The organism is Limnohabitans sp. TS-CS-82, from assembly GCF_002943475.1.
Window position 1 is genome coordinate 113886 of sequence record NZ_PTQX01000011.1, and the last position, 57132, is coordinate 171017.

General features: G+C 55.1%; 54 protein-coding genes and 1 pseudogene (2 of these 55 running past the window's edge). 38 read left to right on the forward strand and 17 right to left on the reverse strand.

The window, feature by feature from the left end; genetic code table 11:
• The 5 genes from C5F52_RS19920 to C5F52_RS19940 form a co-directional block, all read right to left on the reverse strand.
• Positions 1-495 carry the 5' end (the start) of an acyl-CoA dehydrogenase family protein gene (locus C5F52_RS19920; protein ID WP_104800103.1) on the reverse strand. It extends 768 nt beyond the left edge of the window, so only the first 495 of its 1263 coding nucleotides appear in the window; its start codon is at positions 493-495; its stop codon lies off the left edge, out of view.
• Between the two features lie 43 nt (positions 496-538).
• Positions 539-1624, reverse strand: a complete 1086-nt coding sequence (locus tag C5F52_RS19925; protein WP_104800104.1) for a phosphotransferase — start codon at positions 1622-1624, stop codon at positions 539-541.
• Positions 1625-1637: 13 nt separating this feature from the next.
• Entirely contained in the window at positions 1638-2357 is a 720-nt protein-coding gene (locus C5F52_RS19930; RefSeq protein WP_104800105.1) for a Crp/Fnr family transcriptional regulator, read from the reverse strand.
• An 83-nt stretch (positions 2358-2440) separates the two neighbouring features.
• A complete protein-coding gene (locus C5F52_RS19935) occupies positions 2441-3220 on the reverse strand; it encodes an oxepin-CoA hydrolase, alternative type (RefSeq protein ID WP_104800106.1) in 780 nt (259 codons plus the stop codon).
• On the reverse strand, positions 3221-4741 hold the full coding sequence (locus C5F52_RS19940) for a 3-hydroxyacyl-CoA dehydrogenase (protein ID WP_104800107.1): 1521 nt from the start codon (positions 4739-4741) through the stop codon (positions 3221-3223).
• A 131-nt stretch (positions 4742-4872) separates the two neighbouring features.
• Here C5F52_RS19940 and C5F52_RS19945 point away from each other — a divergent pair, with 131 nt between their 5' ends.
• Entirely contained in the window at positions 4873-5544 is a 672-nt protein-coding gene (locus C5F52_RS19945) for a glutathione S-transferase (RefSeq protein WP_104800108.1), read from the forward strand.
• Positions 5545-5623: 79 nt separating this feature from the next.
• On the opposite strand, the gene C5F52_RS19950 is transcribed toward C5F52_RS19945, so the two are convergent.
• Both C5F52_RS19950 and C5F52_RS19955 read right to left on the reverse strand, forming a co-directional pair.
• A complete protein-coding gene (locus tag C5F52_RS19950; RefSeq protein WP_201747055.1) occupies positions 5624-6796 on the reverse strand; it encodes an MFS transporter in 1173 nt (390 codons plus the stop codon).
• Between the two features lie 21 nt (positions 6797-6817).
• Complete coding sequence (locus C5F52_RS19955) at positions 6818-7825, reverse strand: D-2-hydroxyacid dehydrogenase family protein (RefSeq protein ID WP_104800110.1); 1008 nt, start codon at positions 7823-7825, stop codon at positions 6818-6820.
• A 52-nt stretch (positions 7826-7877) separates the two neighbouring features.
• Between C5F52_RS19955 and C5F52_RS19960 the strand changes: the two genes are divergently transcribed.
• A complete protein-coding gene (locus C5F52_RS19960) occupies positions 7878-8393 on the forward strand; it encodes a DUF1993 family protein (protein ID WP_104800111.1) in 516 nt (171 codons plus the stop codon).
• A 21-nt stretch (positions 8394-8414) separates the two neighbouring features.
• Here C5F52_RS19960 and C5F52_RS19965 read toward each other — a convergent pair whose 3' ends face one another.
• The gene (locus tag C5F52_RS19965) at positions 8415-8657 is read right to left on the reverse strand and encodes a hypothetical protein (protein ID WP_104800112.1); all 243 of its coding nucleotides are present in this window, start codon (positions 8655-8657) and stop codon (positions 8415-8417) included.
• Between the two features lie 13 nt (positions 8658-8670).
• Positions 8671-9336: a transcriptional repressor LexA gene (gene lexA / locus C5F52_RS19970; protein WP_104800113.1), complete on the reverse strand. Its 666-nt coding sequence runs from the start codon at positions 9334-9336 to the stop codon at positions 8671-8673.
• 92 nt (positions 9337-9428) lie between these two features.
• Here lexA and C5F52_RS19975 point away from each other — a divergent pair, with 92 nt between their 5' ends.
• On the forward strand, positions 9429-10385 hold the full coding sequence (locus C5F52_RS19975) for an asparaginase (RefSeq protein ID WP_104800114.1): 957 nt from the start codon (positions 9429-9431) through the stop codon (positions 10383-10385).
• A 97-nt stretch (positions 10386-10482) separates the two neighbouring features.
• Here C5F52_RS19975 and adk read toward each other — a convergent pair whose 3' ends face one another.
• The 6 genes from adk to C5F52_RS20005 form a co-directional block, all read right to left on the reverse strand.
• Positions 10483-11139 carry an adenylate kinase gene (gene adk / locus C5F52_RS19980; RefSeq protein WP_104800115.1) on the reverse strand — a complete coding sequence of 219 codons (657 nt, stop codon included), beginning with the start codon at positions 11137-11139 and terminating at the stop codon, positions 10483-10485.
• Positions 11140-11210: 71 nt separating this feature from the next.
• On the reverse strand, positions 11211-11987 hold the full coding sequence (gene kdsB / locus C5F52_RS19985) for a 3-deoxy-manno-octulosonate cytidylyltransferase (RefSeq protein WP_104800116.1): 777 nt from the start codon (positions 11985-11987) through the stop codon (positions 11211-11213).
• On the reverse strand, positions 11987-12169 hold the full coding sequence (locus C5F52_RS19990) for a Trm112 family protein (protein ID WP_104800117.1): 183 nt from the start codon (positions 12167-12169) through the stop codon (positions 11987-11989). The genes kdsB and C5F52_RS19990 overlap by 1 nt, the downstream gene beginning before the upstream one ends.
• The gene (gene lpxK, locus C5F52_RS19995; protein WP_104800118.1) at positions 12159-13229 is read right to left on the reverse strand and encodes a tetraacyldisaccharide 4'-kinase; all 1071 of its coding nucleotides are present in this window, start codon (positions 13227-13229) and stop codon (positions 12159-12161) included. The genes C5F52_RS19990 and lpxK overlap by 11 nt, the downstream gene beginning before the upstream one ends.
• Positions 13230-13287: 58 nt before the next feature.
• Entirely contained in the window at positions 13288-13713 is a 426-nt protein-coding gene (locus tag C5F52_RS20000; protein ID WP_104800119.1) for a biopolymer transporter ExbD, read from the reverse strand.
• A 10-nt stretch (positions 13714-13723) separates the two neighbouring features.
• The gene (locus C5F52_RS20005) at positions 13724-14356 is read right to left on the reverse strand and encodes a MotA/TolQ/ExbB proton channel family protein (RefSeq protein ID WP_104800120.1); all 633 of its coding nucleotides are present in this window, start codon (positions 14354-14356) and stop codon (positions 13724-13726) included.
• 250 nt (positions 14357-14606) lie between these two features.
• On the opposite strand from C5F52_RS20005, the gene xseA reads away from it, so the two are divergent.
• From xseA to C5F52_RS20020, 3 genes are all read left to right on the forward strand, one after another.
• A complete protein-coding gene (gene xseA / locus C5F52_RS20010; RefSeq protein WP_104800121.1) occupies positions 14607-15890 on the forward strand; it encodes an exodeoxyribonuclease VII large subunit in 1284 nt (427 codons plus the stop codon).
• A gap of 48 nt (positions 15891-15938) precedes the next feature.
• Entirely contained in the window at positions 15939-16520 is a 582-nt protein-coding gene (locus tag C5F52_RS20015; RefSeq protein WP_104800122.1) for a superoxide dismutase, read from the forward strand.
• 121 nt (positions 16521-16641) lie between these two features.
• Positions 16642-18171, forward strand: a complete 1530-nt coding sequence (locus C5F52_RS20020; protein WP_104800123.1) for a S8 family peptidase — start codon at positions 16642-16644, stop codon at positions 18169-18171.
• Here the strand turns inward: C5F52_RS20020 and C5F52_RS20025 are convergent.
• The gene (locus tag C5F52_RS20025) at positions 18168-18611 is read right to left on the reverse strand and encodes a DUF192 domain-containing protein (protein ID WP_104800124.1); all 444 of its coding nucleotides are present in this window, start codon (positions 18609-18611) and stop codon (positions 18168-18170) included. The two genes, C5F52_RS20020 and C5F52_RS20025, sit on opposite strands and share 4 nt — an antisense overlap.
• A 71-nt stretch (positions 18612-18682) precedes the next feature.
• Between C5F52_RS20025 and icd the strand changes: the two genes are divergently transcribed.
• The 24 genes and pseudogenes from icd to C5F52_RS20140 all read left to right on the forward strand — a co-directional run bounded on the left by icd (position 18683) and on the right by C5F52_RS20140 (position 49794).
• Complete coding sequence (gene icd / locus C5F52_RS20030) at positions 18683-19939, forward strand: NADP-dependent isocitrate dehydrogenase (protein WP_104800125.1); 1257 nt, start codon at positions 18683-18685, stop codon at positions 19937-19939.
• A 227-nt stretch (positions 19940-20166) separates the two neighbouring features.
• A complete protein-coding gene (locus tag C5F52_RS20035) occupies positions 20167-23904 on the forward strand; it encodes an Ig-like domain-containing protein (RefSeq protein WP_104800126.1) in 3738 nt (1245 codons plus the stop codon).
• A gap of 21 nt (positions 23905-23925) precedes the next feature.
• The gene (locus C5F52_RS20040) at positions 23926-25755 is read left to right on the forward strand and encodes a type I secretion system permease/ATPase (protein WP_104800127.1); all 1830 of its coding nucleotides are present in this window, start codon (positions 23926-23928) and stop codon (positions 25753-25755) included.
• Positions 25752-27155: an HlyD family type I secretion periplasmic adaptor subunit gene (locus C5F52_RS20045; RefSeq protein ID WP_104800128.1), complete on the forward strand. Its 1404-nt coding sequence runs from the start codon at positions 25752-25754 to the stop codon at positions 27153-27155. Before C5F52_RS20040 ends, C5F52_RS20045 begins: the two co-directional genes overlap by 4 nt.
• Positions 27156-27316: 161 nt before the next feature.
• Complete coding sequence (locus tag C5F52_RS20050) at positions 27317-28579, forward strand: TolC family protein (RefSeq protein ID WP_104800129.1); 1263 nt, start codon at positions 27317-27319, stop codon at positions 28577-28579.
• 5 nt (positions 28580-28584) lie between these two features.
• Entirely contained in the window at positions 28585-31335 is a 2751-nt protein-coding gene (locus tag C5F52_RS20055) for a hypothetical protein (protein WP_104800130.1), read from the forward strand.
• Positions 31332-32303, forward strand: a complete 972-nt coding sequence (locus tag C5F52_RS20060) for a class I SAM-dependent methyltransferase (protein ID WP_146100128.1) — start codon at positions 31332-31334, stop codon at positions 32301-32303. Before C5F52_RS20055 ends, C5F52_RS20060 begins: the two co-directional genes overlap by 4 nt.
• A gap of 6 nt (positions 32304-32309) precedes the next feature.
• Complete coding sequence (locus C5F52_RS20065; RefSeq protein ID WP_104800132.1) at positions 32310-34142, forward strand: glycosyltransferase; 1833 nt, start codon at positions 32310-32312, stop codon at positions 34140-34142.
• Positions 34143-34144: 2 nt separating this feature from the next.
• A complete protein-coding gene (locus C5F52_RS20070) occupies positions 34145-37765 on the forward strand; it encodes a glycosyltransferase (protein WP_104800133.1) in 3621 nt (1206 codons plus the stop codon).
• A gap of 6 nt (positions 37766-37771) precedes the next feature.
• Positions 37772-38461, forward strand: a complete 690-nt coding sequence (locus C5F52_RS29745) for an SGNH/GDSL hydrolase family protein (protein WP_146100129.1) — start codon at positions 37772-37774, stop codon at positions 38459-38461.
• A 121-nt stretch (positions 38462-38582) separates the two neighbouring features.
• A complete protein-coding gene (locus tag C5F52_RS20075; protein ID WP_104800134.1) occupies positions 38583-39809 on the forward strand; it encodes a hypothetical protein in 1227 nt (408 codons plus the stop codon).
• A 12-nt stretch (positions 39810-39821) separates the two neighbouring features.
• Positions 39822-40880, forward strand: coding sequence for a dTDP-glucose 4,6-dehydratase (rfbB, locus tag C5F52_RS20080; RefSeq protein WP_104800135.1), 1059 nt, complete (start codon positions 39822-39824; stop codon positions 40878-40880).
• Positions 40881-40964: 84 nt separating this feature from the next.
• Positions 40965-41540: a DUF6088 family protein gene (locus tag C5F52_RS20085; protein ID WP_201747057.1), complete on the forward strand. Its 576-nt coding sequence runs from the start codon at positions 40965-40967 to the stop codon at positions 41538-41540.
• A gap of 65 nt (positions 41541-41605) precedes the next feature.
• Positions 41606-42561: pseudogene (locus C5F52_RS20090) on the forward strand (nucleotidyl transferase AbiEii/AbiGii toxin family protein).
• A gap of 1 nt (position 42562) precedes the next feature.
• Positions 42563-43363, forward strand: a complete 801-nt coding sequence (locus C5F52_RS20095) for a bifunctional 2-polyprenyl-6-hydroxyphenol methylase/3-demethylubiquinol 3-O-methyltransferase UbiG (RefSeq protein ID WP_104800136.1) — start codon at positions 42563-42565, stop codon at positions 43361-43363.
• Position 43364: 1 nt separating this feature from the next.
• Positions 43365-44243, forward strand: coding sequence for a glucose-1-phosphate thymidylyltransferase RfbA (rfbA, locus tag C5F52_RS20100; RefSeq protein WP_104800137.1), 879 nt, complete (start codon positions 43365-43367; stop codon positions 44241-44243).
• Positions 44244-44251: 8 nt separating this feature from the next.
• Positions 44252-44800 carry a dTDP-4-dehydrorhamnose 3,5-epimerase gene (gene rfbC, locus C5F52_RS20105; RefSeq protein WP_104800138.1) on the forward strand — a complete coding sequence of 183 codons (549 nt, stop codon included), beginning with the start codon at positions 44252-44254 and terminating at the stop codon, positions 44798-44800.
• 6 nt (positions 44801-44806) lie between these two features.
• Positions 44807-46111 (forward strand): glycosyltransferase family 2 protein, encoded by a 1305-nt coding sequence (locus C5F52_RS20110; protein ID WP_104800139.1) that lies wholly within the window; start codon positions 44807-44809, stop codon positions 46109-46111.
• Positions 46112-46230: 119 nt separating this feature from the next.
• On the forward strand, positions 46231-46482 hold the full coding sequence (locus C5F52_RS20115) for a type II toxin-antitoxin system ParD family antitoxin (protein WP_104800140.1): 252 nt from the start codon (positions 46231-46233) through the stop codon (positions 46480-46482).
• 12 nt (positions 46483-46494) lie between these two features.
• Positions 46495-46770 (forward strand): type II toxin-antitoxin system RelE/ParE family toxin, encoded by a 276-nt coding sequence (locus C5F52_RS20120; protein ID WP_104800141.1) that lies wholly within the window; start codon positions 46495-46497, stop codon positions 46768-46770.
• 142 nt (positions 46771-46912) lie between these two features.
• Positions 46913-47494, forward strand: a complete 582-nt coding sequence (locus C5F52_RS20125; protein WP_146100130.1) for a transcriptional regulator — start codon at positions 46913-46915, stop codon at positions 47492-47494.
• A 13-nt stretch (positions 47495-47507) separates the two neighbouring features.
• Positions 47508-47696: a hypothetical protein gene (locus C5F52_RS20130; RefSeq protein WP_236657941.1), complete on the forward strand. Its 189-nt coding sequence runs from the start codon at positions 47508-47510 to the stop codon at positions 47694-47696.
• Between the two features lie 159 nt (positions 47697-47855).
• Positions 47856-49277 (forward strand): mannose-1-phosphate guanylyltransferase/mannose-6-phosphate isomerase, encoded by a 1422-nt coding sequence (locus C5F52_RS20135; RefSeq protein ID WP_104800144.1) that lies wholly within the window; start codon positions 47856-47858, stop codon positions 49275-49277.
• Between the two features lie 16 nt (positions 49278-49293).
• The gene (locus C5F52_RS20140; protein WP_104800145.1) at positions 49294-49794 is read left to right on the forward strand and encodes a hypothetical protein; all 501 of its coding nucleotides are present in this window, start codon (positions 49294-49296) and stop codon (positions 49792-49794) included.
• Here C5F52_RS20140 and C5F52_RS20145 read toward each other — a convergent pair.
• Positions 49791-50882 (reverse strand): glycosyltransferase, encoded by a 1092-nt coding sequence (locus C5F52_RS20145; protein ID WP_104800146.1) that lies wholly within the window; start codon positions 50880-50882, stop codon positions 49791-49793. The two genes, C5F52_RS20140 and C5F52_RS20145, sit on opposite strands and share 4 nt — an antisense overlap.
• A gap of 89 nt (positions 50883-50971) precedes the next feature.
• Between C5F52_RS20145 and C5F52_RS20150 the strand changes: the two genes are divergently transcribed.
• The 8 genes from C5F52_RS20150 to clpA form a co-directional block, all read left to right on the forward strand.
• The gene (locus C5F52_RS20150; protein WP_104800147.1) at positions 50972-52138 is read left to right on the forward strand and encodes a nucleotide sugar dehydrogenase; all 1167 of its coding nucleotides are present in this window, start codon (positions 50972-50974) and stop codon (positions 52136-52138) included.
• Between the two features lie 98 nt (positions 52139-52236).
• On the forward strand, positions 52237-53253 hold the full coding sequence (locus tag C5F52_RS20155; RefSeq protein ID WP_104800148.1) for a hypothetical protein: 1017 nt from the start codon (positions 52237-52239) through the stop codon (positions 53251-53253).
• A gap of 10 nt (positions 53254-53263) precedes the next feature.
• Positions 53264-53899, forward strand: a complete 636-nt coding sequence (locus C5F52_RS20160; protein ID WP_104800149.1) for a glycosyltransferase family 2 protein — start codon at positions 53264-53266, stop codon at positions 53897-53899.
• On the forward strand, positions 53896-55308 hold the full coding sequence (locus C5F52_RS20165; protein WP_104800150.1) for a glycosyltransferase family 41 protein: 1413 nt from the start codon (positions 53896-53898) through the stop codon (positions 55306-55308). The genes C5F52_RS20160 and C5F52_RS20165 overlap by 4 nt, the downstream gene beginning before the upstream one ends.
• A gap of 57 nt (positions 55309-55365) precedes the next feature.
• Entirely contained in the window at positions 55366-55671 is a 306-nt protein-coding gene (locus C5F52_RS20170; protein WP_104800191.1) for a DNA polymerase III subunit beta, read from the forward strand.
• Positions 55668-56135: a hypothetical protein gene (locus C5F52_RS20175; protein ID WP_201747060.1), complete on the forward strand. Its 468-nt coding sequence runs from the start codon at positions 55668-55670 to the stop codon at positions 56133-56135. Before C5F52_RS20170 ends, C5F52_RS20175 begins: the two co-directional genes overlap by 4 nt.
• Entirely contained in the window at positions 56125-56472 is a 348-nt protein-coding gene (clpS, locus tag C5F52_RS20180) for an ATP-dependent Clp protease adapter ClpS (RefSeq protein ID WP_104800151.1), read from the forward strand. The genes C5F52_RS20175 and clpS overlap by 11 nt, the downstream gene beginning before the upstream one ends.
• Before the next feature lie 104 nt (positions 56473-56576).
• A protein-coding gene (gene clpA / locus C5F52_RS20185; protein ID WP_104800152.1) for an ATP-dependent Clp protease ATP-binding subunit ClpA crosses the window boundary here: on the forward strand, positions 56577-57132 show its 5' end (the start). Its footprint extends 1775 nt past the window's final position; 556 of the gene's 2331 nt are visible here — the first part of the coding sequence; its start codon is at positions 56577-56579; the stop codon falls past the right edge of the window.

Sequence of the window (57132 nt, forward strand, 5' to 3'; positions counted from 1 at the left end):
CACGTACTCGTCGCCATCACGTTCAATGCGGCATTGGATGTTGGTGGCGTCGGATGAGGCCACCGCGGGTTCGGTCATCAAGAAGGCCGAGCGAATTTCGCCGCGCAACAAGGGCTCCAACCATTCGTCTTTGAGCGCTTCGCTGGCATAGCGCTCGAAGGTTTCCATGTTGCCGGTGTCGGGCGCTGAACAGTTGAAAATTTCTGCGGCAAAAGGCACGCGACCCATGATTTCGCACAAGGGTGCGTATTCCAAATTGGTCAAGCCTTGCGGTGCGCGTGGGCTGTGTGGCAAAAACAAATTCCACAAACCAGCGGCACGGGCTTTGGGCTTGAGTTCTTCCACGATCTTGGTCGGAATCCAAGCGTTGCCTTTGGCGCGGTTCTCTGCGATTTCGGCAAAGAAACGTTTTTCGTTCGGGTAAATGTGCTCGTCCATAAAGGCGAGCAAGCGTGCTTGCATGTCCTTGACTTTGTCGGTGTAGTCGAAATTCATGAAGGGCTCCTTGGGGTGTTATTGAAGTTGTTGTGAGAGAAAGTTAGGCGAGTTGTGCAAATTTCCAGGCCAATTCGGCCATGGGGCGCGCACCTGCGCCAGATGCTTTGGCCTGCGCGCTTGAAGCCGTTCCGGCCTCCACGCGCTTGGCAATGCCTTGCAAGATGGCCGCGATGCGGAACATGTTGTAGGCCAAGTAAAAATTCCAGTCCGCTTTGAGATCGCTGGGCGTGGCCAAGCCCGTGCGGTCGCAATAGCGGTGGATGTATTCGGACTCTGTGGGAATGCCCAATGACGCCACATCCACGCCGCCCAAACCACGGAACGTGCCCGGTGGAATGTGCCAAGCCATGCAGTGGTAGCTGAAGTCAGCCAACGGGTGGCCAATGGTGGACAGCTCCCAGTCCAGCACCGCCAGGACACGCGGCTCGGTGGGGTGGAACATCAAGTTGTCAAGGCGGTAGTCGCCGTGCACGATGCTGACCTTGCTGGCATCCAAGGCACTAGCGGGCATGTTGGCGGGCAGCCACGCCATCAAGTGGTCCATTTCAGGAATGGGTTGCGTGACGGAGGCCACGTACTGCTTGCTCCAGCGGCCAATTTGGCGCTCGAAGTAGTTGCCCGCTTTGCCGTAATTGGCGAGGCCACGTTCGGCAAAAGGCACGGTGTGCAAGGCGGCGATGACACGGTTCATTTCGTCGTAAATGGCACCGCGCTCGGCGTTGTTCATGCCCGGCAGCGACTGCTCCCACAGCACACGGCCTTCGACGAACTCCATCACGTAGAAGGCGCGACCAATCACCGATTCGTCTTCGCACAACACATGCATTTGTGCCACGGGAACGTCGGTGCCGTACAAGCCCTTCATCACCGCAAATTCGCGTTCAACGGCGTGGGCCGAGGGCAGCAATTTGGCGACGGGGCCAGGCTTGGCACGCATCACGTAGCTCTTGGTGGGCGTCACCAATTTGTAGGTGGGGTTGGATTGCCCACCTTTGAACATTTCAAGCGTCAAGGGTCCCTTGAAGCCAGGCATGTGCGCGCACAGCCAGTCATCGAGCACCGCAGTGTCGACGCTGTGCGCCTCACTCACGGGCCGGGTTCCAACAAAGTTATCGTCCCGGCTCATGCGTGGGCTCCTGTTAGTGATCGGCTTCGCTGATGTGCAGCAAGGCCTCTCGGTTGCGAATCACCAAGCCGCCTGGCTCGATGCGAATAGCTTCCTCGCGCTCCATGGCCTTGAGCTCTTGGTTCACGCGTTGGCGTGAGGCCCCCAAAAGCTGCGCCAACTCTTCTTGCGCCAAGTGCAAACCAATGCGAATTTCTTCGCCATGCGTCAAACTCTGTACCCCGTAGCTGCGTGCCAAATGCAACAGCTGTTTGGCCAAGCGTGAACGCAAGGGCAGGGTATTGAGGTCTTCCACCAAGCCGAAGAGTTGGCGAATGCGACGTGCTTGCAAACGCAGCATGGCTTCGTAGAACTCCACATGCTGGCTGAGAATTTTTTGGAAGTCCGCTTTGGCCACGCACAAGATGCTGGTGTCGCCGTGCGCGTACACATCGTGTGTGCGACGGTCGCCGTCCAAGATCGCCACGTCGCCAAACCAAATGCCGGGCTCCACATACGTGAAGGTGATTTGCTTGCCCGACAGCGAAGTCGAGCTCACACGCACCGCGCCCTTGGCGCACGCCATCCACTCCTCGGGCGCGTCGCCGCGCGCCGCGATCAAGTCGCCGTCTTTGCATCGTTTGACATAAGCGCATCGAAGAATGTCGTGTCGTAGTGAAGGTGAGAGAGATGAAAACCATCGACCTGAGTTGATGGCTTCGCGTTCTTCGATATTAAGAATTGGATCGTCCATAGCCTGTCTTTTGTGTGACCTGAAAGTGAAAATTAGTCGCACTTGCGACCCGCGTGAATTCAAACTTAAACGTAGCTTACGTTTTATTTGTAAACGGGCTTTTCTTTGTTAAGAAATGCAGCGATGCCAATGCCTGCGTTGGCGTGGTGCAAGTTGTTCACGAAGTGATCGCGCTCTTGCGCCAAGTGCGTGGTGAGGTTGTGTGTGCCTGCATCGTTGATCAATTCTTTGATGCTGCTCATCGCGTTGGGTGCGCGTGCGTTGATGCGATCTGCCAATTGCAGCGCGTCACTCAAGGCATGGCCGGGTTCGCTGATGCGGTTGACCACACCCAAGGCATGCAAGCGTTCAGCGCCTATGCGTTCGCCGAGCAACAACAACTCCGACGCCAATTGGCGCGGCAGGCTGTGACTCAAGCTCCAGCTGCCACCACCATCGGGAGACAGCGCGATGCTGCTGTAGGCCATCACGAAAATGCTGTCGCGTGCCGCCACCATCATGTCGCACATCATGGCGAGCGAAAAACCAGCGCCTGCGGCGGCACCTTCTACCGCGGCAATGACAGGTTTGGGGCAGGTGCGAATGGCTTCCATCCAGCTGTGCAAACCTTCGATGCTTTGGGCCTGCGCCTCACGCGGCTTGTCGCGGTTGCTTTGCAGGCGTTGCAAATTGCCACCCGCACAAAAGTTGCTGCCTTCGCCGGTGATGATGACGCTGCGGATTTCAGGGTTGGTCTCCGCCACGTTCAGCGCCTCAATGCCTGCGGCATACATGTCGGGGCCCAAGGCGTTGCGCATGGCGGGGTCTGACAGCGTCAAGATCATGGTTTGACCTTGGCTGGTACTCTTGAGTTGGGCGGTCATTTAGCTCTCGACGTGGGTCAGGCTCAGGCCAATCGCGCCACGGCGGCGCAGCCATGGGCTGGGGCGATAACGCGGATCGCCGTAGACGGTTTGCACGTTGAACAGCACTTCCAAAATTTCGGTAGGGCCGAACTTGTCGCCCATCATCAACGGGCCCATGGGGTAACCCAAGCCGAGGGTGACGGCCGTTTCTAAGTCTTGTGGGCTGCAAATGCCTTGCTGGCAAATGTCGCAGGCAATGTTGACGATGGTGGCCACCACGCGTTGCGTGACAAAACCACCGCTGTCGCGAATCACGCTCACGGCTTTGCCATCGCGGGCGAAGAGGGCGTGCGCCGCATCGCGCATGTCGGCTCGTGTGGCTGGGTTGGTGGCGAGCACGCGGCGCTTGGTGAGCTTGTCGTCGATCAACATGTCGATGCCGATGGTGCGTGCGGGGTCCAAGCGTTCAATGATGGCGACCGTGGTCACATCAAAACCTAAGGGCGCGACGATGGACAGTGCTTGAGCCGATGGCGAGGCACCGGTTTCAATCTTGGCGCCTAAGTCTTTCAGCAATTGCAGCAACTCGGAGCGACGCACCGCGCGGCTAGACACCCAAACCGGCGGCATGTCAGCCACCACAGGCACGGCAGGCTCAGGCGCGATTTGCGCCACGCCGTCCACGTATTTGTAAAAGCCTTCGCCCACCTTTTTGCCGACCACGCCACCCGCCAAACGTTGGGCAGTGATGACGCTGGGGCGGTAACGCGGTTCGTCGTAATACTGTTGGTAGATGGACTCCATCACGGGGTGCGACACATCGAGTGCGGTCAGATCCATCAGCTCAAAGGGGCCTAATTTGAAGCCCACTTGGTCTTTCAAAATGCGGTCGATGGTGGCGAAGTCGGCAATGCCTTCCGACACGATGCGCAACGCCTCGGTGCCATACCCACGCCCAGCGTGGTTGACGATGAAGCCGGGTGTGTCTTGCGCCTGCACGGGCGTGTGGCCCATTTGTTTGGCGTAGGCGGCCAAGTCTTGGCAGATGCTGGTTTTGGTTTTCAGGCCTGCAATGACCTCGACCACTTTCATGAGTGGCACGGGGTTGAAGAAGTGGTAGCCCGCAAATTGCTCGGGTCGTTTGAGGGCTGCGGCAATCGCTGTGACTGACAACGAAGAGGTGTTGGTCACCAGCACGGCGGTGGGTTGCACCAAAGCTTCGAGTTCGGCAAAGAACGATTTTTTGATGTCCAAGCGCTCCACGATGGCTTCCACCACCAAATCGCAATCGGCCAAATCGCTTAAGGCGGAGGCCCCTTGCAGCTGGGCTTTGTATTGCGCGGCTTGCTCGGGCGTGATGCGGTTTTTCTCGGCCAGCTTGTCCCACTGCGCGCCAATGGCTTGCGTGGCTTGTGCGACGGCCGCAGCTTGCGTGTCGAACAGTTTGACGGTGCTGCCAGCTTGGGCGGCGATTTGTGCAATGCCTCGGCCCATGGCGCCGGCACCCACAACCCCTACGGTTTTGTAAATGGAATTCATCCAAATATTATGACTGAGCACCACGCTGTTTTTGAGCTGCGCCTGCGCGACACATCAAGGGTTAAGGCTAGGAGTTTCCCCTTGAAGGCTATGCAAGAATAATTTGAACTTATTCATTTTGGAGCGCCTTCATGACTCTCAAACTCTGCGGCTTTTCGGTCAGCAACTACTACAACAAACTCAAAATTCAATTGCTGGAGAAAGGCGTGGCCTTTGAAGAGGACTTGGTGTGGGTGAACCCCGTCGATGCGGCCACCTTGCTGCGTTCTCCCATGGGCAAAGTGCCGTTTTTAGAAACCCCCGAGGGTTGCATCACCGAGTCGGCGGTGTGTGCCGAATACATCGAACAAGCTTATCCACAACACCCGTTGTTGCCCGCCGACCCGATGGCCGCCGCCAAGGTGCGCGAGCTGATTACGTATTTAGAGCTGCACATTGAGCTGGTGGCGCGTGAGTTGTACCCGCAAGCTTTCTTTGGCGGCAAGGTCAGCGAAGGCACGCAAGAGCGGGTGCGCAAGCAACTTGCCAAAGGCGTGGAAGGTTTCACCAAGTTGGCCAAGTTTTCGCCATTCGTGGCGGGCGATACGTTCACGCTGGCCGATTGCTCCGCTATCGTGCATTTGCCGCTGGCCAGCATGGCCAGCAAATTGGTGTTGGGTGAAGATTTGTTGGCCGGTTTGCCCGTCAAAGAGTACGGCAAGCAAATGGCCGAGCGCGCGTCGGTGCAAAAAGTCAACGCCGATCGCAAAGAAGGTTCCGCCTTGATGGCGGCGCGTTACGCAAAGTTGTCGTCGGGCGGTTAATCGCCAAGCGGCTCCACGCACGGGTGCAAGCAGTGCAGTACGCAAGCAGGGCTAACCGTTAGCCCCTTGCCTTGACGCATCAAGTCACGCGAGCGCGATGGGCCCTGCGTGTGGCGCGTGCCGCCAGCAGGCTCATCAGCAAGGCCAGTAACACGCCAACCCAGCCAAACCAATGCAGTTGGGCCATGCCGTCGTGGGTGATGAGCCACGCACCGCCTGCCGAGCCAATCGCTTGCCCGAGGTAAATGGCCGAGGTGTTGAGCGCGACAGAACCAGACGCCAGCTCGGGCGCGATTTGAATCAGCCGCGCTTGCTGTGCCGAGTTGGCGGCAAACATGCCCAAACCCCAAGGCGTCAAGATCAAAGCGGCCAACCACAAGTTGCTGCCCAGTGGCCACAGCAGCAAGCTGAAGGACATCAAGAGCAAACAGAAATTGACGGCTTTGGCCGCGCCCACGCGGTCTACTTTGCGCGACAACAGCATGTTGCCCAGCAGTCCACAAGCCCCGAACCATCCAAACAGAAGGCTCAAGTCGGCGGGCGAGGTGGCTAAGGTTTGTTTGAAGTAGGGCGCAAAGTAAGCGGTCAGCACAAACTGGCCTGAGGCACTGATGACCGTCACAAAAACCGTGAACATCAACGGCTTGGACAAGAAGGTTTGCCGCCAAGCAGCCAGCGACATGACGGGCGGCTGCAGCCCGTTGGGCACCACGCGCCATACCCAAGCCGCGCTGATCAGCGACAGCACGGACAGCATGCCAAACACCACGCGCCAGCCGTACACCTCGCCCATCCATGCGGCAATGGGCATGCCCACCACCGAGGCGACGGACCAGCCTAAAAAGACAAACGTGATGGCACGTCCGCGTCGCTCAGGGGCTGTCAATTGCCCAATGCAGGCGGCCGCTTGCGGCGTGAAGATGGCGGGCGCGACCATCGCCAGCACGCGTACCCACAGAATTTCGTTGAACCCTGGCATCACCAAGGTCAGCGCGTGCGTTGCGCCGTACCACAGCATGACCCACGTCAGCAGTTTGCGTCGGTCGTGCTTGGCCAAAACGGTGGCAAACACGGGGGCGCTCAAGCACATCAGCACGGACCCCGCGGTGATCAAAAAGCCGGCTTGCGCCACCGACACCTGCAAGTCGTGGCTGATGTCGTTGAGCGAGCCCGGCACCATCAACACGCCGAAGCCGATGACAAAGTTGCCAAACAGGAAGCACCACAACACGGCGGGCGAGGCGCGGTGCATCAGCAGACTTTCATGCGGTGTTTATCGACGCACCTGAAGCGCGCCAGGATTCACGATGTTGGTGGGTGTGCCTTTGATGAAGTTCACCACGTTGTCAAACGCGGTGCCAAAGTACAACTCGTAGCTGTCTTGCTCAACATAACCAATGTGCGGTGTGCAGATGCAGTTTTCCAAACGCAAGAGCGCGTGGCCTTGCAAAATGGGTTCGCTTTCAAACACGTCAATCGCGGCCATGCCGGGGCGGCCACGGTTGAGGCCAGCCAGCAAAGCGTCGGGCTCAATCAACTCAGCGCGCGAGGTGTTGACCAGCAGCGAAGTGGGCTTCATGCGCGTCAAATCTGCCAAGGTGACGATGCCACGGGTGGCGTCGTTCAGGCGCAAATGCAAGCTGATGATGTCGGCTTCTTCAAAGAAGGCTTCACGCGATTCGGCAATGTTCAGCCCGTCTTTGGCGCCCAGTTCGCGAGAGGCTTCGCTGCCCCACAACAAAACGCGCATGCCAAAGGCCTTGCCGTAGCCTGCGAGCAGCTGGCCAATCTTGCCGTAACCCCAAATGCCCAAGGTCTTGCCGCGCAAGACTTGGCCCAAACCAAAGTTGGTAGGCATGGAGCCCGATTTCAAACCGGCTTGCTGCCAAGCGCCGTGTTTCAAGTGTGTGATGTATTGCGGAATGCGGCGCATGGCTGCCATGATCAGCGCCCACGTCAACTCGGCGGGTGCTGTGGGCGATCCCGTGCCTTCGGCGACCACAATGCCGCGCTCGGTACATGCCGTCATGTCGATGTGGCCACCGACTTTGCCGGTCTGCGAAATCATTTTGAGCTTGGGCAGCTTTTCAATCAGCTGGCGGGTGACCTGCGTGCGTTCGCGGATCAGCACCAAAATTTCGGCGTCTTTGAGCCGCACCGACAACTGGCCCACACCTTTGATGGTGTTGGTGTAAACCTTGGCTGGATAAGCTTCTAATTTGGAGGCGCAAGGCAGCTTGCGTACGACATCTTGGTAGTCGTCTAGGATGACAATGTTCATCCCCCAATTGTGCCTTGTCCCTATCTTGGGATTTTTAGTTCCGGAGTAATTTATGTCCATCTCGATGTCGTCGGCAAGCTTGCCTGTCTTTCAAACCGCGCTCACGAACTTGAGCCACTTGCTGGCCAAAGGCCAAGCCCATGCGGATGCTAAAAAATTTGATTCTTTGGTATTGGCGCAATACCGTTTGGCCCCCGACATGCTGCCGTTCACACGCCAAGTGCTGATTGCTTGCGATGCCGCCAAACTGTCTGTGGCACGTCTGTCTGGCTTAGAAGCCCCCAAGTTCGACGACACCGAAACCACGTTGGCGGATTTGATGGGCCGAATTCAAAAAACCTTAGATTGGCTCCAAACCGTACCCGCTACGGCTTTGGACGGCACCGAAGCCAAGAGCATCACGTTCCCTGTCGGAAAAGATAAAACGCGCACCATGCTGGGCGAGGATTACCTCAAGCACTGGGCCATTCCGAACGTGTTCTTTCACGTCACCACGGCCTATGCTGTTCTGCGTCACAACGGCGTAGAAGTGGGCAAAGGCGACTTTTTGCTTGGGCCCAACGCTTAAGGTCAGTTGGCGGCCACTGGCTCAGTGGCGGCTTTCCAACTCGGCCAAACGGTCGAGCTCGGCGCACACATCCGCCATGCGGCCAGAAATCACCATGCGGCCAGCGCTGTGGCGGTTTTGTTGAGCGTCCATCACGCGTGCCACGCGCAAAGGCAAGTGGCGAGCGGTGGAGGTGCTTTGCAAGGCTTGAGCGGGCAGAAAGCCACGGACAACGTTTTGCAGCGGATTCAAAAGGCGGTATGCGCCAAAAATTGCGAGGCTCATGGTCGTACTTTCTTTACATCAACATGGTGTTGCGAATCAGGCCCACAGCGAGACCTTCAATTTCAAAAGGCTCACCGGGTTCGACCACGATGGTCTTGAAATCGGGGTTTTCGGGCAGTAACTCAATGCGATCTGGGGTGCGGCGGTAGCGCTTGACCGTCACGTCATCGCCCAAGCGGGCCACCACGATTTGGCCGTTCTTGGCGTCGCGGGTGGACTGCACGGCGAGCAAATCGCCGTCCATGATGCCGGCGTCGCGCATAGACATGCCGCGCACGCGCAACAGGTAATCGGGTTTGCGCTGGAACAAGCTGCTCTCCACGTAGTAAGTCTGGTCCACATGCTCTTGCGCCAAGATGGGCGAACCAGCGGCGACGCGGCCCACCAAGGGCAGCGAAAATCCAGAGATGGTTGGGTTGACCGTGTTGGCCATGCTGTCTTGCATGGCACGCAGGTTGTTGCCTTTGAGGCGAATGCCGCGTGAGGTGCCGCTGACCAGTTCAATCGCGCCTTTGCGGGCCAAGGCTTGCAAGTGCTCTTCCGCCGCGTTGGCAGACTTGAAGCCCAGCTCGTTGGCAATTTCTGCGCGTGTAGGGGGCGAGCCGGTGTTGGCGATGGCCGATTGAATCAGCTCCAGAATCTGCTGCTGGCGGGGCGTAAGTTTTGGCATCTCGATCATCGTTGCGGCTCCTGCACAATGGGGGTTGACTGGTTAAGCTGTTTAGACATCCAGTACCTGTATTTTTAACCAGTTTTTGAGTTCTACGACACATGCATGCAAAAAAAAATCAAAAAATTGTGGTTTTAGCCACAGGCGGCACCATCGCGGGCACGGCGGCCAGCGCCACTGACCACACGGGTTACACCGCCGCTCAGCTGGGTGTGCAGCAGTTGCTCGACGCCGTTCCCGCGCTGAATGACGCTCTGCAAGGCGACGCTTTGGTGTGTGAACAAGTCGTCCAACTCGACAGCAAAGACATGGACCACGCCACTTGGCAGGCGCTGGCTCAACGCTGCGCGCATTGGCTGGCTCAGCCCGAGGTGGGGGGCATCGTCATCACCCACGGCACGGATACGCTCGAAGAAACGGCATGGTTTTTACAACAAGTGCTTGAAACAACCAAGCCCGTGGTGCTGACCTGTGCCATGCGCCCAGCCACGGCCTTAGCGCCCGACGGTCCTCAAAACTTGTTTGATGCCATGGCCGTGGTGCGTCACCCAATGGCGCATGGCGTGTTGGCCGTTTGCGCCGGTCGCATTCACAACGCGCGCGATGTTCAAAAGGTGCATCCTTACCGGCTCGATGCGTTCAGCTCTGGTGATGCAGGTTCGCGTGGGTGGGTCGAGCAGGGGAACGTGCGTTGGGCCGATCCTGGCAGCTGGCCTCTGAGGCATGCCAACGCCCAGCAGGCGCTTGAACGTCCTGTGGCCCAGTGGCCTTGGGTGGCGGTGCTGCATAACCACACGAATCCCGATGCCCGCCAAGTGCATGCTTTGGTGGCGGCAGGTGTGCAAGGCATTGTGCTGGCGGGCACGGGCAACGGCACCGTGCATCACAGCTTGTTGGCTGCGCTGACACAAGCGCAAGACCAAGGCGTGGCCGTGCGCTTGACCACCCGCTGCGCGGAGGGCCAGATCGTGGGGGCGATCTCTGCGTTGCCAACTGCGCCGCGTGGTTTGAACGCGTTCAAGGCGCGGATCAGCTTGATGCTGGATTTGATGGGTTAAGTCCTTTTAAGAAAGCGCCCCAAAGAAAGCTAAAACCGATCCCAAAACAACAAAGCCCCGCACTGCGGGGCTTTGTTGTTTGGAAAACTGAAAAGAATCAGTTAGCCAGCGCTGCAAACGCACGCGTGGTGATGTCTTCCACGCTGCCTGTGCCGCTGATGGCGCGGTACTTGGGGGCTGAGGCGGCGTCGGCCTTGGCCCAGTTGGAGTAGTAGTCCACCAAAGGACGCGTTTGGTCGCTGTAGACCTGCAGGCGTTTTTTGACGGTTTCTTCTTGGTCGTCGGCGCGTTGCACCAAGGCTTCGCCCGTCACGTCGTCAATGCCTTCCACTTTCGGTGGGTTGAATTTGACGTGGTAGGTGCGACCGCTGGCCACGTGGGCGCGGCGACCGCTCATGCGCTCGATGATGGCGTCAAAAGGCACATCGATTTCGAGCACGAAGTCCAACTTCACGCCAGCCGCTTTCATGGCATCGGCTTGAGGAATGGTGCGGGGGAAGCCGTCAAACAAGAAGCCTTGGGCGCAATCGGCTTGGGCGATGCGTTCTTTGACCAAGTTGATGATCAGGTCATCGCTGACCAAACCGCCAGCATCCATCACTTTTTTGGCTTCGATGCCCAAAGGGGTACCGGCTTTGACTGCAGCGCGCAGCATGTCGCCTGTGGAAATCTGGGGAATGCCGTATTTTTGGCAAATGAAGGTGGCCTGTGTACCTTTACCGGCACCAGGTGCGCCCAACAGAATCAGTCTCATGCTTAGTCCTAATGATGAATTAGTGTTGATATTTTGAAGTCGAGGATAGCATGCGCTCCCCTTCGAAATGCTTACGCGAGTGCCTCAAAGTGGGCACGGACCCGCGCCAAGTCCTCGGGCGTGTCCACACCGGGACCTGGCGAGTGCGCGCTGATGTGCACCGCAATGCGGTGTCCATGCCACATGGCGCGCAATTGCTCCAGCGATTCGGTCACTTCCAGTGGGGAAATGGCCAACTTGGGGAACTCACGCAGGAAGCCCACGCGGTAGCCGTATAGGCCCACATGACGTAGCGGCGCGGGGTCGGGGAGCGCGGTGATGCCGCCATTCAAGCCCCCATTTGCGAAGCCATCGCGCCACCACGCAATCGGGGCGCGGCTGAAGTACAGCGCGGTGTTGCGGGCGTCGAGCACCACTTTCACCACGTTGGGATTGGCAAAGTCGGCCACGGTGTCGATGGCGTGGGCCAACGTGCTCATGCTGCAGTCGTCGCGCTCTTGCAGCAGTTGCGCGGCGGCGTCGATGGAGGCGGGGTCGATCAAGGGCTCATCGCCTTGCACGTTCACCACCACGTCGGTGTCGCTCAGGCCCAGCAAATCGCAAGCTTCGGCCAAACGGTCGCTGCCCGAGGGATGGTCGGTACGCGTCAACACGGCTTCGATGTGGTGGGCTTGGCAGGCTTGCACGATGCGCTCATCGTCTGCGGCCACCACCACGCGCGAGGCGCTAGAGAGCAGCGCACGTTGTGCCACGCGGACCACCATGGGCACACCGGCTAGGTCGGCCAAGGGTTTGTCGGGTAAGCGCGAAGAGGCCATGCGGGCCGGAATCAAGACACAAAACGACATCAAAGCCCCAATTCTTCGTCGGTCAAGGGGCGAGCTTCGTTCTCCAGTAAAACAGGAATGCCGTCGCGCACGGGGTAAGCCAAACGCGCGCTGCGCGAGATCAGTTCTTGACGTTCTCGGTCAAATTCAAGCGGGCCTTTGGTGACGGGGCAGACCAAGAGTTCAATCAATTTAGTGTCCATGGGGTGATGATAACTTTGGGCGTTGCGTGATTTGAAGCGCCGCGTCAATGGCGTGCAGCAGGGCGTTGGGCAATTCGGTCACGAGCGGCACGGCCCACGCCTGCGGGTGTTGGGCCCAGATTTTGACGGCGTCTTTTTCAGTGCACAACACGTCGCCCCACGCGGGGTTGAGGGCGAGGCCGCGCACATCGGCGTGGTCGGGCAGGGCTTGGGTGTGCGCCAGCTGCAAGCCTTGGCGGCGCAGCATGTCAAAAAACACCTCGGGTTTGGCAATGCCTGCCAGCGCTTGCACGGGCGTGTGGGCCCAGCTTTGCAAAGCGCGTTGCGTGCCATCGGCTTGCCGCGCAAAGCTGGCTAATTCGCGTGTCACGGCAAAGGCGCCGGGGGGTGTTGGTCCCGAGGTTTGTACCACCCACATCGGCACGTCGCGGCCCGTGGTGGGGTGACGCCAAGGGCTGCGTGGCCAAGGCTCGCGCAAGGGCCCAGCGGGCAACAAAAAACCGTTGCCTACGCCACGTTCGTCAAACACGCACAGCTCTAGGTCGCGTGCCAGTGGCCAGTGCTGCAAGCCGTCGTCGCAGACCAGCACTTGCACGGCTGGATGTTGTTTCAGCAACGCCAAGCCCGCTGCCGTGCGGTTCGAGCCCACCCACACGGGCACTTGGCAGGTGCGGGCTATCAGCAAGGGCTCGTCGCCCACATCTTGCGCGGCGCTGTCTGGCAGCACGGGGCGAATGTCGGGTTGGGGGGCTTGTGCATCGCGCTGTCGTCCGTAACCGCGAGACAACACGCCCACGCGCCAGCCTTGTTGCGTCAGGTGCTGCACCAGTGCCATGACGATCGGGGTTTTGCCCACGCCGCCCACCAGCACATTGCCCACCACCAGCACCGGTACCGGCAAGACGTGTTGTTTGAGAACCCCTAACTTGTAGAGCGTGTGCCTGAGCCACACCAACGCGCCAAGCACAGCGCTGATCGGCCAAAGTGCCAAGGCTAGGCAGCGGTCTGGCCCGCGTTGACTCAGCCAAGCGCGCATCAGCGCATGGCGCAAAACACTCATAACGCGGCCCAAGGCAAAAGGTGGGTCATGGCAAAGGCCTGCGGGTGGCTGAGTGGGCTCAGTCGGCTTTGGCCGACGACGATTGGGCGGCGAAGGTCAGTTGGTTCAAGTTGCTGCGACGGGCGGCTTCCATCACCATCATCACCGACTGGTGCGAGGCTTGCGCATCGGCACTGATGATCACCATGGGGTTATCAACGCCTTGGGCAGCGCCTGACATGGCGCGGGTCAAACTGGCCACATCGCGGCCATTCAAAGCTTGGCGGTTCACGCTGAAGCGACCTTCGCTGGTGATAGACACCCGCACTTCACGGGGGTGTTGCTGCTGCGGCGTGGTGTCTGCCACGGGCAAATTCAGCTGCATTTCGGTGAACTTGCTGTAGGTGGTTGAGAGCATCAAAAAGATCAACACCACCAACAACACGTCGATGAACGGGATCAGGTTGATCTCCGGTTCGGGGCTTTGCGCACGGTGAAACTTCATAGCGAGCGGCTCAACGCAGTTTGCTGCGCAAAATCAGCAAGTGGCGCAAAAAGCGATCGGCGTCCAGCTCTAGGCCCAACACATAGGCATCCACGCGGGCACGCAGGTAGCGCCAAAACATCAAAGCGGGAATGGCCACGATCAAGCCAAACGCCGTGTTGTACAGCGCCATCGAAATACCGTGCGCCAGTTGCACGGGGTTGGCCGCAGCGCCTTGTGCCGATTGCGAACCAAAAATATCAATCATGCCCACCACCGTGCCCAGCAAGCCCAGCAGCGGGGCAGCCGAGGCAATCGTGGCCAGCGCTACCAAGTGTTTGTCCAAGGTGTGTGCTGCTTGACGGCCTGCGGCTTCCATGCTGGCACGCAAATCGTCGTCGCTGATGCGTGGCTCAGCGTGCAAGGTTTGCCAACCGCTGGCCAACACGCCGCCCAAGACCGAGTGATGGCTCAATTGTTGAATCACCTCCACGGTGGGCAATGTTTGTTGCGACGCCTCCATCGCTTGCGCGAGCAAACCTTCGGGCGCCACCAAATGTGTGCGCAAACTCATCAAACGCTCAATGACCAAAGCCAAGGCCACCACCGAACATGCCAGCAATGGCCAAATCGGCCAACCTGCCGCTTGTATGATTGAAAACAAACGCGTACTCCTGAAAAAATCGCTGATCGATTATCGCCGAGTCCATGATTCACAATTTCTGTGGATAACTTTGTGGGTAACTTGGTTTGGCAGCTATTCAAACCCGCATGAATGCGTCGCTTGAACAGATTGATTGAATTTTAAGCAATAAAAAACCTAACAAAATCAATCACTTGCTATGAAACTTCGACATTCTTCCCCTCTGCGCCGCCATTAATCGATAACACTTAAATTTGTGGATGACTTCAGCATGCCCTTGACAGAATCGCCCAGTTTGGCGCCCCGTATCTGGGCAGTTGGGGCCCTGTGCCGCGCCGTTGCTGATGCTTTGGAGGCCCGCTTCAACCCCGTCGCCGTGCGCGGCGAGATCACAAGCTTCACACGCGCAGCCAGCGGTCATTGCTACTTCACCATCAAGGACGCAGGCGGCCAACTGCGCTGCGCCATGTTCAAGCGCGCCGCCCAACTGCTGGACTTTCGCCCCGTGGACGGTGAGCTGGTCGAACTGCGGGGCCGCTTGGGCGTGTATGAGCCCCGAGGCGAGCTGCAACTCATCGTTGAAAGCCTGCGCCGTGCGGGGCAGGGCGCTTGGTTTGAGCAGTTTTTGCAACTCAAAGCCAAACTCGACGCCGAAGGCCTGTTCGACCCCGACCGCAAACGCCCCATTCGCGCCATGCCGCGCCGCATTGGCGTTGTCACGTCGTTGGGCGCGGCGGCTTTGCACGATGTGTCGACCGCGCTGCAACGCCGCGTGCCGCACATTCCGGTCGTTTTGGCCGCCTCCGCCGTGCAAGGGCCTGACGCCGCGCCGGGCTTGGTCAAAGCCTTGCAGCAGCTGAGCCAACAACCCGAGATGGACGTCATCTTGCTCGTGCGCGGTGGCGGTTCGATGGAAGACCTGTGGGCGTTCAATGACGAAACCTTGGCCCGCACCATCGTCAACAGCCCCGTGCCCATCATTTGCGGCGTGGGCCACGAAACCGACTTCACCATCGCTGACTTTTGCGCCGATCTGCGCGCCCCCACACCCACCGCAGCCGCCGAAATGTGTGCCTTGCCGCAGGCCGATCTGATGGCCAATCTGGGTCAATGGCACGCCGCGCTAGAGGGCTTCACCCACCGCTATTTGGACACCCAAGAGCAACGCCTCGACCGCGCACAAGCCCGTTTAGGCCGCCCGTCACAAGGCATCACCACCGAAAAAATGCAGCTGTTGCGCTTGCAGCAGCGCTTGCGCAGCGCCGTGCAAACCCACAGCCAACGTGGCCAACATGACGTGAGCAACCTCGCCACACGTTTGACCCGTGGCGTGCAGCAAACCCCCGCCACAGCCCGCGAGCGTTTGCAGCGCGCGGCTTTGCGCCTCGACTTGCTCGATCCAAAGCTGGTGTTGCAGCGCGGGTTTGCGTGGCTCAGCGACGCCCAAGGCCAAGCCATCACCTCCGTCGGCCAGACGCAAGAGGGCCAAGCGCTGCAAGCGACCCTTGCCGATGGCGTGGTTGATTTGCGCGTCGCTGCACCCAGTCGCATTTAGTTTTTACAATCCAGCTTTCTTGTTCAGATTTTTTACCCAGAGGACTCCATGGAACACACGCTCCCCGCACTGCCTTACGCCATCGACGCATTGGCTCCCCACTACTCGCAAGAAACCTTGGAGTTTCACCACGGCAAGCACCACAACGCTTACGTTGTGAACCTGAACAACCTGCAAAAGGGCACCGAATTCGAAGCCATGTCGCTCGAAGAAATCGTCAAGAAGTCCAGCGGTGGCATCTACAACAACTCAGCCCAAATCTGGAACCACACCTTCTTCTGGAGCTGCATGAAGCCCCAAGGCGGCGGCGAGCCCACAGGCGCCTTGGCTGACGCCATCAACGCCAAATTCGGCAGCTACGCAGCTTTCAAAGAAGCCTTCGTCAAGAGCGCCGTGGGCAACTTCGGTTCGGGCTGGACTTGGTTGGTCAAAAAGGCTGACGGTTCGGTGGACATCGTCAACACCGGCGCAGCTGGCACACCTTTGACCACCGCCGACAAAGCGTTGCTGACTGTGGACGTGTGGGAACACGCTTACTACATCGACTACCGCAACATGCGCCCCAAGTTCGTTGAAACGTTCTTGAGCAACTTGGTGAACTGGTCGTTCGCTGAAGCCAACTTCGCTTAAAACGAAATCACACGTTGTAAGTGCTTTTTAAGCGGCACTTACAATTTCAAAAGGGCTGCATGAATTGCAGCCCTTTTTTCGTGGAAGGCGCTAAAATTTCATCAAATATGAGGTTTATTTGATGAAATTAATAAAACGTAACAAGTTGTTTTTGTCTTTGTGCTTCGCTGCTTTAGGTATGCAAGCAGGCAGCAGCGGTGCGCAAAACATCGATCCACCCGCCACGCATGGCTTTCCTGCGTCTCAGGCCATCAGCAACCGCTACATCGTCGTTTTCAAGCCCAGCGTGCAAAACCCTGCACAAGAAGCCGCCAATGCGATGCGCGGTGTGCAAGGGCAAACCCATCACGTTTTTAGCAACGCCATCAAAGGCTTTGCAGCCACTTTGCCTGCGGCTGCGCTGCAAGCGCTCAAAAACAATCCCAACGTCGAATCGGTGGAGCAAGACGCCACTGTGCGTCTGAACCAAGTCGCTTCGGTGCAAAACCAAGCCACATGGGGCTTGGATCGCATTGATCAAATCGACCGTCCTTTGGACAGTCAATACCACTACAACTACACCGGCGCGGGCGTGACCGCCTTTGTGATCGACACCGGCATTCGTGCCGATCACGTCGAGTTCACGGGCCGTGTGCTGGCGGGCTACAACACCGTGCCTGACGCCAACGGCACCAACGACTGCAATGGTCACGGCACCCACGTTTCGGGCACCGTCGGTGGCACCACTTGGGGCGTCGCCAAGGCCGTCAAACTCGTGCCTGTGCGCGTGCTCGATTGCGCGGGCTCTGGCACCTTGAGCGGCGTGATTGCGGGTATTGACTGGGCCGCAGGCAGCACCTTGCGACCTGCGGTGGCCAATTTGTCCTTGGGCAGCAGCTATTCCAGCACCGTCAACGCCGCTGTGGCAGGCGCCGTGAGCAAAGGCATCACCATGGTTGTGGCCGCTGGCAACAGCAACGCCAACGCTTGCAGCTACTCGCCGTCGAGCGAGCCTTCTGCCATCACCGTAGGCGCCACCACCAGCACCGATGCGCGTGCGTCGTACTCCAACTACGGCAGTTGCTTAGACATCTTTGCCCCCGGCAGCAACATCACCTCGGCTTGGTACACCAGCACCACGGCCACCAACATCATCAGTGGCACCTCCATGGCGTCGCCCCATGTGGCTGGTGTGGCTGCGTTGGCCTTGCAAGCCAATCCCAACGCCACCCCAGCGGCGGTGGCCACCTTTTTAACCAGCAACGCCGCGCTCAACAAAGTCGGCTCTGCCGGTACAGGTTCCCCCAATAAGTTGGTCTATTCATTGGCTAACGGCGCACCTGGCATCGTGGTGCAACAAACGGTGGCCATCAAGAGCTTGACGGGCAGCGCTCAAAAATCGGGCAAAAATTGGCAAGCTTCCGTGGTCGCCAGCGTGCGTGACGTCAACACCGGTGCCGCCGTCGCCAACGCTGTGGTGTCTGGCGCGTTTGCACCAGGCGGCGCCACCAGCTGCACCACCGCCAGCACCGGCAGTTGCACCGTGACGCGGACCGGCATCCCCACCACCACCGTGTCGACCACCTTCACGGTCAGCAATGTCAGTGGCACCAATTTGGTCTATAGCGCCACACAAAACGCAGCCACACAGGTCACCGTCGCCAAACCTTAAGGCTTAAACGCCACCCCAGCCAATCGGCTGCCCGCCTTCAGCCCTTTTTTTGCAAACCAGCCTTGGTTCATCTCCAGCACAAAGCGCACGGGCTTGGTGGAGCAATGTGAATCGGTGGTTTGCGGCTTCATGTCTGCCAAGTTGACGATGGTGCCGTCGTCGGCCACAAACGCGGCGGTCAGGGGCAGCAGGGTGTTTTTCATCCAAAAACATTGCGTGCTGGGTTGCTCAAACACAAACAGCATGCCCTCGTGCGTGGGCATCTCAGCGCGAAACATCAGGCCAATGCTGCGTTGCTCCGGCGTTTGGGCCACTTGCACATCCATTTGGTACATGCCCGCTTGCAACTTGATGCGGGGCAGGGTGGTTTGGGGCGTGTCTTGCGCGCTGGCTGTTGCGGTGCTCAACGCCACCAGCAGAGTGAGAAAAAGTCGTTTCATAGCGCACAAATATAGCTGAGGCTTGCCCCTAAAATTATTGAACATAACTAAAACCCACGGGAGCTTTCCGCATGTCTTACCAGCACATTCAAGTGCCGACTCAAGGTCAAAAAATCACCGTCAACGCCGACATGTCGCTGAACGTGCCCCCTCAGCCCATCGTGCCCTTTATTCAGGGCGACGGCATTGGTCAAGACGTGACCCCCGTGATGCGCAAAGTGGTCGATGCAGCCGTGGCCAAAGCCTACGGCGGCGCGCGAGAAATTCAATGGATGGAAGTGTTTGCGGGCGAAAAATCCACCCAAATCTACGGCCCTGACGTGTGGCTGCCCCAAGAAACTGTGGACGTTTTGCGCGACTACGTGGTCTCCATCAAAGGCCCCTTGAACACCCCCGTGGGCGGTGGCATTCGCTCACTCAACGTCGCACTTCGCCAAGAGCTCGACCTGTACGTGTGTCTGCGCCCCGTGCAGTACTTCAAAGGCGTGCCTTCGCCCTTGAAAGAGCCGGAAAAAACCAACATGGTCATCTTCCGCGAGAACTCGGAAGACATCTACGCGGGCATTGAGTTCGCCGCCGAAAGCGCCGAAGCCAAGAAGTTGATCGCCTTCTTGGTCAACGACATGGGCGCCACCACCATCCGTTTCCCCAACACCTCGGCTATCGGCATCAAACCCGTGTCCATCGAGGGCACCGAGCGCTTCATTCGCAAAGCCATCCAATACGCCATCGACCACGACAAGCCCAGCGTCACCATCGTGCACAAGGGCAACATCATGAAATTCACCGAAGGGGGTTTCCGGGATTGGGCCATGGCCTTGGCGCAAAAAGAGTTTGGCGCCACCCTGATTGACGGCGGTCCTTGGTGCAAATTCAAAAACCCCAAAACGGGCCAACAAATCATCATCAAAGACGTCATCGCTGACGCCTTCTTGCAGCAAGTCTTGATGCGTCCCGCCGAATACTCGGTGGTCGCCACGCTCAACTTGAATGGCGACTACATCTCCGATGCCGTGGCCGCGCAAGTCGGCGGCATTGGCATCGCCCCCGGCGCCAACCTGTCCGACAGCGTGGCCTGCTTCGAAGCCACCCACGGCACGGCGCCTAAATACGCGGGCAAAGACTACGTCAACCCCGGCTCCATGATCTTGTCTGCCGAAATGATGATGCGCCACATGGGCTGGACCGAGGCGGCTGATGTCATCCTCACGTCTATGGAAGCCGCCATTGCCAGCCACCGTGTCACTTACGACTTTGCACGTTTGATGGACGGCGCGACGCAAGTCAGTTGTTCAGGCTTTGGGCAGGTGGTGGTTGACAGTATGTAAGTCGCAACCCTTGGTTTTGGTCTTTTCATAAAGGCCTCCAAAACACAAGCCCTTGGGATGTCAAATTCTTGAGGGTTTTTGCATTTTTGATAATTAAAAATACAAAGTCTTTTTACATCATTTAACAAACGCAAGCACTCATACAAGCGCTGATCATTACAATTAAAGTCAACACAAAGTATTCATTCTTTGGTTCGTTTTGTAACTTCAGCCACAGCGAGTGCCCTATGACCAACAAGCCCAAAAAATCAGCCGCCATCGTTAAAACGATCAAGAAAAGCGCCAAAGCGCTGCTGTCAGGTAAGAAAGACGTCAAGCGTTTGGCCGCTGCGCTGCCGTTGACGGCGATTTTGGTGGAAGAGGTCAGGGCGGCGCAAAGTCACCTCGGGCCGGTTGAGTTAACCGCCAAAGATGCGCTGGACAGCTTGGCATTGGAGACGCAGACGACCGAACTTGAACCGCAGCAAGCCCAACTTGAAGAGGCATTGACGGATGAGCAAGTGGCGGAGCTGCAAGAAGATGTTCATTTAGAGGTGACACGCAGTGAGCGTGATCTCTTGTTGGCTCAAGCGGACACGGCCCCACCTGGCGGTGCTGCAACCATTTCCGATGCGGGCGCCAGTGCAGGCGCAGGCGCAGGGGCTGCCGCTGCACCTTTTGAATTGAGCGCTCTGCCCCTCGCTGGCGCCGGAATCGCCCCTATCGCGGGTGCCCTTGGTTTGGGGGCTGTGGCTGCCAACAACGCAAGCGGTACGGCTGGTGTGGTCAAAACGTACACCTTCGCCATCGTCAAGGCCACCGACAACCAAGGCGCGATCGTTGGCGATGTGCTCAAAAACGGTGCCACAGATGACGAAACGCCAACCCTCGTCGGTACAGCAACCCCAGGCAGTGTGATTGTCATCAGCGAAGCTGGCATTGTTTTTGGTTCCGTTGTGACAGACGCTAATGGCAACTGGAGCTTTACCTCGAAGCTCAAACAAGCCCAAGGCGAGCACACGTACACCGCCACGATGTTCATCGATGAAGCCACCGTTGAATCCACGACCTTTAGTCTCACGATCGACTCGTTTGCGCCTCTTGCCCCCCAAATCGTGTCTGTGAATGACGATGCCGGTTTAACCACAGGCGTGGTCAGCCCCAAGGTCATCACCGACGACACAACCCCGACCTTTCGTGGCACAGGCACAGCTGGCGACACCATCACCCTTTTTGACGGCACCACGCAACTCGGCACCACACAGGTTTTGTCAAACGGCACTTGGAGTTTCACACCCACCAGCGCTTTAAGCAGCGGCACACATAGCGTGACCTCGCAAGCCAGCGATGCTGCAGGCAACACCAGCCCCGCATCTGCAGCCGTTGAGTTTGTGGTGGGGGGCGCTACCCTCACTGAAGCGCAAGCCGCCGACGCGCTGGCCAAAGGCCAGAGTTTCGCCAGCAGTGACCGCATCACCTTGAACCAAGCCGACGACAACCTGAGCTTGAGCCTCAAGCAGTTGCAAAAACTAGGCATCGACGCCGTGTCTGTGGCTGGTGTGGTGGGCGACCTTAACCTCGACTTGGGCGCAGGCAGCGCGTTGTCTGCAGGTGCGTTGCCTGTGTTTGGCGACAGCGACAACAACGGCACGCTGAGCGTGGCAGAAGACGCCGCGCTCAATGTCAGCCTGAACGTCGACAGCTTGGCCCAAATCAATGAGCTGTCGAGCTTGTCGACGGGCTTGGCTGCATCGGGCATCGATAACGTCAATCTCCATCTGGCCGATCAAACGGCACTCGATGCCGTGTTTGCCGACTCGGGTTTTGGCACCAGCTTCGACAGCTTCATCGCCGCTGGCCTGAACGCCAGCATCGACATGACCAACAACCTGGCTAGCCTCAACGCAGCGCAAGCCAGCAGCATGATTGCCGAAGGGTTGCACTTTGCCAGCAACGACATCGTCGATGTGCAATTCGATACGGCTCAGGGAACTCACCTGAGTACGAGCCTTAAAGATTTGCAAAAACTGGGTATCGATGCCGTCGGAATTGGTGGCGGCGGTGGATTTGTCTCGGCATCAGCGTTTAGTGCTGTTTCGGTCCCAGGCATCAGCCTCGACCTCGGCTCAGGCGCCAGCACTTTGAGCGCAAGCGGCCTGCCCAAATTTGGCGATGCCAACCAAGATGGCACCCTCAGCGCAGCCGAAGACGCCGCCCTCAACGTCACCTTGGACGTGGCCAACCTCAGCCAGCTGCACGAAGTGGCTGGCGTGTCGGGCTTGGCCGGTTTGGGCATTGATGACGTGTCGCTCAACTTCACCAACCAAGCCGCGTTCGACACTGCCTTTGGCGCGAACAGCAGCTTGGTAGCCGATCTCTCAGCCCTGCACACCGCAGGTCTGAACACCGGCACCATCGACATGGCCAGCAATGCCGCCACGCTCAGCGCCACGCAAGCACACGCTTTGGTGGTCGATGGTCTGCACTTTGCCGGCGCAGACAGCATCACCGTCAACGCCGATGGCACGCACCTCAGCACCAGTCTCAAAGAGTTGCAAAAACTCGGTGTCGATGCTGTGTCGTTCGCCGCGGGTGGCGACACGCATGTGGGCCTCGACTTGGGCGACTTCAACAACTTCGATGCGATCAGCTTCAATGGCTTGCCCGTGTTTGACACCGCGCTTGATGTGACGCTTGGCGTCAACAGTTTGGACCAGCTCCACGGCATCACCACCGCTGCAGTGGAGGCTGCCTTGAACAGCGCCAACATCGACAGCATTCAGCTCAATGTGGCCGATCAAGCCGCTTTTGATTCAGTATGGTCAAGCTCTGCAAACACCAGTGCCTTTGCCAGCGACTTGGCTTCCCTGCATACCGCAGGTTTGGACGTCACCACGCTCGACGTGGGCGGCAGCTTCATCAATTCGCAGATTCATCTGAGTGAGTTGCAAGCCGCCACACTCAACACTGCGGGCCTGCACTTTGCCAACAACGACTTTGTGTCGATGGATGTCACGGCGGCTCAAGGCACGCACCTCAACACCTCCATGGCCGACTTGCACAAGTTGGGCGTGGACACCCTCACCATCACCGATGGCGAGCACATCACCGACTTGGGTGTGATGGCCAACAGCCTCACCAGCCACGGCATCTCGCACCTCGGTTTGTCCAGCAGCGATTTGTTGGACAACACCACGCTCACCGCCGGTTCGACCTTGGCCCAGAAAGTGGGCACCTTCGACTGGGCGAACAGCGGCATCGACTTCTCGCTGGGCGTGGACAGCAATGTTGCGGACCTCATCAGCATGCTCGAAAACGGTGTCGATGTGTTCACCGGTCAAGCCTTGGCCAACACCGCTGTGTGGGGTGACCTCATTCAAGTGTTGCAAGAATCTGGGTTGGGTGGCATCAACCTGCACAGCTCAGCCACTACCAGCGCGACGTCTGCCAACGTCGTGGTCAGCGACGAGCTCACCGGCGCTTTGTACGACGCAGGCATGCTGCACGCTTTGCCCAATGCCAACATCACCCTCGATGTCGGCACCAATAAAGTGCTGCAAACCAGCCTCAAAGCCATGCTCGACCTCGGTGTGGACAAAGTCCAAACCGACCACAAGGTCTACGTGGACTTGGGCCTCGACCAAGCCACCGCACACGACATGCAAGGTCTGTTTACCGCCTTCACCCACGACACTACCGTGCCCACCAGCGGTTTGTTTGGCGGCAAAGAAGCGGGGCTGGTCGTCGACCAAGCCACCTTCAACACCATGGGCGCCAGCGATGTGCACACCTTGGTGCAGCAGCTCTCCAAGCTCGGCATCACCGAAATCGATGTGCTTGGCAGCAACCACGTCGTCACGCACGCCTACCAAATCACGGCGCAAACGCAAGTGCTGTCGCAAGTCGACATCTTGGGTACCTCCAGCGCTGGTACCGACTTGGCTGTGTTCGACACAGACATCTTGCACAAGACCATCAAGGCATAAAGCTAACCCAAGGCCACGCACATGCTCGACGCCCTCAGCACCCCAAAGCAGGGCCTCGCGGCCTCGCAAGCACCGGTTCGCAAAATCTTGCAACAGTGCCGCAACGCGTTTTGGTTTGCCTTCGGGCTCACCTTCGTCATCGACATGCTCAGCGTCACGCCGCTGCTGTACATGATGAGCGCTTACGACCGTGTGCTGTCTAGCCGCAGCGGGGTCACGCTGGTGTCGTTGACGTTGGTGGTCATCGCGTTTTATGTGTTTTGGTCGGCGCTGGAGTGGATTCGTGCGCGCCTCATGGTGCGCCTGTCCCTGCGCATCGATTGGGACTTGGCTGCTGACGTGTTTGACGCCTCGTTTCGCCGCTACGTGGGCCGTAAAAATGTGAATGTGCATCAGCTCTTGGGCGACTTGCTCTCGCTGCGTCAGTTCTTCACCGGTCAACCCGCGTTGGCCTTGATGGATGCGCCATTCGCCTTGATCTTCATTTTCATTGGCGCTATTTTTCATCCGTACTTAGCCATCTTTGCGGCCGCTGCATCGTTGCTGATGGTGGTGGTGTCTTACCTCACCGTGAAGGTGACCAGCCCCATTCTGAAAGAGGCCAACGACGCCAACGCCGAGGCCTCGCGCGTCGCCGCTGAAAGCCTGCGTCACGCCGAGTCCACTTTGGCCTTGGGCATGTTGGGGGCGGTGCGAAACCGGTGGTACGCGCAACACCGGCACTTCTTGACCAACCAAGTCAACGCCAGCGAAGCCACCGGACTCATGGGTGGCTTTTCTGGTTTCTTGCAAAAGGCGTTGCCCTCCTTGCAAATGGCCTTGGGCGTGTTTTTGGCCATGGAAAACCTCATCACCGGCGGCATGATCATGGTGGCTTCGATGCTGATCAGCAAATCCGTGTCGCCCATCCAAAAACTCATGGGCTGCTGGAAAGAAATCATCCAAGCCCGCCAAGCCTACGAGCGCTTGAACGAACTGCTGGCTCACGACCAACAAGCCACCAACACCATGCAACTGCCCGCACCCACGGGCCGTGTCGACGTGGCCGATGCCGCTGCTGTGCCCCCCGGCCACAACAAAGCCGTGGTGTCGGGCATTCACTTCGCCCTACAACCTGGCCAAGTGCTGGCCGTGGTTGGCCCCAGCGCGGCGGGCAAATCGTCGCTGGTCAAACTGCTGCTCGGCGTGTGGAAACCGGCGGTGGGCAGCGTGCGCTTAGACGGCGTAGAAATCTCGGAGTGGAGCCACGACGAAGTTGGCCCCTTGGTCGGCTACGTGCCTCAAGAAATTGCCTTCTTTGAAGGCACCGTGGCCGAAAACATCGCCCGCTTGGGCGAGGTCGACCCCGAAAAAGTGGTGCACGCCGCCCAACTCATTGGCATGCACGACGCCATCCTGACCTTCCCCAAAGGCTATGACACCCCCTTGGGTGAAACCGGTTTTGCCTTGTCGGGTGGCCAGCGCCAACGCATTGCCATTGCCCGCGCCATCTACGGCATGCCCAAATACGTGGTGATGGACGAGCCCAACTCCAACCTCGACGAAGTCGGCGAAAACGCGCTCATCGACACCGTGCAAGCCCTCAAAGCCAACGGCAGCACCGTGGTGCTGACCACGCACCGCCCACGCCTGATTGGCACCGTCGACATGATGCTGGTCTTGAAAGCCGGCCAACAAGTGGCCTTTGGCACTGCACAAGACATGTTTGAAGCCATGCGGCGTTTGCAATCTGTGCCGTCCGCAGCCACTGCCAGCGATGCACCTGCAGGTGAGGGCGCTGCAGCCTCCGCGCCCATCCCCGTAACAAATGCTCAGCCCGCCTTGGTCGCCGTGGCCGGAGGTGCCGCATGAGCGACCACAGCAACGCCGCCGCCGTATCTGCCGCTCACAGCCTCTCCGTCCTTGACCGCGCCAAAGTCGTGGACGACAAACTCACCGGCTGGATCGACGGCTGGAACCCCTACAAACCCGAAAAACTCCACAGCCGCGGCTTGCAACCCGTCATGGTGGAAGAGTCAGACATTCGCCGCAATGCCGCCAAGTGGTTTTTGGGCTTCTTCGCCGTCTTCTTGGCGTGGGCCTTGTGGGCGCCTATCGACGCGGGCGTCACCGTGCAGGGCAGCGTGTCGGTGCTGGGCAACCGCAAAGCCATTCAGCACCCCACCGGCGGCGTGGTGCAAGAAATCATGGTGCAAGAGGGCGCGCAAGTGCAGCAAGGCCAGGTGCTCTTGCGCATCAACCCGCTTAAGAGCGAAGTTGAAATGACCGGCGCTGAGCTGCAATACATCAACCTGCTCGCCACCGAATCGCGCCTCAAAGCCGAGCGCGACAACGCGGGCGCCATCAAATGGGGCGACGAGCTGGCCAAGCACTTCAAGCCCAACGACCCCCGCGTGGCCGAAGCCAAAGCCCTGCAAGTGCAACTCTTCAACTCGCGCAAATCCGAGTTCAACAGCCAAGTGTCCAGCCTGAACGAGCAAATCGAGGGCCTCAACAGCGTACTCACCTCGCGCAAAGTGCAGCAACGCAGCTTGGGCGAAGAAATGAGCAACACCCAATCGCTCGCCAAAAACGGCTTTGTGCCCATGGCCCAAGCCAACCAAGCCGAACGCCAAAAGAGCGACATCGACTCCAGCATCGCCAGCACCCAAGCCGACATTGCCCGCGCCAAACTGCAAATTGCCCAAGTTCGCAGCACCTTGCTCAAAGACGTGGACAACCAGCTGCAAGAACTCCAAAAAAACCGCGACGCGATGCTCAGCCGTTTAGACAGCGCCAAATTTGACCGCGACCTTGCCGAGGTGCGCGCCCCCGTCAGCGGCAGCGTGGTGGGCCTCAAAGTGTTCACCGAAGGCGGCGTGGTCACCAGCGCCCAAGTGCTGATGGAAGTCGTGCCCAAAGACGAAACCCTCATCGTGCAAGCCAAAATCCCCGCCACCTTGATCGACAAAGTACGCGCAGGCATGCCCACCGACATGCGCTTTACGGCCTTCAACCAAGCCACCACCCCCGTCATCCCTGGCAGCGTCAAAGTGGTGGGCGCCGACAAAGAGCCCAGCAGCAACCCCAACGAAGGCGATTTCTACATGGCCCAAGTCGAAACCACCAAAGAAGGCCTAGAGCGCCTCAGCGGCCTCAAAGTGCAACCCGGCATGCCCGTGGACGTGGTCATCAAAGCAGGCGAACGCTCGTTCATGAGCTACTTGCTCAAACCACTCAGCGACAAGATGGCACGGGCGTTCAAGGATTGATTTGACGTTCGCTTCATCTCGGATTTGACCCAAAGGGCTCGCCTAAACAGCGAGCCCTTTTTTATTGTTACTCACACTTACAAAATATTGGTTTTTTAACAAGTTTTTACATTTCATGTAGTACTATTTGAATACTATAGATGTAACTAAGTGGGTATTCAATGATCTTTAAGTGCACATGGAGAGCAGCCGCTTGCGCGCTGACGGCGGTAGCGTGGTTGGGTGGTTTTAGCACCTCGGCGCAGGCGCTAGACCTGTTGGGGGATTACCAAAAGGCCTTGGCCTACGACCCCACGTTTCAAACCGCCTTGGCCGAGCGCCAAGCCAATTTGGCCAGCGCCACCCAAGCCCGCGTGGCCTATTTGCCTGAAGGCAGCATCAGCAACCAGCGCTTGCAGACCGACACCAGCGACCGGCGCACCCTCACGTTGACCCAGCCCTTGCTCAGCCTTGAGCGCATCGCCACCTTCCGCATGGCCGAGCCCCGCGAGGCGTTTGCCGAAGCCACCTTTGTGGGCAAACAGCAAGACCTCGCCATGCGCTTGCTCAAAGGTGCCAACGCCATCATCTTGGCCAACGAAAACCTCAAGCTCAACGCCGCCAAAATGGCCGCGCTCGACCAACAAGCCTTGGCCGCCAAAGCCAAACTCAGCCTAGGGCAGGGCACCATCACCGACCAGCGTGACATTGAAGTCAAAGCCGCCCAAGCCAAAGCCCAGCAACTCAACTTCAAAACCGCGCTCGACGTGGCCGCCAAACAATACGCCGCCATGACTGGCGCACGCCCGAAGGTGGCCGAGTTTGTGCTGGTTCAAAAAGACCGCAGCCTGCAACTCAAAAGCGCCGCCGACTACGTCGACCTCGCCTTGCAAAACAACCCCGCTTTGCAAGCCGCCCGCTACGCCGAGCGCGTGGCTGAGCTGGATGTCGACAAAACCACCGGCTCGCTCTTTCCCACCATCTCGGCCACCCACAGCCAAAGCAAATCGGGCAGCACCAGCGTGCAATACAGCGGCATCACGGTGAACATGCCACTGCAAGCTGGCAACTTCTACGCCCGTGAAAGCGTGCAAGCCAATTACCTCAAAGCCAAAGAAGCCACCCGCGACGTGGAAGAAAAAACCCGCCTTGAAGTGGAAAAACTGCGCGCGCAAATTGAAACTGGCTCAGAGCTGCTGACCATTCAGCAAGACGCCATCGCTGCCGCTGAACTGAGCCTAGAAGCCAACCAAAAAAGCTACGAAGGTGGGGTGCGTAGCGCGGTCGACATTTTGAATGCCACGCAAACCGTGTTTCAGGTGAAAAGCGACTTCGTCACCGCAGCCACCAGCCAAGCCGAAAACCTGCTGGGCCTCGCCATGCAAACCGCCACCGAGCCCGAAGTGGCTGTCACCACCATCATGCGTTTCATCGCTGCGGAGTAAACCACATGAAAATTGTGATCGTTGCCTCCAGCCCCGACTGCAACACCGCCAACCTGCAAACCCTGCTTCAAGCCTCCGGCCTGCAAGCCGCACGCCCCAGCGCCAAATACGGCCACACCGCCAGCGACTGGCACAGCAAAATCTACACCGCCCTCGACCACGACATCGACGGGCTCACCACCCAAAGCCCGCTGCCTGTGGGCATCGCGTGGCTCGACTTGGCCGTTGACCTGATGGTCTCCAACATCGACCAAGTGGAATGGGGCTTTGCCGACGCACGCGCCACTTGGTTGCTCGACTTTTGGCGCAACGTCGACCCACAAAGCCGCTTCGTGCTGGCCTACACACCGCCCCAACACCTCGACCTCTCCAGCCCCCAAGCCCTCAACACTTGGCTCAGCTACAGCGGCGAACTCCTGCGCTTTTACAAAGCCAACAAAGCCCGCACCATCTTGGTCGACAACAGCGAAGTGGGCATTTATCCCGCACGCTTGGCCTACACCTGCCAAAAAACGTGGTCACTCACCACCGTGGACTGGCAAAAACTCGGCACTGTCGCCGCCTCGGCCTCGCCCAGCACCTACGGCCCCGTGCCCTCGCTTGCCGCCAAACTCGGCAAACTTTTGCACCAGTCGCGCACCCCCTTGCTCAACCCGAGCACGGCCGTGATGTCCACCAAAAAGTCAGGCAAACCGCAAGGCATGTTGGGCGCGCTCTTTGCCCTGTTTGGCAAATCAAAACAACTCAGCGAAGACTTGGACCGTACCCAAGCCGAACTCGCCCAAACCAATGGCCAACTGAGCCAAGCCAACCTCTTGCTCAGCGACTTGGGCCAAGAAAAACAAAACCTGCAAACCCAAGCGCAAGACCTGCAAACGCAAATCAGCAGTTTGCAAGCGCAAGCCCAAACGCTGCAAGCGGAGCGCCAAACTCTGCAAGCACAAATCAGCGCATTGCAAACGCAAAACCAAGCCCAAAGCCAAGAAGGCGAGTTGTTGCTGAGCCAGCTGCACCAAGTGCAAGAAGAGCTAGAGCGCTACGCCTTGCAAAACAAGCAAGTGCAAGAGCAGTTGGCCAAAACTGTCGCAGCAGAAGCCGCCCTCAAAGCTCAGCTAGACAACGTCACCCAAGCGCTAGAAGCCAAAAGCAACGATCTGGCCGCCAGAGCCAAAGAGCTGGTCGACGCGCAGGCCGCAGCACAAACGGCCAGCGCAGCCGCACAAGCTGCCGCCGTCAAAGCCAAGCAAGAAGCCGATGCAGCAGCCAGCGGGGCCAAAGCGCAGTTAGACGCCAAAGCCAAAGAACTTGCAGACAAAAACAACGAGCTAGCCGCCAAGGTCAAACAGCTGACTGATGCACAAGCTGCTGCGCAATCGGCTGGCGCTGCTGCCCAAGCCGCCGCCGCCCAAGCCAAGCAAGAAGCCGAAGCTGCCTTAAGCGCCGTCAAAGCCGAGCGAGACACGCAAGCGCAACTGCTGCAGCAAGCTCAAGCCAAACACCAAGACAGCACCCAAGAAAACGAGCTGCTGCTTTTGCAACTCATGCAAGCGCAAGAAGAGTTGGTCGAGTACTACGAGCAAAAAGGCGAGTTCGAAAAACGCTACCTCGCCTACAAAGCCCGCTGGGACCGCCTCGAAACCCGCATGCCTAACTACCTCGACTTTGGCGCGATGGACATCGTCAACGTCGACAGCATGTCAGACACCCCCAGCATCACTTGGCAGGTCAAAGACTTTGCGCAAGCTGGCGTGGCGCTCAGCGAGTTCAGCTTTGTCACCGTGCTGCAAGACGGCCACCCTGGCATTGGCTTGGTCAAAGACGGCAAGCCCCAAGCCTTTGGGCCCAAGTTGCTCAACACCGACAAAGACCACCTCGCCACCTTCTTGGCATTGGGCACCACCGAGTTTCGCCAGCTCACCGCTGCCGTGTCCATCTTGGCGCAGCTCGATGCAGGGCAGTGGCAGGGCTTTGTGTTCCCGCCGCAGTTTGACCTTGGCTTTTGGCGTGCCTCGCTGCAAACCCTCATCGCGCAACTCAAAACCTTGCCCGCCTTGCTGCGCTACGACGACGTGCACCTCAAGCGCGAGCTCATTAACCCCGACTACGAGCACCTCTGGCTGGAGTTTCATGGCCTCAGCTTGGGCACCACGCAGCTCAAAAAGTTTGAAATTCGCTTGGGCGCGGCCTTGGTGCAAGCCACCGGCTTTTCGCAATACCCCAAGTTTGAAATTCCGCTCATCGACGGCAAAACCAAACCCTTTGAGAGCTGGTACGCCGAGTCGCACGACGACAGCGGTGCCAAGCTAGAGCTTCGCTTCTCGATCGACAAAAACGCGTTCGACGTGGCCGTGTGGTCCAAACTCGCCGACGCCGACAAAGCCTTGCTCGCCCGCGTCATCTACGCCATGCCCGACGCGCTCAAACGCCTTGACGCACAGAAAGTGTCCATCCACCGTTCGTGGGCCACTTGGGTTAACTTTGCCACCGACGCCGTGCGCGTGCTGGAGCGCAACCGCACCGAGCCCGCCAAACTGGCCCCCAGCGCGGCCCCCAAACTGCAACCTCCAACCGCAGCCCCCCAAGCTGCTGCGCCTCAAGCTGAGCCGCCTTCAAAGCCACTTGCACCGCTGCCCGCAGAGCCAAAGGCCGCCGACAAAGTCATCCACATTGCTGCCACGCCTGTGCCCAGCAAATACAACATGGCCAATGGCATGACCGCCAAGCAAGCCAAACAAGCGCGGAGAGCCAAAGCTTGATCACCCGAGAACAAGCCGTCTTGGCCTACCGCCTCATGCTGGGGCGCGACCCTGAAAACGAAGACGTGGTCACCAGCCTGTGCCAAAACACCCACAACACGCACGCGCTGCGCGAGGTGTTTATCAAGTCGCCCGAGTTTGTGCAGCGCATGGGCGAGTTGCTCAAACAGCCGCAGCAAGTGCGCCACCGCCACCCCTACCACTTGCCCAAAATACCCGTCGAAACCGAAGCCTCTGACGAGGCCATGGGCCAAATGTTTGAGCGCATTCACCAAGCGTGGGAGCACCTTGGCAGCACCGAGCCCTATTGGTCGGTCGTCACCCAGCCGCAATACGTTCAGGCTGAGTTTGAGGCGCACCGCCAGCAGTTTTTCGACTCGGGCAACCACAGCTGCCAGCTGTTCTTAGCCGCTTTGCGTCGCAACGGTATCAACCCTGCCGAGCTCAGCACCTGCCTCGAAGTAGGCTGCGGCGTGGGCCGCGTGACGGGCTACTTGGCAGGCGCATTCAGCCAAGTGCTGGCCGCCGACATTTCGCAAGCCCACCTCAACTTGGCCCAGCAACACCTGGAAGCTCAAGGCGCGAGCAACGTCACGTGGCTGCACTGGCGCACCGTGCAGCAAATGCGCGAGGTGCCGCAGGTGGACGCCATTTTTTCGCTCATCACCCTGCAACACAACCCACCCCCTGTGATGGCGTGGATGCTGCGCACCTTGCTCGCGTGCCTGCGCAGCGGCGGCGCGGCCTATATACAGCTGCCCACCTACCGCCACGGCTACCTGTTTGAAGTTCAGCGCTACCTGCACAGCGCGCCCACACGCGGCCTTGAAATGCACTTTTTGCCCCAGCCCGACGTCTTTGCCATCGTGGAGCAGGCCAACTGTCGTTGCCTCGAAATACGTGAAGACGCCATGGTGGGCGACGAAGACAAGATGCTCTCCAACAGCTTCTTGATTCAGAAGAAATAAGCCCCAATGCCCGCTACCGCCTCAAAGCTGAACGCAGACCTTGCCAAGCAATTTGCTTGGCTGCTGCGCCCAGACGTGCGCGACACCTTTGCCAGCCCAGACAACCCCGCCTTTGGCGAATGGTGGCTCATCAAAGGCAGGCAAGCCTTCCCAGGCTGGGCCGACAGCATCACCCCCGCGCAGCAAAGCGCCTTGTTTGCCACCAACACCCAAGCCACCTTGGCCGAAGTGCCGCTTGACGTGCCCCAAGTGGTCAACCTGCTGGGCCAATACCGGCCTGACGCCGTGGCCGAATGCACCAAAGAAGGCCAACTGCAACACGACAAGTTTTTGGCATGGGCCATCGTCCGCGGCTTGCCCGAACACCAACTGGCCCAACACGCCCCCCGCAGCCTTGTGGCCGCGCTAGACCAGCCCGTGCCCAGCACCGTCAACCCACCCAGCGAACACAGCGAACACAGCGTGCCCGCCGCCACGCTGCTGATGTACCTGCTTTGGCGCTTGATGGACAGCACCACCCAGCAAACCCGCAACCTCTTTACCCCTGAAGGGCGACTTGCCTATTTGGGGTGGTTTTTTAGCGTGGTGGGGCAGCTAGGCATCGCGCCCTTGGTGGCAGGGCGCTGGAAATCATGGGTCAAGTCGCAGCCCAGCTACACAGCCGCACAAGTAGCTTGGGCCAACGCAAGCCTTACACCCGCCACAACAACGCCCGCGACCAATAAGGCCGACAAGCCCTTTGGCGTGAATCTGTACGGCTTTGCTTACGGTGAGCTAGGCATTGGCGAAGACCTGCGCATGGCCGTGGCCTGCTGTGAAGCCGCCAACATTCCTTATTACGTGGTGAATGTGGATGCTGGCGACGTACGCCAAGCCGACCGCCTGCTAGAGGGCAAAACCCACGAGCTGCACAGTGCGCAGCTGCCGCCATACCGCACCAATATTTTTTGCCTGCCCGCGTTTGACACCGTCAGCCGCATATTCATGCAAAAGGGTGCCAGCCCATTTGAGGGCTATCAGAACATTGGCTGGTGGCCGTGGGAATTAAGCGTGTTTCCTAAAGCGTGGAAGCCCTATGCCTTTGAACTGGTAGACGAGGTGTGGGCCAGCAGCACATTTTTAGAAGACATGTACAAGCGGTCAACAGACAAGCCCGTGCACTTGGTGCCCTTGGCCGTGAGTGTGGACCGCCTTCAAAAACACCCCCGCAAATACTACGGCTTGCCCGACAACACGTATTTGTTTTTGTATGTGTTTGATTTCAACTCTTCTGTTGCACGTAAAAACCCAATGGCTGCGGTGAATGCCTTTAAACAAGCATTTCCGCAAACAGATAAAAACGTGGGCTTGGTTTTGAAAACCATGAACACCAACCCTAATAACCCTGAGTGGCAAGCGTTTATAAAAGAGTGCAACGCGGACAAACGGATTTATGTAATTACTGAAACGATAGACAGGCCAGACGTCTTGGGACTGATTGACGCTTGCGATGCGTATGTATCGCTGCATAGGGCAGAGGGGTTTGGGCGAACTATTGCTGAGGCAATGTTGCTTGGTAAGCCGGTTATCGCTACGAACTATTCGGGAAATGTCGATTTTTTAAATACTAATAGTTTGAGTTTAGTTGGATTTGATGAGTGTGTGATTAGCGAAGGTGAGTATCCATGGGTTGAGTTCTATGATGATGCTGTTTGGGCAAGTGCCAATGTTGATGAGGCATCTAATAAGTTGCAGTTGCTAAGGCTAAATGGCTTTAAATATGAGTATAAAAATATATTTATATTTGATATCGAATATTCTTCGGGAATAATCATTGAGAATCTTAATAAGATCGGGTAAGTATGGAATATTTAAAAAATGGGAATCTGGCTTTTAAATCAGGCAATTTAAAACTCGCACTAGACTTTTATTTAAAAGCTAAGGAGTTTCAGCCCGAATTAATATCGGTGATTAATCAGAATATAAACAGAACGCGCAATCGATTAAATACAGAGTCGCACCCTATTTTTTTTCAAGATGCAAAAAAAAATCTTAAAACGCGACAAATTTATGAAGGCAGATTAGAAGTTAAGGATCAACCGTTATATCGTGGTTGGGCTGTTAATCGTGACGAAAAACAAATAATTTTTCCGCTTGATATATTAATTGATGATGTATTTTACAAGACGCTAAATAATAACGATCGTCGCCCTGATTTGCTGCGAGCTGGTAAATCGGACGGGTTCGGTGGATTTAATTTTTCTGTACCAGATGAGATTATATCAAGAAATAGTTTTAACTTAAAAATTATATTTCCAAGCGGAGAGTTCTTGTGTAATGAATTAGTGAAGAAAAAAAATACTAGAAGTCTAGTGCAGAAGTCAAGTCTCAGCAAGTTAAATAAGGTGTCGGTTATTATTCCTATATTTAACGCAATTGATGACTTGCGAGTTTGTTTTGATCGGTTGATGAAATATACAGATAGATCGGTTGAGTTAATATTTATAAATGATGCAAGTTCAGATGAACAAGTAGCAAAATTCCTAGAATCTATATCAAAAAATGAAAATGTAACAATATTAAATAACGAGGTGAATTTAGGGTTCACGAAAACTGTAAACAAAGGGATCGCGTTTTCCGGCAAGAACGACGTCGTTTTATTAAACTCAGATGCTAGAGTTGTACCGCGGTGGTTACAGGGCATTCAGCGAGCTGTCGCTACATCTGACAATATTGGGACAGTAACGCCGATGTCTGATCGAGCCGGGGCATTTTCAGCTCCATTAATCGGAAACGACAATCCATTACCAATAGGTGTAAGTGAAGTGGATTATGCAATTGCATTTAGAAGAAATTCAATTGGTTATTATCCAGTCGTACCCACAGGTAATGGATTTTGCATGTACATTCGTCGACAGTGTATAGATGAAATCGGTCTGCTTGATGAAGTTGCATTCCCGCGAGGCTATGGTGAGGAGAATGACTTTTGCATGAGGGCGAGATTGAAGGGGTGGATAAATATAATTGATGATCGCACATATGTATTTCATGATCGATCAAAAAGTTTCGGCTTTGAGAAAGAGGGACTTATTAAATCAGGTCGAAAGATGATCGATGAAAGATATGCAGACTACGGCAAGGCAATAAAGATATTTTCTAAATCAGAAAATATTGGTGCAGCAAGATTTAAGGGAAAAATTGCATTAAAAGAGTCAAAAAATGGGGTAATTCCACGCGTGTTATATGTTATTTCAACATTGACTGGTGGAACCCCCCAAACTAATCGAGATTTAATGTATTCATTGTCCGATGCAATAGAACCTTGGCTATTGCGTTGTGATGCAAAGACGGTCTCATTATACAAAGTAAATAATGAAAGCGATGAGTTAATTTATGAGCATATATTGCGTGAACCTGTTGATCCACTTACGCATGTTTCGTCAGATTATGACGCAATAGTTAAAGAGTGGATTGCAATTTATGATTTTGATATTGTTCACATTCGTCATATTGCATGGCACTCAATTAACCTACCAAAGATTGCAAAACAATCTGGATGTCGTGTAATTAAATCATTTCATGACTTTTATGATGTTTGTCCTTCGGTTAAGCTAATTGATAATGATTCAAGATATTGTCGAGGGGTTTGTTCCAATTCTTCAGGAGATTGCGTACAGCCTTTGTGGGGTGCGGACGATTTCCCTAAATTGAAAAATGGTTGGGTAAATCGATGGCGTGATATATTTTCAGATTCTTTAAATTACTGTGATGCTTTTGTAACAACCTCGGTTAGTGCAAGAAAAACTATTTTAAATAATTTAAATCTTTCGAAAAATATCCCTTTCGAAGTTATTCCGCATGGTCGAGATTTTTTAGATTTGAGAATTCCAGATGTCCATTCAATGCCTAAGGATGTATTAAAGATCCTTGTTCCGGGTAATATAGATTCTGCAAAAGGCTTAGATGTTATTAAAGAGATTTTGAAATCCGACACCAGCCATGCGTTAGAGTTTCATATTTTAGGAGCGTGTGAAGAATTATTTTTAGATTCTCGTGTTGTTTTACATGGGGCATACAAAAGAGATGATTTTGTTAATTTAGTTAGGTCGATTTCACCACATCTTGGTGTGGTTTTCTCGATTTGGGATGAAACATGGTGCCATACCTTAACCGAAATTTGGGCTGCTGGATTACCTGCAATTGTTTTTAACTATCCAACTATCTCATCTCGAGTAGAGAAAGGTTCTGCTGGCTGGATCTTTGAAAGTAATGATGTTAACGGATTAAAGAATTTGTTTAATCGAATATTAGTTGACTCTAGAGAGTATCAGACGAAGTTGAAAAATGTAATTGATTGGCAGAAATATGAATGTATATTTCAATCCAAGAAGTTCATGGCTATCAATTATTTTAATTTATATAAAGACAGTAATTCAAGGGGAGATTTTATTGCATTGCTTTGCCCTTCTGACAGGAGCTTAATTTCTGCTCCTGGATCAACTCATGTAAGAATATGGGAAAAGACAAAGAATTCCTTAAACAGATCTTTAACTTACATTCGATTAAATGAAGATCAGTTTTTGTCTGGCGTGTCATTAGGTTTTGTGAAAAAAGCTATTATTCAAAGAAATGCATTATCAAAGAATACTTGGGAGAATATTACGCACGCTATTATTAACCATCAGGTTGAGTACGTATTAGATTTAGACGATGATTTGCTTAGTGTTCCAAAAGATAAAGATCCTAAAGGTGAATATGTTCGTTATAGTGAAACTCTCGGTTTGATATGTAGTCACGCTAAGGTGGTAACTGTTTCCACAGATAGGTTGCTTAGTAAATACTCCCTAATTAACGATAATACTAAATTAATTGAAAACTGTTTGAATGTGTTGACATGGCCAGAGCCCGTCTTTAATAAGAAGGATAACTCGGGCTTTAATTTACTTTATTTTGGAAGTGCTTCTCATACTAATGATTTGGAGATGATTTTTCCTGCAATCAAAATGGTTAAGTCTAAGATTCCTGAACTTAAGTTATTTGTTGTTGGAGTTACTTCAAAGAATATTCCTTCAGATTCTTGGGTTGAATTTGTTAAAGTGCCTGATAAATGTAAAAACTATATTAATTTTGTTCCGTTTTTAAGAGACTTAGCTTCGAATTGTCATATTGGATTGGCTCCCCTTGAGGAGAGTGATTTTAATTCGCATAAGTCTTGTTTGAAATTGATGGAGTATTCAGGGCTTGGTTTAAGGGCTGTTGCATCGAATGTAGAGCCATATTGTGGTTTTTATGATGAGTTCAATGGCGGAACGCTTACTTTTAATACGAATGAGGATTGGAGTTCTGCAATTCTTTCAGAATATAAAAGAATAGATGGCGGAGTGTCTTTAGTGGATTTTTCATTAATCAAATCAATTTGGGAAAAAAGTATTTTTCAACCTAATGTTTTCGATGAAATATTGCTATCCATTTTTTCTAAATAAAAATTTATGAAAAGAAGTATTCGGTTATATGAATATGCCCCTCTGTTGGAACGAACGTTTAGTCCGAGTGATTCATACATGATGGGTGTTATTCCTAATCTATTAGAGGCTCGACCTTACAAAGTTAGAACAAATGAGCTAGGTGCAATTTTACCTTCAATAGACAGATTCCAGTCTCCCAGAAAATTATCTGTGATCCTAGGTGACTCTGTCCCAGAATGCCTTTTTGTTGATGAAGATTCTCGTATCGAATCCGTTTTAAGTAAATTAAATGGAAATAATTCGTATTTAAATTTTGCATACTCTGGAGCTACATCATTAGATATATTAAATATTTTTTTTAATAAAGTCATTGCGCTTGCGCCTGCAAAGGTTTTCTTTATGGCAGGCGTCTTTGATGAAAAAATATCGAAAATAGGATTTTTTTCAAATGATAAGCGGGTGGCTACGGTCGATGGATTATTTGCTAATGAAGGTGTTTTTTTTAATGACTTTTTTAAGAGTCGTGAAGTTTTTCTAAAATGCATATTCTCTGCTTGCAATGATTTAGGTATTGATTGTTATGTCGGAACATTTGGGCATAGGCATCATCATGATGATCCTTACGAGAAATTTTGTAATTATAAAAATCCAGATGATAATTTATTATGCACTATCAATTCCCAGACAAAAAACTGGCTCACGATTACAATTTAAATATCATTGATTTTGAGAAAATATTTCTGAACTCATTTGATTTATATTATGATAATCATCATTTAACTAAAAAAGGTGCCAGTTTGATTGCAAATTATCTTCATAATGCGGGGTTTTAATTATGATCGACTTTAAAAATAATCTAAATTTTTCCAATAAGAAAGTGGTTTTCTGGGGCCGAGAAAGTAGTGTTGATGAGTTAATTTCTACGCAGTTATTTTCTGATTTAAAAGAGTATGAGTACAACTCGAAAGATGCTATTTTTGATTATTTAAAGGAGTGGGATGATATCGATGCGCACTTAGTATTGGTCGATGGACTAACTAAATACACTACTGAGGAGAATTATAGATTAGCATTAGCGAAATTGATTGGTTGCAAAGGGGTCGGTATTGCTATGGTGGTTGAAAATTTTGATCATCCAAGTCTCCCAGTTATATTTCGTTGCGCCAGGGTTCTTGGGATTTCTGACCATATAAATACTTTTCGCTTGGGTGGTCGAATCTATATTTATTTTGATAGAGGGATTAGTAATTTGGACACTATTTTATGGTCTAAGAATCCTGCGCCTTACATTGATCGCGTGGGGGATGGTGAAGTGACTGATATTATTACTGGTGCCATTAAGTCTCAACGACCGTTATCTCTGATTCGCGTAGGACACTGTGAGATTAGATTTATTGGTTACGATCAATTTTATGGTGTAACGGATGTTAACAAGTCTTCTCTTATTCAGTGGGGTAGTGTTGCGCCAGATAATTTTATTAGAAAAGTTAAGGAAGATCTTTCGAAATCTGTAATTAATTCTGATATTCTAGGTTTTAAAAGTCGCGTGACATTTAAGGTGGATTCTTTAGGTGTTTTAGACAACAGTGTATTTAGTTGTTTGTCCGCCATGTCACTTCTGCGATCAGGCCAGATTCAAACTACTCCTAATATTCATTTTTTCTTAGGAGTTGATGCTAATTTTATTGATGCAATAAAAAGCGCTACTAAGGTGGTTATTGTTTCACCACGTCAAACTGTTTTTGAGAAAATTAAAAGTATTGTTTCTGATCTGACTCAGGTGATTTGGTTTGATTTGCCTGGTGAGGCTAGAGTTGATGGTGTTAATGATTTGCATTGTCGAATATCGCGTTTTGTAGAAATTGAGACATTGTTGCGTAAAGAAGTTTCACCTGGTGTGTTGGTGTTAATAGGTGCTGGAGTTGCTGGAAAAGTTTATTGTGATATCGCTAAATCTTCTGGTGGCGTTGGTCTTGATCTCGGTTCAACTTTAGATGCTTGGGCTGGCGTTGATTCACGTGGTGCTGGGTTTTCTTCTCAGTTAAAGACGGCACTTAATTAATTTATCAATTCAATGGTACTTGTAACAGGTTGTGCCGGTTTCATTGGCAGTAATTTCGTCCACACATGGTTATCGTCATCAGACGAACCGGTGTTGAATTTAGACAAGCTAACCTACGCAGGCAACCTCGCCAACTTAGACCCCCTCAAAGACGACCCCCGTCATGTGTTTGTGCAAGGCGACATTGGCGACGCCACCTTGGTGCCACAGCTGCTGGCGAAGTACAAGCCGCGTGCGGTGCTCAACTTCGCGGCCGAGAGCCATGTGGACCGATCCATTCATGGCCCAGGCGACTTCATTCAAACCAACGTGATGGGCACGTTTAACCTGCTGGAGTCGGTGCGCGCTTATTGGCAAGACCTGCCAGCGGCCGAGAAAGAGGCATTCCGCTTTTTGCATGTGTCCACCGACGAGGTGTACGGCACCTTGTCGCCCACCGACCCACCATTTGCTGAAACCAAAAACTACGAGCCCAACAGCCCGTATTCAGCAAGCAAAGCCGCCAGCGACCACTTGGTGCGTGCTTGGCACCACACCTACGGCTTGCCCGTGCTGACCACCAATTGCAGCAACAACTACGGGCCTTACCACTTCCCCGAAAAGCTCATTCCCTTGGTGTTGCTCAACGCCTTGGCGGGCAAACCACTGCCTATTTATGGCGACGGCCAACAAGTGCGCGACTGGCTGTATGTGCAAGACCACTGCCGAGCCATTGCACGCGTCCTCGAAGCGGGCAAGCTGGGCGAGACCTACAACATCGGTGGCTGGAACGAGAAGCCCAACCTCGAGGTGGTCCACACCCTGTGCAGCGTGCTCGATGAGTTGCAGCCACGCGCAGACGGCAAGCGCTACGCCGAGCAAATCACCTATGTCAAAGACCGCCCCGGCCACGACCGCCGCTACGCCATCGACGCCCGCAAGATTGAGCGCGAGTTGGGTTGGAAGCCCGAAGAAACCTTCGAGACCGGCATTCGCAAAACCGTGCAGTGGTATTTGGCCAACCAAGCTTGGGTGGAGGGTGTGACCAGCGGTGCTTACCGTCAATGGGTGGGTAAGCAATACGGCGCTTGATCGTGTATATTTATTGCAACAAAAAAATATGCTTATTTGTTGCAAAAAATGACGAAACACACATCCTCTATTGACAGTCAGTTGATGCAATACATCGAGGTACAGGGTCAAGGCTGGGTTTTTACGCCCAGCGATTTTGCCGATTTGGGCAGCCGCACAGCGGTGGCTTCGGCGCTGATGCGCTATGCAGCCACAGGGCGAATTAGGTCGTTGTCACGCGGGCTTTATGACTGGCCCCGTGTTCATGCGGTGCTTGGCATGCTGTGGCCCGATGTGGCGCAGGTGGCGCAGGCGTTTGAGCGCAAAGATGGTTTGCGATTGCAGCCATCGGGTGCGTATGCGGCTAATTTGTTGGGGCTGTCCGAGCAGGTGCCTGCCAAGGTGGAGTATTTGACGGACGGGCCAACGCGCGAGGTACTGGTGGGTCCAACGCAGATTATTTTTAAACGTACAACGCCCAAAAATATGGCTTGCGCGGGCCGCTTGAGCGGGTTGCTGATTCAAGCGTTCAGGTTTTTAGGGCCTGAGCACATCTCGCAGCCTCGCATTGCTCATTTACGCAGTGCGTTGCCTGTATCAGAGCGCAGTGGAGTAATTGCTGATTTGGCTTGTGCCCCCGTATGGATGCGCCGTTGGTTGCAAGAGGTGGCGCAGCCGTGACGCGGCAGTTTTTGGCATTGTCAGATCAAGATCGCCGTTTGGCGTTTGACAACGCTGCCGTGGGTATGCGCTTGTCTCCTGTGATTTTGGAGAAAGACTTTTGGGTGTCGTGGCTGTTGGGCCTGTTGTTTAGCCAGCCAGAGTGGGCAGGTCAGTTGGTGTTTAAGGGTGGTACGTCACTGTCTAAAGTGTTTGGGGTGATCGACCGGTTTCGGAAGACATCGATTTAAGTTTGCAGCCTGCTTTTGTGGGGGCAGATGTGGCTGCGTTTGATGCTTTGCAGAGCCGCATCAAACGCGATGCCGCGTTGAAAGAGATGCAAGCTTTGTGCGCGGAAAAAGTGCTGCAGTTGGTCATGCCCACCTTGGAGGCGGTGATCACTCAAACGCTAGGCATTGCATCGAATGGCGCGTGGCTGCGTTTTGCATTGGATGCAGATGCCAAGTCGCCAGTTGTGTATTTTGCATATCCCACCACGCAAAAGGCGGGGTTTGAATATGTGAGGCCTGAGGTGAAGCTGGAGTTCGGCACCTTAACCGACCAGCAGCCTACGGGCTTGCACCCTGTGCGACCTTTGGTGGCGCAAAGTTATGAAGCTTTATTTGCAGATTGGCAATGTTCCGTGGTGGCTTTAGCACTGGAGCGCACGTTTTGGGAGAAAGCAACTATTTTGCACGCCGAGTTTCACAGGCCCAAGGGCACGGTCATGCCTGACCGCTATGCGCGCCACTACTTTGACATGGTGAAGTTGCTGCAGCATCCGCAGGCGCAGCAGATGCTGGCCAATGTGGCTCAGTGTCAGCGCGTGGTGGACTGGAAAAGTAAAGTATTTGCCCGTGCTTGGGCTCGGTATGACTTAGCCCAGCCAGGTACTTTTAAGCTGGTTCCACCGCAACCAAGGCAAGCAGCTTTGGCGCAGGACTATGCGCGTATGCAGCCGATGTTTATGTCGCAGCCACCGTCCTTTGCAGAGCTGATGAGGCAGTTGTCAAGTGCTGAAGATCAATTGAATAAAGTGTGAAATGAGCCAGACTGTCAGTTACTTATATGCTGAACACCGTGAATATGTTTCAGATAAGTGGGCTTCGTATTTACCTGTGTACGACAGGTGGTTTGCCCGTTACCAAGATGCGCCTATTAGTTTGTTAGAGGTCGGCGTTCAAAACGGTGGCTCGTTGCAAATATGGGCGAAGTATTTTTCCAATGCCAAAAGAATTATTGGCTGCGATATCAACCCCAAGTGTGCGCAGCTTGAGTTTGACGATCCGCGGGTTGCGCTGGTGCTAGGCGATGTCAAAGCCGCTGCCGTGCGTGAGCAAGTATTGGCGCACACAGAGGTGTACGACATCATCATTGACGATGGGTCGCATAAAAACGCAGACATTATTAAAACGTTCAAGCACTTTTATGCGCGGCTTGCCCCAGGCGGCATCTATGTGGTTGAAGACTTGCACTGTAGTTATTGGTCTAAATGGCACGGTGGTTTGTGGCGCTCCGACTCGGCGATGGAGTTTTTTAAAAGCCTGACCGATGTGGTGAACTTAGAGAGCTGGGGTGCAAAGTTGTTGCCGGCCAATTGGGTTGCAAAGCTTAAAACCAAACATCACAGCCGCTTTAAGCCGGCTGACTATGCGGATATTGAATCCATCTGTTTTTATAACTCGATGTGTTTGATTGTGAAAGGCCATGGGCCCAACAGCATCGGGGGCAGGGTGGTGGCTGGTGATGTGGCGTTGGTTCACACAGCGCTGCCAAAACCTGGCTCGGCCATGCCAGTGCCTTTTCAAAAGAAAACATTCAACAAACTCAAACTTAAAAATTGATATGACCAAACAGCGCAAAGGCATTATCTTGGCCGGTGGCTCGGGCACACGGCTTTACCCCGTCACGCAAGCGGTGAGCAAACAGCTCATGCCCGTGTACGACAAGCCCATGATTTATTACCCACTCACCACGCTCATGCTCAGCGGCATTCGCGAGGTGTTGATCATCTCTACCCCGCAAGACACGCCGCGTTTTACTGAGCTGTTGGGCGATGGCAGCCAATGGGGCATGCACATCGAATACGCGCTGCAGCCCAGCCCCGACGGCTTGGCGCAAGCCTTCATCATTGGTAAAAACTTTGTGGCCGACCACCCGAGTGCTTTGGTGTTGGGCGACAACATTTTTTACGGCCACGACTTGGTCAAACAGCTCGACAGCGCCAACCAGCGCACCAGCGGCGCCAGCGTGTTTGCCTACCATGTGCACTACCCCGAGCGTTATGGCGTGGTGGAGTTTGACGGCGAGTTCCGCGCCTTGAGCATTGAGGAAAAACCCAAAGCCCCCAAGAGCAACTACGCCGTGACCGGCTTGTATTTTTACGACGAACAGGTGTGTGACATTGCGGCTGATGTGAAGCCCTCGCACCGTGGCGAGCTAGAAATTACCGATGTCAACAAGCGCTATTTGGAGTTGAACCAATTGAGCGTTGAGATCATGGGCCGCGGTTACGCATGGCTGGACACCGGCACGCACGAGAGCCTGATGGAGGCCGCCAGCTTTATTGCGACCTTACAAAAGCGTCAAGGCTTGATGGTGGCCTGCCCGGAAGAAATTGCGTTTCACCAAAAATGGATCGACGCTGCCGCGTTGCAAAAGCTGGCGGCGCCTTTGGCTAAAAACGGCTACGGCCAATATTTGCTGAATATCTTGAAGGATTAAGGCGTTATATGGCTTATGAAAAACTAGCGTTGCCTGAGGTGCTGTTGTTCACGCCCAAGGTGTTTGGGGACGAACGGGGTTTCTTTTTTGAAAGCTTCAACGAACGCGAGTTTACGGGGGCCACCGGTTTTCAAGCTAATTTCGTGCAAGACAACCACAGCAAATCGGTCAAAGGGGTATTGCGGGGGTTGCATTACCAATTGCCGCCTCATGCCCAAGGCAAGTTGGTGCGGGTGGTGCAGGGTGCCGTGTTTGATGTGGCGGTAGATATTCGCAAAAGTTCGCCAAATTTCGGACGATGGGCAGGCGCTTTACTGAGTGCAGAAAATAAACAACAGCTTTGGATTCCACCCGGCTTTGCACACGGCTTTGTGACATTGACCGACACGGCAGAGTTCTTATACAAAACTACCGACTTGTATGCGCCCCAATCTGAGCGCTGCATTGCTTGGGATGACCCAACGATTGGGGTCGATTGGCATTATGGAGAGGCCCCCCAACTTTCAGCCAAAGATTTGCAGGGTGCAGCGTTGGGTGCTGCCGAAGTTTTTGAATAACCTCATTTGAGCGCGCCGTTCATCAGTTTTCTCGTCCCCCTGTTCAATCATCTTGAACAGACGCAAGAGATGTTGTCGTCGTTGACGGCCTCGTTGCCGGATGGCTTGAGCTATGAATTGATATTGGCTGACGATGGCTCTACCGATGGCACGAGAGATTGGCTTCGCGATTTATATGATCCGCGAATTCAAAAAGTATTAAATGGGCACAACCTCGGGTACGCCAAAACCAACAACATAGCGGCGGCTCGGGCCAAAGGCGAATATCTTGGGCTGCTGAACAATGACTTGGTGTTTAAGCCCGGGTGGTTGGAGCCCATGTTGGCCGCATTGCGAGCCCCCGCACTGAACGCTGGCATTGTGGGTAATTTGCAGTTTCGTGTTGCAGATGATGCGCTAGACCATGCCGGTGTTGTGCTGACGCCCAGAGGTCAGTTTGATCACCTTCGGATTGAACAAGACGACCCAACTCAGCCGGCCCGCGTTTATGTGGCAACGGGCGCTTGCATGCTGATGCGCAAAGCAGATTTCGATACGCTTGGTGGTTTTGACGAGGTTTTTGTTAACGGCTGTGAAGACATAGACCTGTGTTTGAAGATGAGAGCGGCAGGAAAAGAAATATATGTCGCGCCTTCGAGTCGCATTCTTCATCACGTCAGTTTGAGTCGCAGTCGCACGAGTTTGCAGAACGAGAGAAATAGCCAATACCTTTATGCCAAGTGGCGCAAAGAAATCAAGCTTCAGCTCATCAAATGTTGGGTGGCGTTGTTAGCGGAAGGGCCCAGCGCTTACGAGCCTTATATAGACGGGCAATTGACGCGTTCATTTTTAGCAAGTCCTCATATGGCTGCGATCACCCTTGCCGAGGCGGCGTTGTTGCGCGAAGAGGCGCGCTGGGCAAGCGCGCTCGACACGCCTGCTGTGAATGGCGATTGGCCTAGCCATGTGACGCTAACCGGCGTTGCCGAGGCGCCAAGGGGTGCAGATTACGTGGCGGGCAGCGAGTTCACGATGGACATCGATCAGCTAAAGACTGCTTGTAATTTTTATGTGTGCGGCCGTTTGCCACCAGACGTAGACGCGAGCGCTGTGGAGATCACTTTGTGCGTGAATGGAATTCAAGAGAAAACGTTTCGCTTGAGCAACGATCAAAACATCAATGTCGGCTTGGTGCAGCCACTCTTAAAGCCGCGTTTGAACAACCAATTCACCATCCAGTTAAAAGGGATCAACATCAAACCTTCGCTTTTGTTGCATCACTTTGTGATTGACGATCGGGTGATCAAGGTTGAGGCTTGGATGTGTCGGTAATGGATGCGGCCAAGACGTTGCATCTGGGGCGTGAGCTTGAAGGCGATTCAAACGCTATGACCTTGACAATCGGTCTGAAACACAATTTAATAATAGTTAGTAACTGTTAGGAGATTGAAATGCCCACCAGCGTCGCCTTAAGCCCGCACTTTGAGTCTTTTATCCGACATCAGGTGGACTCCGGTCGCTACAACAACGTGAGCGAAGTTGTTCGTGCAGGCCTGCGGTTGTTGGAGGACGCAGAAAACCAACAAGCCGTTTTGTTAGAAGCGCTGAAAGTCGAAATTGCCAAAGGCAAGGCCAGCGGCGCAGCGATACCGGCTGAGGACGTTTTTAACCGATTGAACGCAAAGTACAGTCAGCAAAGTTAGGCTTAAGTGACCATGAAGCTGCTGATTTCGCCTCTTGCCGCTAGTGATATTGAGGAAATTGGCGATTACATCGCCCAAGACAACCCAGCGCGTGCGATCAGCTTCATGGCCGAGTTGGAAAAGCAATGTCAAAAAATCTGTATCAATCCAAAGGGATACAGAAAACGCCCTGAGCTAGATGCCGAAATCAGGTCGTGTGCGTATGGCAGATACATCATTTATTTTGAAAATTCTCAGAGTTCAGTGCTGATTATTCGCGTGCTTCATAGTGCACGGGACGTTGGTTAACGGAGTGCGTACTTTGCACATTGCACGACAAGGACAAAAAGGGAGTCATTCATGACAGCATGGATTTGGCTAGGCATTTGACGACAGAAGAAACTTAGCATGATCATGCTAAAAATAAGCATGATTGTGCTAAATTCATGGTATGTCACTTGCCCATGCTATTTTTTCAGACCGCCAAGTCAGGTTGTTTCGCTGGCTGTTTGGTCAGCCAGAACGTTCATTTTTCTTGAACGAGTTGTTGCGTTTGACTGGTTTGAGTAGTGCATCGTTGCAGCAAGAGCTCAAGCGGCTCAGCCTCAGCGGTTTGGTGCAGAGCACACGCATGGGAAACCTGCGGGTGTTTCAAGCTAACCATAAGAGCCCCTTGTTTTCCGAGCTGGTTTCGCTGACGCGCAAAACTTGCGGTGTGGAAGCTGCTCTGATGGCGGCTTTAGAGCCTTTGCGGCCCAAGCTGGCTCGTGCATTCATTTATGGTTCCGTGGCCAAGCAGGAGGACACATCTGCCAGTGATGTCGACCTGATGCTGGTTGGAGTTGACCTGACTTTGTCCGAGGTGCTTCAATATCTGCAAGCAGCCGAAGATGCACTGGGACGCAAAGTGAATCCGAATTGCTACACCGTGCAAGAGTTTGAGAAGCGCCGAGTTGAGCCGGATTCATTCGTCAATAAGGTGTTGGCGCAACCGACCATCAATTTGATTGAAGGCAGTCCGCTATCGAAGTGAGAACCGCTTTATCGTGTTTCAGTGTTTGCCGCATACCTTGGGCTGGGCGGCACCTCGCTGGCGTGTGTTGGATGCAGCTCATCAAAAGCGAAACTTGGCCGAGTACGAAGGCTATTTGGACATCGAAGAAAGCATGGTGCTGGAGCTCGTGTCTCTAGTGCGCGACCTAATTAGTGATGTCGAGCTGTTGGTAGGTGAGTGAGTCATCCCAAAGTGATGCGAACCCCGAGCTAGAAGGGGATTGGAATGCCAACTAGCGTCGCCTTAAGCCCGTAATTTGAGTTTCTGCCTCTTAGCAGGCGCCTGGGTTTAGCCCCAACCGAGTTGGCGTTGGGCAATTTAACTTTTAAATAAGACCGCCATGTCACCCTTAATTCCCGTCGTTTTGTCGGGCGGAAGCGGCTCGCGCCTATGGCCGCTGTCTCGCTCTTTGCGTCCCAAACAATTCTTAGGCGTGACCGAAGACGCCTCGCTGTTTCAGCTGACGTTGCAGCGCTTGCAGGGCATCACCGCCGACGCCATGCGCCCCATCGTGGTGGCCAACAACGACCACCGCTTTTTGGTGGGCGAGCAGTGCCGCGAGGCGGGGGTGGAGCCGCACAGCATCTTGCTAGAGCCGGTGGCGCGCAACACGGCGCCAGCCATTGCGGTGGCGGCGTTGGCGGTGCTTGCCACTGGGGCCGACCCCGTGTTGCTGGTGCTGCCGTCGGACCACACGTTTGCCGATGTGCCGGCCTTTCACCACGCGGTGCGGGTGGGGCTAAAGGCGGCAGAGGGCGGTGCGTTGGTGACGTTTGGCATTGTGCCCACGCACCCCGAGACGGGTTATGGCTACGTCAAAGCCAGTTTGCCGCTGGATGCAAATGCGGCTGTGCCGGTGCAGCAGTTTGTCGAAAAGCCCGACCTCGCCACGGCGCAGGCCTATTTGAAGGACGGCAGCTACACCTGGAACAGCGGCATGTTCATGTTCAAGGCGTCGGTGTTTTTAGAGGAGTTGGGCAAGGCCAACCCCGCCATGCTGCAAGCCTGCCTAGGCGCATGGAACAACGCAAAAAAAGATCTTGAGTTTGTGCGCTTGGACAAAGACGCGTTTGCCAGCAGCCCCAGCGATAGCGTGGACTACGCGGTGATGGAGAAAACCAGCAAAGCCGTGGTGGTGCCGCTAGACGCAGGCTGGAACGATGTGGGCGCATGGTCGGCGGTGTGGCAGGTGTTGCCACAAGACGCGCAAGGCAACGCCACCCGTGGCGATGTGCTGCTAGAAGGGGCCAAGAACAGCTACGTGCATGCCGACAGCCGCTTGGTAGCGCTGATTGGCGTGGAAGACTTGGTGGTGGTCGAAACCTCAGACGCAGTGCTGGTGGCCCACAAAGACAAAGCGCAAGACGTGAAAAAGGTGGTGGACCGCCTGAAAGCGCAAAAGCGCCCCGAGGTAGACCAACACCGCGAGGTGTTCAGGCCGTGGGGCAGTTACGACAGCGTGGACAGCGGTGGGCGCTTTCAGGTAAAGCGCATCAAGGTGAAGCCGGGCGCGAAGTTGTCGCTGCAAATGCACCACCACCGCGCCGAGCATTGGGTGGTGGTGTCGGGCACGGCGCTGGTGCGCTTGGGCGACGAGACCAAGCTGGTGACAGAAAACGAGTCGGTCTACATCCCCGTGGGCATGACGCACGCGCTAGAAAACCCAGGCAAAGTTCCCCTGCATTTGATCGAGGTGCAGTCGGGCTCGTACCTGGGCGAGGATGACATTGTGCGGTTTGAGGATTTGTATGGACGGGTTTGACAGATAAGGGACTTGTATGGTGTTTAACTTTTTTGGTTTCAAGAAAAATCCCGTGGGTGAAGACGTGGCGGTGGCAGCGCCAGCTTCGCCTTCAGCCCCAATGACGTTTGATGAGGCCTTGGCTGCGCAAGCGGCGGCGAAGGCAACTCAGGCCGTGAGCGTTGTAGCGCCAACGGCCACGCCAACAACGGTAACCATCTCAATGCCAGAGATCGTGCCTGAGCCTGCCGCGGTTGACATCGTGTCAGAGGTGCTGGGCCAAATGGACACGATGAAAGCCACACGCGAAGATGTGATTGCCGCCTACAAAATTTTCTTGGGTCGTTTGCCCGAGTCGATGGAGGTGGTGGACCCACGCGTGGGCGTGACGCCTTTTGCGCTGCTGGTGGATTTTTTGGCGTCGAAAGAGTTTTTAGACCAAGCGCCTAAGTCGCAATTGGTGTTGGCGGTAGCGAAGAAAGTGCTGGATGCGCGTGGACAAGATGGCACGACCTCTGTGGTCCCGCCAGCGGTTTAAGTAACTTTTAAATACGTTTTCAAGATAGGCCTGTATTTAGCGGCCAAGGCTTCGGGCAAGAACTTTGCACCGTCGTTTTGGCCCTGAATATTGGGCCCTTTTTTTGCGCGTTCGCAGGCTAAGGCCAGCTGTTGCAGGGCGCTGTGTTCGTCGGGGGCGGCCCACCAACTGGGCTCGGTGAGGTGGGGGTAGTCGTTGGGGCCCACTTCGGCGCGCTGCCATTGCACCAAGAGGGCGTTGTCGGGGGTGAGGTAGTCTTGCGGCCCCGAAAAATCGGTGCTCACCACATGCAGGCCGTTTTGCAGGGCTTCAACCAAGGTGCGGCCAAAGCCTTCGCTGCGGTGTAGCGACAAATAGCAATTGGCGCTTTGGTAGAGGTCGGTCAACTCGCCCGGGCTGAGGGTGGCTGTGATCAGCTTTATGCGTGGATGTTTGGGCAGCCACGCCAAGGCTTGTGCGCCCAAGTGTTGCCAGCGGCTGACTTTTAAGAACAGATAGGCGTCGAGGTTGGTTTGCGCAAACTGCTCAAAGACGCGCAGCGCAGCTTGTGGGTTTTTACGGGCCAAGGTGGAGTGCATGTCAAACATGAACAGCGACACAAAGGCGTTGGCGGGCACGCCAAATTCAGCCCGAAAGTCGCGCCCCGTGGCGGGGTGCTGCACCACAGGCAAGGGCAGCGACAGGGTGAGCTGGCGCGATTTGTCAAAGAAGGCTTTTTGCACAAAGCGTGTGGGGCACCAAATGTGGTTGACCAGTTGCAAGGCAGGCGCGTAGCGGCTGGGAAAGTCGGGCAGTTCCCACAAAAAGTAGCCAATTTTTTGCTTGGGCTGGGTGAACAGTTTGGGGTGGGCTCGCGCAAGGTTGAGGCACTCCATGGCCGACATAAAGAACACGCTGGTGTCGTAGTCGTGCGTGGTGAGGTGCTGCCACGTCACTTTGATTTGGCCCTGCACGTCGGTGGGGATGTCGATCACCGAGAACGGAATTTCAAGGTGATCGAGCATGGCTGCAAAGGAGCGAAGGTCCTCGCCCAAGCCCATGGGAGAAGTGGCGTAGCCGACGAGGTTGAAGCCTTGATGCGAACTCATTGCTAATTTATTTACTTATAAAGTATTAATGTAACTTAAGATGAATGCTTTCTTAAGTGCAAATTGAGTCTTGGAAGCAGGGTCGTTTTATGAAAATCGCTATTGCAGGAACGGGTTATGTGGGGTTGTCCAACGGCATTTTGTTGGCGCAGCACCATGAGGTGGTGGCGCTGGATGTGGTGGCTAGCAAGGTGGAGCAGCTCAACCGCAAGGTGTTGCCGATTGAAGACGTCGAGATGGAAGACTACCTGCGCCACAAACCACTGAATTTCAAAGCGACGCTGAGCAAAGAAGAGGCTTACACGGGGGCAAGCTTTGTGGTGATTGCTACGCCGACCGACTACGACCCCGAGACCAACTACTTCAACACAAAGTCAGTGGCGTCGGTGATTGCCGATGTGTTGGCCATCAACCCGCAGGCAACGATGGTGATCAAGTCGACGGTACCCGTGGGGTTTACCGAGCGCATGCGGTTGAAGCACATGACGCACAACCTGATGTTTTCACCCGAGTTTTTACGCGAAGGCAAGGCGCTGCAAGACAACTTGTACCCCAGCCGCATCGTGGTGGGCGAACGCTCAGAGCAAGGCCAGGTGTTTGCCGATTTGTTGGTGGAGGGTGCGGTAAAAAAAGACATGCCCGTGCTGCTAACCGACAGCACCGAGGCCGAGGCGATCAAGCTGTTTGCCAACACCTACCTCGCGATGCGGGTGGCGTATTTCAACGAGTTAGACAGTTACGCGTCGACGCTGGGGCTGGATACGCGGCAGATCATCGATGGCGTGTGCCTAGACCCGCGCATTGGCAGCCATTACAACAACCCCTCATTTGGCTACGGCGGTTATTGCCTGCCCAAGGACACCAAGCAGTTGCTGGCCAACTACGCCGAGGTGCCGCAAAACTTGATGCGCGCCATCGTGGACGCCAACAGCACGCGCAAAGACTTTGTGGCGTTTGACATCTTGAAGCGCCGCCCCAAGGTGGTGGGCATTTACCGCTTGGTGATGAAGGCCGGCAGCGATAACTTCCGCGCCAGCAGCGTGCAGGGCATCATGAAGCGGCTCAAGGCCAAGGGCGTGGAGGTGGTGGTGTACGAACCGGTGCTGAATGAGCCACATTTTTTCAACTCCGAAGTCATCGCCGACCTCGACACCTTCAAGCAGCGCGCCGACCTGATCGTGGCCAATCGCCAAACCGCAGATTTAGACGATGTGGCGGGTAAGGTTTATACGCGCGATTTGTTTGGTCAGGATTGATGGTCCAACCCCGTTCACACGGGTTTATTGTTATAAATTGAGTGCTTTAGTTGTATTTTGAGAGTTAGACTAAGCGTCGTCTCACAGAATAAACAACCATGGCTTCAAAAAGTACACCCAAACCGGTCGTTCAACCAGCCGCCAAAGTTTCACCAAAGGCGCCAGCGAAAAAGCTGATCAAACCTGCTGCTAAAAAGGCGGCCAAGCCAGCCGCCAAGGCTGCAACGCCCTCTAAGCCGCACCCAGCGTTGCTGGCGCCGGTTCGGGTGTTTCAAATTTATTACGAGCCCTGGCACCGCGACTTGCTCGACCCAGCGTTTGTGCAGCTGGACAACGCGGGGGCGAAGTCGGAGTTGCTGGAGTTTTCGGTGTTTGAGCGTTTGCAAGCACATGCGGCGACGCAAGGGGCGCAGTTGTGGGGCGCGTTGTCTTGGCGTTTTGGTGAGAAAACGGGGATGAAGGGCGCGGAGTTGCTTGAAGCGATGGCCGCGAACCCTGGGCACGATGTGTATTTCTGCAACCCGCACATTCAAAACGAGGCGATTTATCACAACATGTGGATGCAGGGTGAGACGGCGCATCCGCATTTTGTGGCCTTGACGCGGGCGGTGTTTCAGGCTGCGGATTTGGATGAAGGCGAGATTGGGGCTTTGCATCCGTCGAGCAGCTATTCGTCGGCCAATTATTTTGTGGCGACGCCAAAGTTTTGGGCGTTGTATTTGCCGTTCATTCGCCGGGTGTTGAAGGCGGCAGACGAGAACTTGTCGCCCACCTTGCGCAATGCCTTGCATTCGAGCGCGGCAGACCCCAAGGGTTTGCACGGCGGGGCCACGTATGTGCCATTCATCGTGGAGCGCTTGTTTGGGTATTTCATGCGCACCGAGGGCCGCGGATTGAAGGCGCACAAAGTGCCTTTGCTGGCGCGCGAGGCCGAGCTGAATGTGCACCAAAAGTTGTTGCGCGACATGAAGGACGTGGCGCACAGCACCAAGTCGGCTTGGCTGGCGGCGTGTTGGGTGAATTACCGCAATTTGTATTTGAACCAAACGAATTCAGAGGCGTGGTGTGCGCAGTATTTGCGACTGATCACGCCCACCGATGTGCGTTTCGTTTAAGGAGCTGGCCATGATGGATTTGATTTGCATTGAGTCGTCGGAGTTGGTCAAGCAACGCTGGACGGTGGACGGCCCCGTGATGGTGATGCCTTATACCGACCCCGTTTTGGCGGTGCGTGCCGGCGAGTTCGCTTGCAAGCGAGCAGGGGCCAAGGGCTTGGTGCTGGCGGTGCACGACGCGCAGCGCCAAGGCTTTGTGGCCACGGTGAATGCGGCGTGCGCCGCCACACAAAGTCCGTGGGTCGGCTATATGGCGCAAGACGCGTTTGCGGGGCGGGAGTGGATGGGCCAAGCCCTGCAAACGCTGCACCGCGAGGCGGGTGTGTTGCTCGGGTTCAACGACGGCAAGTGGCATGGTGCGTTGGCGTCGTTTGGCTTGGCCAAGCGCGAGTGGGTGACGGGCGTGAGCGGCGGCGGTGTGTTTTACCCCGGCTATGCGCGCCATTACGCCGATGTGGAGTTGACTTTGCTGGCGCTGCAAGCGAGTGGCTATGTGTACAACCCCGACAGTGTGCTGATGGAGGTCGATTGGGGCAAAGACGCCACGGCGGTGCACCGTGCCGACCGTGTGCTGTACCGCGAGCGGGTGGCGCAAGGGTTTGACGGGCGGGTGAGAGAGCCTTTGTTGTTGGGAATGTTTCAATGAACGCACATGAGTCGTTGGCGGTGCTGCAATCGGCACAAGAGGCTATGAATGAGGGGCGCTGGGCTGAGTCGGCGCATTTTTTTGGGTTGGCGGCGCAACGTCAAGTCGATAACGCGGGGGCTTGGCACAACTTGGGGCTGAGTTTGTTGGCGTTGGGCAAGCCAGCGCCAGCGTTGAAGGCTTTGCAGCGGGCGTACGGCTTGAACCCGCGTTTGTGGCAAAGCCGGCTGCTGCAAGGCCGCGCGCACAAGATGTTGGGCCAAGTGCAAGAGGCCGATGCCAGTTTTGCCGCAGTCATGCAGGCCGACCCGACCAACGGCACGGCGCGCATTGCTCGCGCTGATTTGGCAATGAATGTGTTTGGCACGCCCTTGCAGGCGGCCGAGTGGGTGAAGCCCTTGCTGGGGTCGCCCGAGCATGGTGACGATGCCGAGCTGACCACGCTGATGGCCAGTTTGTACGACCGCGACGAGTCGGCGCAAGAGCTGAACGACCGCGTGATCGCGTTTTCTCGCCGTGTGTTGCGCTTGGAACCTCTGCCACGCCAGCCTGCGCAGCCTAAGCGCAACAGTGGGCGCCAGCGGGTTGGCTTGATTTCGCCTTTGTTTTGCGTGTCGCCGGTTTACTTTTTGACGATTGCGGCTTGGCAAGAAGAGGCCAAAGCCCGCGATCTGGTGGTGTTCAACCGCGGCCACAAGGCAGATTGGGCCACCCAAGCGTTCAAAGACTTGGCCAGCGAGTGGCATGACGTGCAAGAGATGGACGCGCTGCGTCTGGCGCAAACCCTGCAAGCCGCTGACCTCGATGTGCTGTACGACTTGGGCGGCTGGATGGACCCCGTGGGGCTGAAAGCGCTGTCGGTCAAGCCCGCTCGGCACATGTTCAAGTGGGTGGGTGGGCAAAGCATCACCACGGGGTTGGACAGTTTTGATGGCTGGATTGGGGACGAGGCGCAGTCGCCCACGCATTTGCAAAATTTGTACACCGAGCCGCTGCACAACATTCCTGGGGGCTACGCCATTTACACGCCGCCCGACTACATGCCGCCGCCACAGGCAACGCGTCGTCTGGAGCCGGTGGTGTTTGCCAACCCCGCCAAGTTGTCGCGGGCGTTTTTGCGGCATTTGCAAACTATCAAGGGCAAGAAAGTGTTGGTGCATCAGCAGTACCAACATGTGCAGGCTCGCGACCATGTGCTGGCGTATTTGGATGCCTCAGAGGTGGAGTTCGTCGTGCCTCGCAGCCACCATGAGGCGTTGCAGGTGCTGGGCCAACACGCCGAAATGCTCGATACCTTCCCCTACAGCAGCGGTTTAACGGCTCGCGAGGCCACCGCCATGGGCGTGAAGGTGCGGGCCAAAGTGGGGACCTTGTTTTGTGAGCGGCATTGCGCGCCCATGGATGTGTGACGTTTTACCTGAGGTTTTGAGTTTGTAGAATGAATGCATCGTTTTTACAAACCGAACATGCGCCTGACTCAGCAAGAACACCAAGTACTCAAGCAATCTGCTGTGGATTGCTTTGGGGACAAGGCTGTCATTCGTTTGTTCGGTTCTCGGGTTGATGACGCTCGAAAGGGCGGCGACATCGATTTGTTGATTGACACCGCCCTCACAGAACCCATTGAGATCGTGCGCGCGCACCATCGCTTTGTGGCTCGCGTTTATGAACGCTTGGGCGAGCAAAAGCTGGACGTTTTGATTGACTACCCAACAAGACAAAGTAATCTGCCCATCTTTGATATCGCGCGTGCTCAAGGGGTGGTGCTATGACGGATCAGTCGCGCTTAATTTTGGATGACGCGTGGCGCCAATGCGAACGTCATTTGCATCATTTAAGACATGCGCTGGCGTCTTTGTCTGCCGTGCTGCCTGTGACGGCCGATTCCTTATCTCGCATGGATGATGAACTCGTGCAAGACTGGGATCAGTTTGTGTTGCGATTTACCAAGTTGCAAGATGCCATAGGTGCTCGACTGCTGCCTGCTGTTTTGAGCTTTTTGCAGGAGCCTTACGAAGATCGACCCATGCTGGATAAGCTGCATCGACTTGAAAAACTCGGGTTCTTGCCCAATGTGGAGTCATGGAACGCGCTTCGCTCGATTCGTAACCATTTTGCGCACGACTACCCGCAAGACGATGCGCTCAAAGCGGCCTATTTGAACGAGGCTGTCAGTGCGGTTCCTCAAATGGAAGCGCTGTTAGCCAAAATAACCCCTCTGATGAATGCCCACTAAAAAACCCACCCCCAAAGTCCAGCTGCCCGACCGTGACGATGGCAACTCGGTCGTTTTAGAGCGCCGTACGCAGCGTACCAAGCCGCCTCAGATGTTTCAGGTGCTGATGCTCAACGACGACTTCACGCCCATGGAGTTTGTGGTGATGGTGCTGCAAGAGTTTTTCAGCAAAGACCGCGAAAGTGCCACTCAAATCATGTTGCAGATCCATTTGGATGGCAAAGGCATTTGCGGTGTGTACAGCAAAGACGTGGCGGCCACCAAGGTGGAACAGGTGCTAGACGCAGCCCGCAAGGCCGGCCACCCTTTGCAATGTGTGGCAGAGCCCATTGAATGAGCCGCAGCTACCTATCGTTTGCACCAAACAAACAGGCCCATTGAATAAACGGCTTTCGTTTCCATATACAGTTGAATCTCAGTTGCAAGCACGAAGGAAAACACATGATCGCCCAGGAACTTGAAGTCAGCTTGCACATGGCCTTTGTCGAGGCCCGTCAGCAGCGTCACGAATTCATCACGGTTGAGCACTTGCTTTTGGCATTGCTCGACAACCCCAGCGCCGCCGAAGTGTTGCGCGCTTGCTCCGCCAATATTGACGACTTGCGTAAGTCGTTGTCCAACTTCATCGCCGACAACACCCCACAGGTGTCGGGCACCGAAGAGGTGGACACACAGCCCACCTTGGGTTTTCAGCGCGTGATTCAGCGCGCCATCATGCATGTGCAGTCCACAGGCAATGGCAAAAAAGAAGTGACCGGCGCCAACGTGCTGGTCGCCATCTTTGGCGAGAAAGACTCGCACGCGGTGTATTACCTCCACCAACAAGGTGTGACCCGCTTGGACGTGGTGAACTTCATTGCGCACGGCATCAAAAAGAGTGATCCGCCTGAAGCCGTGAAAGGCGCCGAGCCCAGCCCTGCGGAGCCGGAAGAGGGTGGCGCGTCTGAAAAGAGCGAGAAAGCTTCGCCGCTTGAGCAGTTCACCCAAAACCTGAACC

What these genes read in the sequence shown, in the direction of transcription:
- C5F52_RS19960 (WP_104800111.1), top strand. Translation starts at nt 7,878, where the DNA reads ATGTCCATCTCGATGTCGTCGGCAAGCTTGCCTGTCTTTCAAACCGCG.
- C5F52_RS19950 (WP_201747055.1), bottom strand. Translation starts at nt 6,796, where the DNA reads ATGCACCGCGCCTCGCCCGCCGTGTTGTGGTGCTTCCTGTTTGGCAAC.
- C5F52_RS20085 (WP_201747057.1), top strand. Translation starts at nt 40,965, where the DNA reads ATGCAATACATCGAGGTACAGGGTCAAGGCTGGGTTTTTACGCCCAGC.
- C5F52_RS19990 (WP_104800117.1), bottom strand. Translation starts at nt 12,169, where the DNA reads ATGGACACTAAATTGATTGAACTCTTGGTCTGCCCCGTCACCAAAGGC.
- clpS (WP_104800151.1), top strand. Translation starts at nt 56,125, where the DNA reads ATGCCCACTAAAAAACCCACCCCCAAAGTCCAGCTGCCCGACCGTGAC.
- C5F52_RS20150 (WP_104800147.1), top strand. Translation starts at nt 50,972, where the DNA reads ATGAAAATCGCTATTGCAGGAACGGGTTATGTGGGGTTGTCCAACGGC.
- C5F52_RS20025 (WP_104800124.1), bottom strand. Translation starts at nt 18,611, where the DNA reads ATGAAACGACTTTTTCTCACTCTGCTGGTGGCGTTGAGCACCGCAACA.
- C5F52_RS20115 (WP_104800140.1), top strand. Translation starts at nt 46,231, where the DNA reads ATGCCCACCAGCGTCGCCTTAAGCCCGCACTTTGAGTCTTTTATCCGA.
- C5F52_RS19930 (WP_104800105.1), bottom strand. Translation starts at nt 2,357, where the DNA reads ATGGACGATCCAATTCTTAATATCGAAGAACGCGAAGCCATCAACTCA.
- xseA (WP_104800121.1), top strand. Translation starts at nt 14,607, where the DNA reads ATGCCCTTGACAGAATCGCCCAGTTTGGCGCCCCGTATCTGGGCAGTT.
- C5F52_RS20035 (WP_104800126.1), top strand. Translation starts at nt 20,167, where the DNA reads ATGACCAACAAGCCCAAAAAATCAGCCGCCATCGTTAAAACGATCAAG.
- C5F52_RS20140 (WP_104800145.1), top strand. Translation starts at nt 49,294, where the DNA reads ATGGTGTTTAACTTTTTTGGTTTCAAGAAAAATCCCGTGGGTGAAGAC.
- lexA (WP_104800113.1), bottom strand. Translation starts at nt 9,336, where the DNA reads ATGATCGAGATGCCAAAACTTACGCCCCGCCAGCAGCAGATTCTGGAG.
- C5F52_RS19955 (WP_104800110.1), bottom strand. Translation starts at nt 7,825, where the DNA reads ATGAACATTGTCATCCTAGACGACTACCAAGATGTCGTACGCAAGCTG.
- C5F52_RS19975 (WP_104800114.1), top strand. Translation starts at nt 9,429, where the DNA reads ATGCATGCAAAAAAAAATCAAAAAATTGTGGTTTTAGCCACAGGCGGC.
- C5F52_RS20160 (WP_104800149.1), top strand. Translation starts at nt 53,264, where the DNA reads ATGATGGATTTGATTTGCATTGAGTCGTCGGAGTTGGTCAAGCAACGC.
- C5F52_RS20175 (WP_201747060.1), top strand. Translation starts at nt 55,668, where the DNA reads ATGACGGATCAGTCGCGCTTAATTTTGGATGACGCGTGGCGCCAATGC.
- kdsB (WP_104800116.1), bottom strand. Translation starts at nt 11,987, where the DNA reads ATGTCGTTTTGTGTCTTGATTCCGGCCCGCATGGCCTCTTCGCGCTTA.
- C5F52_RS20135 (WP_104800144.1), top strand. Translation starts at nt 47,856, where the DNA reads ATGTCACCCTTAATTCCCGTCGTTTTGTCGGGCGGAAGCGGCTCGCGC.
- C5F52_RS20065 (WP_104800132.1), top strand. Translation starts at nt 32,310, where the DNA reads ATGCCCGCTACCGCCTCAAAGCTGAACGCAGACCTTGCCAAGCAATTT.
- C5F52_RS20055 (WP_104800130.1), top strand. Translation starts at nt 28,585, where the DNA reads ATGAAAATTGTGATCGTTGCCTCCAGCCCCGACTGCAACACCGCCAAC.
- rfbA (WP_104800137.1), top strand. Translation starts at nt 43,365, where the DNA reads ATGACCAAACAGCGCAAAGGCATTATCTTGGCCGGTGGCTCGGGCACA.
- C5F52_RS29745 (WP_146100129.1), top strand. Translation starts at nt 37,772, where the DNA reads ATGAAAAGAAGTATTCGGTTATATGAATATGCCCCTCTGTTGGAACGA.
- C5F52_RS20145 (WP_104800146.1), bottom strand. Translation starts at nt 50,882, where the DNA reads ATGAGTTCGCATCAAGGCTTCAACCTCGTCGGCTACGCCACTTCTCCC.
- icd (WP_104800125.1), top strand. Translation starts at nt 18,683, where the DNA reads ATGTCTTACCAGCACATTCAAGTGCCGACTCAAGGTCAAAAAATCACC.
- C5F52_RS20120 (WP_104800141.1), top strand. Translation starts at nt 46,495, where the DNA reads ATGAAGCTGCTGATTTCGCCTCTTGCCGCTAGTGATATTGAGGAAATT.
- C5F52_RS20155 (WP_104800148.1), top strand. Translation starts at nt 52,237, where the DNA reads ATGGCTTCAAAAAGTACACCCAAACCGGTCGTTCAACCAGCCGCCAAA.
- C5F52_RS20040 (WP_104800127.1), top strand. Translation starts at nt 23,926, where the DNA reads ATGCTCGACGCCCTCAGCACCCCAAAGCAGGGCCTCGCGGCCTCGCAA.
- lpxK (WP_104800118.1), bottom strand. Translation starts at nt 13,229, where the DNA reads ATGAGTGTTTTGCGCCATGCGCTGATGCGCGCTTGGCTGAGTCAACGC.
- C5F52_RS20075 (WP_104800134.1), top strand. Translation starts at nt 38,583, where the DNA reads ATGATCGACTTTAAAAATAATCTAAATTTTTCCAATAAGAAAGTGGTT.
- C5F52_RS19945 (WP_104800108.1), top strand. Translation starts at nt 4,873, where the DNA reads ATGACTCTCAAACTCTGCGGCTTTTCGGTCAGCAACTACTACAACAAA.
- C5F52_RS20000 (WP_104800119.1), bottom strand. Translation starts at nt 13,713, where the DNA reads ATGAAGTTTCACCGTGCGCAAAGCCCCGAACCGGAGATCAACCTGATC.
- C5F52_RS20020 (WP_104800123.1), top strand. Translation starts at nt 16,642, where the DNA reads ATGAAATTAATAAAACGTAACAAGTTGTTTTTGTCTTTGTGCTTCGCT.
- adk (WP_104800115.1), bottom strand. Translation starts at nt 11,139, where the DNA reads ATGAGACTGATTCTGTTGGGCGCACCTGGTGCCGGTAAAGGTACACAG.
- C5F52_RS20170 (WP_104800191.1), top strand. Translation starts at nt 55,366, where the DNA reads ATGCGCCTGACTCAGCAAGAACACCAAGTACTCAAGCAATCTGCTGTG.
- rfbB (WP_104800135.1), top strand. Translation starts at nt 39,822, where the DNA reads ATGGTACTTGTAACAGGTTGTGCCGGTTTCATTGGCAGTAATTTCGTC.
- C5F52_RS20165 (WP_104800150.1), top strand. Translation starts at nt 53,896, where the DNA reads ATGAACGCACATGAGTCGTTGGCGGTGCTGCAATCGGCACAAGAGGCT.
- rfbC (WP_104800138.1), top strand. Translation starts at nt 44,252, where the DNA reads ATGGCTTATGAAAAACTAGCGTTGCCTGAGGTGCTGTTGTTCACGCCC.
- C5F52_RS19925 (WP_104800104.1), bottom strand. Translation starts at nt 1,624, where the DNA reads ATGAGCCGGGACGATAACTTTGTTGGAACCCGGCCCGTGAGTGAGGCG.
- C5F52_RS20070 (WP_104800133.1), top strand. Translation starts at nt 34,145, where the DNA reads ATGGAATATTTAAAAAATGGGAATCTGGCTTTTAAATCAGGCAATTTA.
- C5F52_RS20125 (WP_146100130.1), top strand. Translation starts at nt 46,913, where the DNA reads ATGTCACTTGCCCATGCTATTTTTTCAGACCGCCAAGTCAGGTTGTTT.
- C5F52_RS19940 (WP_104800107.1), bottom strand. Translation starts at nt 4,741, where the DNA reads ATGAATTCCATTTACAAAACCGTAGGGGTTGTGGGTGCCGGCGCCATG.
- C5F52_RS20095 (WP_104800136.1), top strand. Translation starts at nt 42,563, where the DNA reads ATGAGCCAGACTGTCAGTTACTTATATGCTGAACACCGTGAATATGTT.
- C5F52_RS20045 (WP_104800128.1), top strand. Translation starts at nt 25,752, where the DNA reads ATGAGCGACCACAGCAACGCCGCCGCCGTATCTGCCGCTCACAGCCTC.
- C5F52_RS20015 (WP_104800122.1), top strand. Translation starts at nt 15,939, where the DNA reads ATGGAACACACGCTCCCCGCACTGCCTTACGCCATCGACGCATTGGCT.
- C5F52_RS19965 (WP_104800112.1), bottom strand. Translation starts at nt 8,657, where the DNA reads ATGAGCCTCGCAATTTTTGGCGCATACCGCCTTTTGAATCCGCTGCAA.
- C5F52_RS20050 (WP_104800129.1), top strand. Translation starts at nt 27,317, where the DNA reads ATGATCTTTAAGTGCACATGGAGAGCAGCCGCTTGCGCGCTGACGGCG.
- C5F52_RS19935 (WP_104800106.1), bottom strand. Translation starts at nt 3,220, where the DNA reads ATGACCGCCCAACTCAAGAGTACCAGCCAAGGTCAAACCATGATCTTG.